The following is a 57,671-nucleotide window of genomic DNA, read 5'->3' as shown; positions in this document are numbered from 1 at the left end:
CCGGCAAAATTGGTGATGGTAAAATATTTGTTACTGATTTAGAACAAGCGATCCGTATCCGTACGGGTGAACTTGATAACGAAGCATTATAGGAGACTGTTATGGAAGAGTTAACTCAATTAGGCCTAACGGTTACTGAATTACGTTTCGCACTAGATACATTTTATTTCCTTATCTCTGGCGCATTTGTGATGTGGATGGCCGCGGGTTTTGCCATGTTAGAAGCTGGCCTAGTCCGTTCAAAAAACACCACTGAAATTTTAACTAAAAACGTATGTTTATATGCAATCGCCTGTGTCATGTTTTTATTGGTTGGCTATAACATTATGTATGTAGACAATGTCGAAGGTGGCTTTATTCCTTCTTTTGGCACATTAATTGGTTCGCAAGCTGAAGGTGCAGACCATGCATTAGAGTCAGACTTTTTCTTCCAAGTGGTGTTTGTTGCTACTGCAATGTCGATTGTGTCTGGTGCCGTTGCTGAACGGATGAAATTGTGGTCTTTCTTAGTCTTCTCTATCGTAATGACAGCTGTAATTTATCCTGTCGAAGGCTACTGGACATGGGGCGGTGGATTCCTCTCTGAAGCGGGTTTTGTCGACTTTGCTGGTAGTGGTATTGTTCACATGGCTGGTGCGGCAGCAGCGATATCTGGTGTACTGCTTCTTGGTGCTCGTAAAGGTAAATACGGTGAAAATGGTCAAGTTCATCCAATTCCAGGATCTAACTTACCAATGGCAACCTTAGGTATGTTCATTTTATGGATGGGTTGGTTTGGCTTTAACGGTGGTTCACAACTGTTAGTTTCAGATGCTGAAAATGCCAGTGCAGTCGCTAAAATATTCGTAAATACTAACTCTGCCGCTGCTTTTGGTGCTATCTCAGCATTGATTGTGTGTAAAGTTGTCTGGGGCAAAGCTGACTTAACCATGATATTAAACGGTGCGTTAGCAGGATTAGTGGCTATTACTGCTGACCCGCTTTCACCTTCACTGTTAATGGCTGGTGTGATTGGCTTAGTGGCGGGCGCTGTTGTTATCTTCTCGGTTATCGCATTTGACCGAATTAAAATTGATGACCCAGTTGGCGCGATTTCGGTTCACGGTGTTGCTGGTTTCCTTGGGGTGATGTTAGTTCCATTATCAAATGCTGATGCTAGTTTTGGTAGCCAGTTATATGGTGCCGCCGTTATCTTTATTTGGGTCTTTAGCGCATCGTTACTTGTATGGTTTATATTAAAAATGACCATGGGTATTCGAGTAACAGAAGAAGAAGAGTACAACGGTATGGATGCTTCTGACTGTGGTGTTGATGCTTATCCTGAGTTTGTGAGTGTCAAAAGCGCTGGTTAAGTTAATTCTTTAATCTAAGTAAGATAAAAAAACAGAACCTTTAGGTTCTGTTTTTTTATGCATCCAATAAAATTCTCAACGCCGTTGTTGGGGAAAGCGAGTCAATGTGCTAGCGTGATATATTGGTATTTGGATGATAAAAACAGTGATGAGGTAACTATGATGCGAGCATGGGTAAACTTATTGATCGCGGCGATACTTTTTAGCTTGTTGTTTGGTGTCATGAGCCATGCTGGCACTGTTGTGGTGCGTCAATCATCTACGCCTTTTGATGCTTTTGCTGTTCGCGACCAATTGTTTCAACAGCACCAATGGCAAGAGCTGTTACGGCAGCAACAGCAGGTTACTATCCTACAATCGTTACCGATTGGATGCTTGGCGATAGCGTCACCGTTTAATTATTTTAGCTGTGGCCAACAATTTTATCGTCCCTATGACTATCAAGACACACAAGTGTTTATCCAAATTGATCCTCCTTTGAGTGACACCCCAGCTCAATAGCGAATGCCTTGGTATCAAACCTTATCTCAGTAGCTTTGGCTGAATAGGCAACTATTGACTATGCTTTTAGATAGCGTATTTCTATCTGAGGGCTGAATTATGTTCACTCGTCACTCAAAAAAGACAGCGGTTGATGCCTGTTACTATCATGACTATTTATCATTCAAATGGATTAAACTTCTACTCGTTACCTTACTTTTCGGTATGAGTGCTTGTCAGTCAACGCCATCTCCAAATCAAGCATTCAAGATTGCGAACTTATTTCATGATGAGCTATTTACGCCAATAGACACTGTGGAGGTTGATGATATTTATCGTTTACCTGAGCCATTTGTGGCTCAATTTAGGCGACAGTTTCAAGCGGATAATATGCTTCGTAGCCAGAGTATTATCGCCAATGAATGGTTAGCTCAGTATATTGGTGCTCAAGATGGTGGTTTTGAATACCGCGATAATGTTACTCATACCGCAAGTGAAACAGCGCTTAATCGCCAAGGTAATTGTATGTCTCTGGTGGTGTTATCGGCAGCTTTAGCTGATGTGTTAAATGTGCCTGTTGAGTTTTATGATATTGATATTGAACCCGTTTGGGATAGGCGTGGTGGTTTTTATTTAGTCAACGGTCACGTCAATTTGAGCCTGTTACCAGCGAAGGATTCTCATACTGTATTATTTAGGGGGACTGATATTTTGGTGGATTTCTTACCTGAACGTTCAGTTCGTGCTTACCATAAAAAAACAGTCAATAAGCGTCAATTAACCGCGATGTTTTATAACAATATAGCCGCGGAGGCATTGGTTGATGCTGATTATGATACCGCTTATTCACTGGTAAAAAAAAGTATTTTATTAGACCCGCAGTATGTAGCGGCAATCAATACAATAGCGGTTATTTATCGTCATAAAGGTTATGAAGCTGAGGCCGAATATGCATATCGGTTAGCGCTACAAGTTGACTCTCAAGATCTAACGACATTGTATAATTTAGCCTTAATTTTAGGGGAGCAAGGACGTCTACAAGAGTGGGCCGAGATACATAAGGTCCTTGAGTTAGCGAGAATTAATAATCCATTTTATTACTATGATATGGCTCAACAAGCGTATTTTGATAAGCAATATCAAGATGCACTGGTGTGGTATAAACGAGCTGTTGAAAAAGCGGATTATCGGCATGAATTTTATTTTGGCTTATCTCGAGCGTATTGGGCAACAGGTGAGGCAGGGCTTGCTGAGAAAAACCTTAAGCGTGCAATGGCCTTGAGCGATACCCTTCATAAACAAGGCTACCAAATGAAGTTGCAAGCAATGATGCAACACTAATTATTGCGAAGGTGTTTTAGTCTGTGGTTGATAATAGTTCTTTTCTGCAAGCTCGAGTATGTCTTGATAACGATTTGATTGTTTGAGTGAAGTAATTGCGCTATCAATTTCCTCAGCCGTTATTTTATCATGACAGGCAATTTTTCGTTGGGCAGGTTCAAACAGTGAGACTTCTGTTACTGCAACACTCGTATCGAGTTTTGATGCGAGTAAATAGCGATAATATTCAAATATCCGCCTTTCTAGAACGATGACTTGTACATAACCATTAAACAGCATCACAACTTGGCTTTTTTGATTGGTAATCTCACTAAAATGAGGATTGCCGTTGGCAATATCTTTAAATTTATTACCTAAATATTGTTTTGAATTTTGAAAGCCTAAAACGGACAAGGTATTGAGATCACTTATTTTTTCTATATTAAGATTGTTTTTTGATAAGTAGAATGCGCTATTTTTATATTCAATCAAGCTTTGGGTATAAAATAAACCTGCAACATTGTCTGGCGTATTAATCATGCAGTCGATTTTATGGGTTCTAACTAAGCGTTGCGCACGTAAATTTGGTGCATGAACAATTTCTTTAATAGCAATGTTTTTACTGTCGAGGGCGGCTTTTAATAGATCATATTGCACACCAATCTCTTCATCAGCAAAGAAATACGGAGCAATACTATCACTGGTTGAAAAACTAATGCTGTCGGTCATTAGCGGCGATTGTTCATTCTTGTTCAGCGCGTTCAATTTATCTGATAGGGGGACATTTTCTATTGGGGATAATAAAGTGGCAGATAAGGGTCTACAAAAAACTAATAATAAGTTAAATAAACAGATAGAAAAAACGATATTGCTTTTCAATGGTTAGTCTCCTCAGGAGATACTGCTTAGTGTTAAATAGATCATCATCCTTGTGTTGATTCATGGTAATAACCAAAGTAAAGCACATTAACATCATGAGTACACTTTGATTATAAGACAAGTTATCTTTAGCGTCATTGAATATAAAAAAATCATCAAATAGCCTTACTTAATACTCCGTTTATACCAAGGTCCTGTCGGATCATCAGTCATTGTTTTAGCGTATTGCTAACGAATCAATTTTTATTGTCTCTTTTATCGGCCCAGATGAGTAATACTTGATTGATTTGTCGATAAATACTGGTTAAATTGAAGATTCTTATTCATTTTCTCGATGGTTTTTTATCATTTCTTAATGGATTGTATCAGCTGATTTAGCCTTATATTAAATCAGATAAATTATATGTTTTGCCGGAGTTGTAACCACTATGCATTATCAAAATGACGATATTCGTATCGATGAAATAAAAGAATTGCTACCTCCAATTGCGATTCTAGAGCGATTTCCGGCAACCGAACATGCATCAACAACCGTTTTCAATGCACGTAACAGTATTCATAATATTTTAGCGCGTAAAGATGATCGCATCTTGGTGGTGATTGGCCCTTGTTCAATCCATGATCCTGTTGCCGCGTTAGAATATGGTCAACGCTTGGTTAAGTTACGTCAGCAGTATAAAGATCAGCTTGAAATTGTTATGCGAGTGTACTTTGAAAAGCCGAGAACAACGGTTGGTTGGAAGGGGTTAATCAATGATCCTTATATGGATAACAGTTTTCAATTAAATGATGGCTTACGCACTGCTCGTAAACTATTAGTTGATTTGAACGATGCTGGTATCCCAACCGCGGGTGAGTTTTTAGATATGATAACACCTCAATATGTTGCCGATATGATGTGTTGGGGCGCTATTGGGGCACGCACGACTGAGTCGCAAGTTCACAGAGAGCTATCATCAGGTCTTTCTTGCCCAGTCGGGTTTAAAAATGGTACCGACGGTACCATTAAGGTGGCCATTGATGCGATTGGGGCTGCTAATGCTCCACATCATTTCTTATCGGTGACTAAGTTTGGCCATTCGGCTATTGTCTCCACTAAAGGTAATCCTGATTGTCATATTATTCTACGCGGTGGACGCACTCCCAATTATAGCGCTGAACATGTAGTTGATATTGCTCAGCAGCTGACTAAATCAGAATTGCTTGATAACATTATGATCGATTTTAGCCACGCCAATAGCAGTAAAGATTATAAAAAGCAGATGATGGTTGCTGAAGATGTGGCAGGGCAAATATCTCAAGGAAATTATGCTATTTTTGGTGTAATGGTCGAAAGCCATTTAGTTGAAGGGCGTCAAGATTTAATTGAAGGCAGTGCTCTGTGTTACGGGCAAAGTATTACTGATGCTTGTATAGGATGGGATGACACTGAGACGCTGCTAGCGACATTAAATCAAAGTGTCCTGAACCGTCGCCAAGCATAAAGTGAGTGTAAACTGACGTAAAAATAAGGCGCTAAATGCGCCTTATTTTTTTATACCTTGTACTAAGTATTCATTGGCCTTAGCTAAACTGCCAAAAGCCGATATTAGATTATCACGGCCTTTTTCTTGCAACTCAGGGTTACCTGATTCAATCATCATCCATACCCATGTTTGTATTCGTTGTAATGGTGGGTACTGAATTTTTGAATTCTCCAACATAAAGTATCCTTTAAACTCGTAAATCGTTGTTTGTTTACTATCAAACAAGCATTTTTATGTAACCAAAGAATAACAAATTCTGCTTACAGAAATAACTCAATTTAGATTAAAAAAGCTTAAAAGGGCTAAAAAAGTTTGAAATATAGTATTTATGACTAATGCGGATCCTATAAATATACTACTAAAGTGCTATCTACGTACTACTTACATGCGATTACCCCCCCCTTTTATGATCCTGGTGAGTTTGCCGTTATTACATCGTAATGTAAGCAATGTCTGATAAGAAAATGGCATATAATAAGACAATCAATATTAGATCGTCGTAAACTGCCTAGCAGCGGTAAATAACTGGAGCATAAATGAGACCTTCTGCGTATTTTGAAGGCCCGGTAGGGAAGTTAAATTGGCATGTTTTACGCCTGTTATGGCCATATTTACTAGAATTTAAAGCGCGCGTGATTTTGGCTATGATTTGTTTAGTGGTTGCTAAGCTCGCCAGTGTTGCATTGCCATTTCTTTTGAAAGAATTAGTCGATACCTTAGATAAACAATCTCCGGCCCAGCTTATTGCAGTCCCGGTTGGCTTGGTATTAGCTTATGGCGCGGTTCGTTTACTCAATGTCATTATTGGTGAGGTTCGTGACACCTTATTTGGCCGAGTCACCGAACGTGCTATCCGTCGTCTTGGGCGGGCGGTATTTGAACATTTGCATCGACTCGATCTTGATTTTCACTTAGATCGTCGCACCGGTGGCTTATCCCGCGACATTGAACGTGGCACCAGTGGTGTCAATTTTTTAATGCGTTTTATGGTATTTAATATCGTACCAACCCTGCTTGAGATTATGCTTGTTATTGGGGTCTTCTTTTATAATTATGGCATCAGTTTTGCGCTGATAACCTTAGTTTCTGTTGTAGCTTATATTGGTTATTCTATCGTAGCGACTGAGTGGCGCACCGGTTATGTTCGTGATGCTGCCCGAGCTGACTCGCTGGCCAATACTCGTTCAGTGGATAGCTTGTTAAATTATGAAACCGTAAAATATTTTAATAACGAAGAATTTGAGTCACAACGATATGACTCTGCACTTGAGCAATGGGAAGTGGCAAAACGAAAAAATCGTTTATCATTGTTTGCCCTAAACGGTGGTCAAGCGTTAATTATCGCTGTGGCTATGACAGCTATGATGGCATTAGCGGCTTATGAAGTAAGCCAGGGCTCAATGACTATTGGTGACTTTGTGTTAATTAATGCATTTATGATGCAGTTGTTTATTCCGTTAAATTTCTTAGGGTTTGTTTATCGTGAGATCCGCGGTGCATTAGCCAATATTGAGCGTATGTTTGATATTTTAGACAAACAACCACAAGTATTAGATTCGGATGATGCTATTGAGATTAGCCCAACGATTGGGACGATAAAGTTTACCGATGTGAGTTTTCAATACGACCAACGCCCTATTTTGAACAGTGTTAGCTTCGAGGTGCCAGCAGGGAAAAAAATTGCTGTAGTCGGTGACAGTGGCGCGGGTAAATCAACTATTATTAAATTGCTATTCCGCTTTTATGATGTTGCTAGTGGTGCAATCACTATTGATGGCATTGATGTGCGTCACTTTAGCCAGCAAGCTTTGCGAAGAGCTATTGCTGTTGTCCCGCAAGATACCGTGTTATTCAATGATTCTATTTACGAAAATATTCGCTATGGTCGTGCCGATGCGACTCATGATGAGATTGTCGCAGCAGTTAAGCTAGCGCATTTGAGCGACTTTATTGAATCATTACCAGATAAAGGCAATACCAAAGTGGGGGAGAGAGGTTTAAAGCTCTCAGGTGGAGAAAAACAACGAGTTGCTATTGCTCGAGCTGTGTTGAAGGGCTCGCCCATCCTAGTGTTTGATGAAGCAACATCGTCTCTCGACTCACGATCTGAGCAAGCGATTCTCAGCGCGCTCAGAGATGCTGCTAAAGGACACACAAGTTTAGTGGTGGCCCATCGTTTATCGACCATTATTGATGCCGACCAAATAGTAGTATTGAGTAAAGGTAAGATTGTTGAGCATGGTACTCATGTCAGTTTGTTAGCTAAACAAGGTCTTTATGCACGACTTTGGCATATTCAACATGAACAAAAAAATCTGCCACATGCCTAGTGGACGTTGCTATGTTGCTAGGTGATATAAAAGAATAAAATACCGAAGTTGCTGTTTTTCATTTATGCTTTATTGACTATGAGTAAGGCTTATACAGCATTTAAGTTTTACATAAATGGCCGCTATTTATAACGCTAAACGCTATAATTGAATACTTAAGCAGCAAAGAATAGCGCGTAAACTGACTTGTTAGATCTATCGTGACTGAAATTTTTGACGGCAGTGATCAACGCAGTTAATCTATAGTCCGACTTATGGTGTATTATCCCCAGATAGCTATACTTTTCAATCAATTGGATTTTATTAAAGGTGCGAATTCGTGTATGGAGGTGACTTGTGCATAATATTGCGTTAATTGCGGCGCTAGAAGGCACCCGACATCAAGTGACAACTGATTGGTTTGCTATTATGGCAATGCTAAAAGGGCGTAACATGTCTGATGATGCGATTAAAATAGTCTACAACGATTTGTGTGCCGGTTTAAGAGTGACGACTCGTGGAGTGACTCTCGCGAAGGCAATGGACAGCGACTTGGATAAGAGCAATATATCAATCTAGCCATCCCACAATACAATTCCCATGTACTTTGGGATTAATCGAGTGTAATAAAATCATATTCTAGTAGCGGCTGTTATCACAGCTGCAGTATTGGCTTTGGCTTAAGTGGATTTCATTTAATGCTCAAAGAGGATTAATCGCTAAATGAGATTTTCTGGATAATGTAAGGACAAGAGGATTGGCTGAAACAATGGTTTAGTAGAGAGTATAACGATGACTGGCTTATTTTTTTTGCCAATTAATACACACCATTTTTATCAATGCTGCTGGAGACGGATCGAGAGTTAAGCATTTAATTTTTCCTTGCTCAAAACACACTAGCTCGCCTTCGATTTCTGTCATTCGATTACAGTTTTTACAGCTTAAACTTAAGCTTTTGACATTTAGATCAACATTAAGATCTACTGCATTCTTTTTGATATTCAACATGAAATCCTTCTGTTTGATTTCGCTTTAAAATCACACTAAGACCGCTTACTGTGACAAACATCAAATTTTATTATACACCCTTTAATCATATTCGGCAAAGTAATCGCGCGTAGCGAACCCCAGTAGTTTACTGGGGTTGATGCGCTTCTCTACTGCATATGACGGTAATGATTATCAAGGGTGACTGCAACTCCAGACGATTGCACTATTCGAGCGTGATGACGGGTTAAATACCTTGGGTCCGTTACGCCACAAGAGTGGGCAATCATGGTTAAATCATAATGTAAGAAATGATTGTAGTTTGCCACTCGCACAGATTTATCTTTAGGATCTAAGCCTTTTTGCAGACGGATATTATGGGTTGTAATACCTGTTGGGCAGGTGTCTCTGTTGCACTGTAGTGACTGAATGCAACCCAAGGCAAACATATTGCCGCGAGCTGAAGCAATAAAGTCTGCGCCAGTGGCCAATGCCCAAGCTACATAAGATGGCATAATCATTTTACCCGTTGCGATGACTTTAATGCGTTGCTTAAAGCCGCGTTGATTCAATAAATCAACCAGAGACGGCAAGCTTTGCCTTAGTGGTAATCCAACGTTGTCCATTAATGCCTGTGGCGCTGCACCAGTGCCGCCATCTGAGCTGTCCAAAGTAAAAAAATCTGGGGCATATTCTATCCCACGTTGCTCAATTTCATCCAAAAACTCTGTTACCCAAGACATATCGCCTAATACAGCCTTAATGCCAGTTGGTTTACCGGTAATGTCTCTTACTTGATTTATCATATCGACAATGTCAGCAACATTGTGTAATTCAATATGGCCATTAGGGCTAATTGAGTCGTGTCCTGCAGGAATACCGCGAATGGCTGCAATTTCTTTGGTCACTTTTACTGCAGGTAAAATCCCTCCTTTCCCTGGCTTAGCGCCCTGGCTCAACTTAATTTCAAACATTTTAACTTCAGGGTGGGCTGCTATATCGCTGAGTTTTTGAGGATCTAAATGGCCTTGTTCGTCTCGGACACCATATTTGGCTGTCCCGATTTGAAACACTAAGTCACAATGACCTTTAAGATGATACGGGCTTAATCCTCCCTCACCAGTATTGAGCCAGCAACCTGCTTTCGCTGCACCATGAGATAGCGCCGTTATCGCTGGTCGAGATAATGCACCAAAGCTCATTGCTGAAATATGGCAAATTTTACTGGTTGTGTAAGGATGGGTGCAATCTGGACCAATGGTTACGTCTATTGTCTTGTGAGAGTCATGATCGCTGACCGGAAAGGCTGAGTTCATGAACATCACTGAACCGGGTTTATCTAGAACTTGTGTTGATCCAAATGCAATTGTACGGTCAACATTTTTTGCTGCGCGATATACCCAATTGCGCTCGGCACGGTTAAATGGCAGTTCTTCACGATCTTGAGAAAAAAAGTATTGTCTAAAAAACTCACCCTGTTTTTCAAATATATATCGAAAGCGACCGATAACAGGGTAATTATGGCGTATGGCTTGTTTTGTTTGCCATTTATCAGCAATAAACATGTAAATGACCGCAATCAGTAATAGCCAAAATAACACTAAGAAAAGACCAGAGAAGATATCCATTCCCCATATAAACCAATGTTGTTGCGGCATATTATTGTCCTTAAATTGAATCTAGTACTGTGTGTTTATTCGCGGTAATTTAGTCGCAGTAATGATAGTAAGTGAGTCTGGTTAATTAACCATATTAGCAATACCAAATATAATCTCACTATATCGTTTATTTTTTCTGCTTGCTATCTAACTGCTTTGTTTTAAAACGAAGAGGCATTTATGGTCATTATTGCAGTGAATTAAATCGTATATTTATTTCATTATGACTTCAGGTATGCATTTTTTGGTCGATAATTAAGCTATCCGTTACTTTAAATAAGACACTATTATGGACATTAAAAGCGCAGCGCCCTCAAATGTGAAGGGACGAGAAAACAACAATACTCCAACCAGTGAAGCGAATGCTTCAACTCAAAATAAAGCTAATAATACGAGTTCAGCGGTAAATTCATCAGCTAAAGTATCAGTGAGTCAACTGAGTCGTCAAATGATGAACAACAGTATTCTTGCCGCACAGGAAGAAGTGAGTATTTCTGCGGGTGACAAGTCTATGGCGTTGCTTTATCGCGCCGCAATTGAAGCCATTAACCAAGAACTTGCCCCTACGCTTGGAGATAACGCAATTCAGAAGGGCGTTGATAGCGGAGTGGATTACTCACCAGAGGCAACAGCTGATCGCATTGTGAGCTTTGCCACAAATTTTTTCTCTATTCACCAACAACAAAATAAATCTATGGGACTAGATGAGCAAGTTAATAGTTTTATGCTCAAAATTGGTGATGCCATAGATCAAGGCTTTAAAGAGGCTAGCGATATATTGTCTGGTTTAAAGGTGTTAGAAGGTGATATAGCCGCTGGTGTGGATAAAACATATGAACTGATACAGCAAGGGTTAGCGCAATTTAAGCAAGATAAGCTTGCTAAAGATGAATCACAAAGCGTGACTCAAGCGACGTAGTCTCTTATGATTAAGATTGGCTCTCAGTGAAAGGATCGTGACTATGTGGACTACGGGTAAAGTAATTGAACGCATTGATTGGAATGACAAATTATTTTCACTGCGGATCAAAGCTGATGTCGAACCTTTTATCGCTGGTCAGTTTATAAAGCTCAGCCAAATACGAGATGAAAAGCGTGTTGCTCGTGCATATTCACTGGTGAATCCCCCTGGTAAGGACTATGTCGAAGTGCTTGCTGTTGCGGTAGAGGACGGGCTGCTGTCTCCAGATCTACAAGCATTAACCCCTGGAGACTCTATTGAAGTGACGTCTAAAGCAACAGGGTTTATGACTCTAGACGAGGTGCCAAATGGTGCTTTGCAAGGTAAACATTTGTGGTTTTTTGCCACAGGCACCGCAGTCGGACCTTTTATCTCAATGCTGGCAACTGATGGGCCTTGGCAACGTTTTGAAAAGGTCGTGCTCGTTTATGGTGTTCGCCTTGGTGAAGATCTTGCTTATTTAGAGACCATCCAGCAGTTTATTGAACTGCATCCACAGCAGTTTGTATTTATTCCTATTGTGACCCGTGAAAATTATCCTAATGCTTTATCATGTCGTATTCCCGATGGTATTAGCAGCGGATTAATTGAACAGAAAGCGGGGTTAGGGATAAATGCTGAGCATTCTCAAGTGATGATCTGCGGTAACCCTGGCATGATAACGGATGCTCAAATTGCTTTAGTGGAAAAAGGATTAGCAAAAAATCTTCGACGCGCTCCTGGGCAAATAACAGTCGAAAAATATTGGTAATAGCATCAATCCTAACCAATAATGCCGTGATGGCAGAGCCTCAACAGTGCTCACTGATTTTTGTGGTCATTGCTTCCCCCGCTTGAAAATTCACTGCCCCGAGTGAAACAGCACTTGCTCCTTTGAAGATGATCACTTACCCTATCGCAATTGATAACCATTATCAATCGCGTCGGCGATGGCGCAATATTGTTTCAATTAGGGAGCGTTGATTAATGAAATTGCTAAAAAGTGTCGCATTATTAGGTTTGGCTTGTGTGGCTTCTTCGGTCAGTGCCGCAGAGGCATTAACGGTTTATTCTTATCGCCAAGCTTTCCTGATTGAGCCCATTGTTGAAAAATTTACCCAACAAAGTGGTATCGACGTTAATGTCGTATTTGCTAAAGATGGCATTGCTGAACGGATAGCGCGTGAAGGTCGTTTATCCCCTGCTGACGTAGTGCTGACATCAGACTTTTCTCGCTTGATGGAGTTGGTGGATAAAGATCTTGTTTCACCGGTCCAAAGCAACATTATCGACCATAATATTCCGTCTCAATATCGCTCACAACAACATAATTGGTTTGCACTCACTATGCGGGTGCGTAATTTATATTCTTCTAAAGATCGTACTGGTAAAATTGATATTGATTACGAGGACTTAGCCTTAGCTGAATTCAAAGGTAAAATTTGTACTCGCAGTGGTAAACACCCTTATAACGTCGCATTAGTAGCCTCAATGATCGCTCATGATGGTGAAGCGAAAACGAAAACCTGGCTACAAGGGGTCAAAGCTAATTTAGCCCGTAAGCCTCAGGGTAATGATCGTGATCAAGTACTAGCCGTTAAAGAAGGCTTGTGTGATATCGCTATCGGTAACAGCTATTACTACGGCAATATGTTAATGGATAAAAACCAGAAAAGCTGGGCACAAGCTGTCGATATTAATTTTCCTAATCAAAAGAACCGTGGTGCTCATGTCAACGTATCAGGAATGGCATTAGCCAAACATGCTCCTCATAAAGACAATGCCATTAAATTAATGGAATTCCTTACCTCAGATGTCGCGCAAAAAATGTATGCTGAAGTGAACATGGAATATCCGGTAAAGGCTGATGTGGCTCCGTCTGAATTAGTGGCCTCATGGGGTGATTTTAAGGCCGACAGCTTACCGATTTATAAGTTGGCAGAATACCACCAAGAGGCAGTTAAATTACTCGACGAAGTGAAATTTGACCTGTAATTATGGCGATCCTCAATAGACGATCAACCTCCAAGCCAAGCGCACGTAACCATTTTTAGCGCACTATTGCTACGATTAATAGTATTGATAAAATGAGTTGGGTGCGCTGAGTTAACTCGGTATTATTTATGATTTTAGGCCTAACCAGAGGCTGGTCGCTTACTGGTTATTTTATCGCGGTAATATTAATATTGCCGCTGATTGCCTTAATAGTGCAATCCACTCTTCCTGACGAAGCTGTATTTAGCCATTTATTTAATACAGTGTTGCCGACATACATAGCCAATAGCTTATTACTGATGTTGTTGGTTGGGCTCGGCTCGCTGCTATTAGCTATTCCTGCTGCGTGGGTAATTGCCCGCTGCGACTTTCCTTTTCGACGATACTTTCAGTGGCTATTACTGCTTCCATTAGCCATGCCAGCTTATATTGTTGCTTATGTTTATACTGATATGCTCGATTATGCCGGCCCAGTGCAACGTACACTAAGGCATTGGTTTGAATGGCAATCACCCCATGATTATTATTTCCCCGCGATACGCAGCCTCGGTGGAGCGGCAATAATACTGTCGTTAGTACTATTCCCTTATATTTACTTATTAGCCCGCACCGCTTTTATGGAGCAATCATCAAGTTTATTGTATGCATCACGGGTAATGGGGTGCAGTCCGTGGCGCAGTTTTTGGCGACTGGCATTACCCATGGCAAGGCCTGCTTTAGCTGTTGGCGTTGCCCTAGTGGCTATGGAAACCGCAGCAGACTTTGCCACTGTAAGCTATTTTGCCGTTCCTACTCTAACCACAGCCGTTTACGACACATGGCTTGGCTATGGCAGTTTAACGGCTGCCGCTAAATTATCGGCAATTATGTTGCTGGTGGTGTTCTCTATGATAGGTGTTGAACGATTTGCCCGTCGCAAACAACAATTATTTCAAAAACAATCATCCTTCAATGAAGCCGATCGATATGTGTTGTCATCAACTAAGGCGTGGATTGCGCTAGGCTACTGCACTTTATTGTTATTTCTTGCCTTCTTGCTGCCTTTTACCGTGTTATGTGTTTATGCCATTGATTATTTTAACGAGAGTTGGGATACACGTTTTTGGCAATATAGCCTTAACAGCTTATACATTGCCGCTATCGTGAGTGCCGTGTGTATGCTGTTATCACTGATATTGATGTTTGTCCGTCGAGTCAGTCCGCGTAAAAGTGATTATCTTCCTTCTAGACTCAGTTCTACTGGTTATGCATTGCCGGGCACAGTCCTAGCAATTGGTGTTTTGGTTCCACTGACATTTATTGATTTTGCGATTAACGATGTTTACGATTGGCTGGGTGAACGTGGACCGGGATTGTTATTGACCGGCAGCGTGTTCGCTCTGATTTTTGCTTTTTGTGTACGTTTTATTGCCATATCTATCGGTAGTTTAGAGAACAGTTATAAGCGCATTTCGCCTTCTTTGGACATGGCATGTATTACCTTGGGGCAAACCCCATTGCAACTGCTTTGGCGGGTTCATTTACCGTTATTGCGTAAAGGGATTTTTGCCGGAGCATTGTTGGTGTTTATTGAAAGTATGAAAGAGTTGCCCGCAGCATTATTATTACGCCCCATCGGATTTGAAAACTTAGCCACTTATGTGTTTCAGTTTGTTTCAGATGAAAAACTTGAACACGGTGCATTAGCCGCGATTGTTATTGTGTTAGTCGGGCTTGTTCCATTGATTTATCTTAATCGCTCCTTGGAGCAACAAGGCTAATTATGTCAACCTTAACCATTGAAAATATCTGTAGTGATTATCAAGGTCAAGTGATTTTGCGTCATTTAGATCTTACCTTGCAGCAAGGCGAAATTGTCGCATTATTAGGCCCCAGTGGTTGCGGAAAAACCACACTGCTGCGCGTGATTGCAGGTTTGCAAACCATTAGCCAAGGCAGTATCAGTATTAGTGGCCAGGTGATGAGCAGTGATGACGTGTTTGTTGCCAGTGAGCAACGTGGTGTCGGGATGATTTTTCAGGACTATGCTTTATTTCCACATTTAACCGTGGCGGATAATATTTTATTTGGCGTTAAAAATCTTAATGCAAAGGAGCGCCTTACTCGGTTGGATGAGATGCTTGAGCTGGTTAAATTAACTGGCTTGTCATCTCGTTATCCTCATGAATTATCTGGCGGACAGCAGCAGCGAGTTTCAATTGCGCGAGCCTTAGCATATCAACCTGAATTATTATTACTTGATGAACCTTTTTCCAATATTGATGCGCAAGTACGTAACGAGATGATGCTGGAAATTCGTGCCATATTAAAAAAGCGAAATGTGAGTGCGGTGTTTGTGACACACAGTAAAGATGAGGCATTTGTCTTTGCAGATAAGCTGGCATTATTTAAAGATGGCGCCATTATTCAACATGGTAAAGCGGAAACCTTATACCGTTCGCCAAAAGAGCGCTACGTGGCTGATTTCCTCGGCGCGGGTAATTATTTACCGGTTACTGTAACCACGAGTTATCAAGTTGATTATGCTCTTGGAAATCTTAATAGTACTGAAAAAATACCTTGGCCGATTGGAAGCCAAGGGCAAGTATTATTACGACCGCAGCAAATTGAAGTTCATCCTAATACCAATGGTCTTGGCTGCATTGTTGAAAGGCATTTTTTGGGTACTGTATGCCATTATCAAGTGAAAGTTGGCGCTGATATCTTGGATGTAAGCAGTCAATCAACGACACTAATACCTGGCCAACGAGTTGATATTCACATTGCGCCACATCCGCTAGTCATTTTTAATTAACGATTGCTATGGTCATCTTAATGTGGAGCATAATTGTTAACATCAGACTTGAATCATAACCTGTTATAAAACCGTTTACTGTCTAGCCCACTGTGCTGCTTTAATTTAAAATACACCATTACTTGCAGCATGCAGTCATAAAAGTGTGGGTCTGTTAATCAAATAAATGACAAGTTTGAGAGTCAATAAGCTCAATATTATGATTTCGGCTAACGAAGAATATCCTATAACTTGAGTTGAGTGAGCCATCTATTAAAACAGCTGTTCAATCTTTTACTTGAGAGAATATGAGTGCAATAGGTGATACAAATCAGCTAAATGTGAGTACACTTCAAGTAATTTATATTTGATTAAGATAAGCTCATTGTTAGTTAATCATTAGCTAAACTAAGACGATATGTGAATCGCTCTCTAATGAGTTCAATGCGTTAAATTATCACCATTTAGGCCGACATTTAGTATTAAGGTGGATCAAGTTAATATGGATAACCAAGCTATGCCTCGTGAACAGTTAGGGATTTGCGCAGAAGGTAATTTACACAGTGTGTACCTGATGTTTAATGCCAATGATGGTGTTGAAGATCAGTTACGTCCATCTATTGCTAATGTGGCGCAATACATCTATGAGCTCACAGATCAATATGCAGACAGTGCTTTTAATGGCTTTGTCGGTATTGGTGCTAATTTTTGGGATACCTTTTATCCTGATGCGCGCCCAGCATTATTAAAACCTTTTCCTGCTATGAATGAAGGTATTCGTGATGCACCTGCAATGGAATATGATCTGTTTATTCATATTCGTTGTGACCGTTACGATATTTTACATCTTGTCGCAAATGAGATTAATCAAATGTTTGAAGATTTGGTTGAGCTAGTTGATGAAGAGCGTGGTTTCCGTTTTATGGACAGCCGTGATTTAACCGGTTTTGTTGATGGTACCGAAAACCCTAAGGGGCGCCATCGTCAAGAGGTTGCATTGGTTGGTAATGAAGATAAAGCGTTTGCCTCTGGTAGTTATGTTCATGTACAAAAATACATGCATAACTTAAGTAAATGGCATCGTTTACCACTGAAAAAACAAGAAGATATTTTTGGTCGAACTAAAGTTGATGATATTGAATATGAGTCAGAAGATAAGCCACTAACCAGCCATACCAAGCGAGTTAATTTAAAAGATGCGCAAGGTAATCCATTAGAAATCCTGCGTCAAAGCATGCCTTATGGTTCGATTCGAGAGCAAGGGCTGATTTTTATTTCTGTGTGCCGCACTCCAGAACATTTTGAACAAATGCTTCGCAGTATGGTGCACGGTGATGGCCATGGAAATCATGATCATTTAATGTTATTTACCAAAGCGTTGACCGGATCATCATTCTTTGTGCCATCATTAGATTTTTTAACTCAATTCGATGATGCGTAACCACCCGCGTTAAGCAAAAAAAAGCAATGCCATGGCATTGCTTTTTTTATAGTGATATTTTATTCACTATAATTGAATAAAGATCTAACGGTCTCTAAGGTATCATCAATAGTTTTTATACTTGCAGGGCAAATGAAAATCGTATCATCGCCAGCAATGGTACCTAATATCCCTTCAGGTTTACCTATTGAATCCAGCAAACGAGCAATTAATTGTGCTGCACCTGGACTGGTTCTTACCACTATCATGGCTTGGTTATGATCAACATCTAGCACTAAATTCTTAACTGGGCTACCCGCAGTTGGAACGCCTAGCTCTGCAGGGAGGCAATAGACCATTTCTTGCTTGGCGTTACGAGTACGAACAGCACCAAATTTGCTGAGCATACGCGATACTTTAGATTGATTAATATTACCGAATCCTTCGGTTTGAAGCGCATTAACAATCTCGCTCTGGCTTCCAAAACGTTCTTCTTTGAGAATCGATTTAAAAGTTCGTACGAGCTCATCCTGATTTCTTGTCGCTGGCATAATGATATTTCATCTTATATTTGTTATTCAAAAATCTAGCACATTTTGAATAGATTGACTTATTAAGTCAAGAAAAAATCAAATTTATTGAATAAAAATTCATTTTGTCGTGGAACTTTAAGCTGACACTTGTGTTAGTTCTGTGACTCATTTAAGCAATAAATGATTAAGATAATGGCGATGATTGTCTTGTCAGTACCAATAGGGTATCACCCTTTTCTGACAATAGATTAAGTTTTCCTTTTGAGAAATCAATTTGTTGTACTAATGAAATAGCTTGCATCAACTCGGCTTCTTGGCTCATAAAGCTGTCAACGCAGGCTTTCATGGTAGTGCCTGCTGGTGCCAGCTGTAAAAAGTTACCTTGCTGGGCATAACTGCCAAAAAACTGATTACAACTGTTGTTACCTGTTAACTCGCCATCTGCGGCAAAAACTAACGTTGCAGGACTATTATTAATGGTTGGAGTGTCGAGGACGGTGTCGACATGCCAAGTACCAATTAATTGTTCATTTGAGACAGTGGCCGATGGACTTTGGCAAGCACTAAGGCCTATAACTATAACTGCGGCGCCGAGAATATGCTTTATCATGCTGAGAGGGTTCCAAATACGAAAAAATTGGCGTTATTCTACTACTTGAGCATTAATAAAAGAGTAAATAATTGTCAGTTTTTGGATTAATGAACATTATTTAACGAACTAAAGAGAGTCAAATGATTAAATTAGTCAAAGTGTTGCATATCATCGGCTTAATTATGTTGCTGGTGGGCGTAGGCTTATATTGGCAAAGCGATATAGGTCAGCAAGTCAGTGGTATGTTGGTGATTGCATTGCTCATTGGCGTAGGAACATTAATTATGTCTCCGCTGCCTGTTGCGCTAGTGATAGAATGGGCCAAGAAGCAATCTCCCCATTCAGATCCAAAGGAATAATCATTGTCATTTATTATCCGTAAGGCGTTATTCACCGATGTTACTGCCATTGTGCAGTTAGAGCGTGCTCATGTAGATGATGAGTTGTCTGGTTCAGATAACCAATTACATGCTCATTCATTCACCAAAAGTGAGGTGGGTCAGCTAATTAATCAACATTGGTTTATGGTGGCAGAAGAGCAAGGGCAAATTATTGGTTATGTGATGGCGGCAAGATGGTCATTTTTTTCCGCGCAACCATTGTATCGCCATATTATTCAAAAGATTAAGTTCGCTGAGTTGGCTGGGCAGGCTTTATCGACGACCAATTCGTGTCAATATGGGCCGGTTTGGATTCAAGAGTCAAAACGTGGCCAAGGCGTGTTTGCGGCGTTAGTGAGTGAGTTAAAAAAACAAGTAAACACTAGCTTTCCATTTATGGTGACCTATGTTGCTGCAGACAATGCTCGCTCTTTAGCGGCACATCAACAAAAAGCTGCGATGACACAGATTGATCAATTTCGTTTTGAACAACGTGATTATTGTTTATTGGCCACCTCTACAGCCAATGTCATCAGCTAACTATGTCTTGGTGCGTGAATAAAGTGGTTATTAATTAGGAATATAATGAGTACTGACTTTGAAACCCTTTTTTCACCTTACCTTGGTTTAAGATTATCAGCATTTGACAACATGAAGCTGATTGCCGCGGTATTGGCTGAGGCAAATGAATCATATGATTGTATTGAAGCAAGTGTGCACTGTAAGGATAATCTACAAGTGCAGCAATCAGGATATTTTGTACGCTGGCATGATAGATGGGTATTTTGTGGGGTAACCAATGACTATCATGCTGCGATAGCCTTATTTACTCAAATTGAGCAGATCAATATGGCATCAATTAGTGTCAAAGATGTGCCAATAATGAGTATGCAGCAAGTGTCATTTATGTGCATTGAAAGTGCGCATTTCGATCATTGTTAACCTGTTTTATTGTATTAGCTTCATTTATGTTTACGCATTAGGATGATTTAGCTAAATCATTGATGTGCATTATTGCTCAGGGTTATTTAACTGCATCAGTACCAGTGGTCGTTCTTCAGAGAGGTAACGATAGTATAATTGGGTGATTTCTGCTGGTAACTGCGATATTTGCCGCGGTTCTATCGCCACAAAGTGCTGCTGTTGATATAAGCCTATTAACCATGGGTGAGCAAATAAGAAGCAATGTTTAGTCTTTAATCTAGGTGCAATAAACTGTAATAAGTGGCTTGCATGGTGTTGGCCACGATAGTCGGGGTGAACTAACAATCCATTTACCAGTTGATAGTGGCCTATCGGTTTGACTCTTATAGCGGCAATAATATTTCGTGGTCTGAATGTCGCTCTATTAACGTCATCACTCCTGTCTTGATTATCAGTAGCGTTTGAGTTTAGGTGATTAATAACTGCTATTGCTTCTTTTTGAGCTAATCGCGCATAAGGCATATGCTGACGATAGAATAATTTAATGGCTGACCATTCTTTTATTGCACAGAGCTTTATCGCTGAGAGTTTGCTTTCAGCAAGTTCAATCGCGTTGCCTTCTACCGCAGTAGGATGACTCGCAATCGACTTACTCGCAATCGACTTATTCGCAATCAAATCAGCTTCAATGGGTTCCGCCCCTACGGATGGCGGTGCAACAGCTTGCTTTGCTATTATATTTTTTTCTAGCCAAGTGGCTTGATACATAATGAGACCCAGTGTCGAGATTAAATCATCACCTTATTACATCGGCTAGTGCAAATTGGATAGCGCCAATAACATAAAACCGCCAAATGGCGGTTTTATGTTTGATATCGTTTTAGCTTAGCCAACAAGCGTTAGGCTATATCGATACCTAGCTTATTATAGTCCGGCATCAGCACGAAGAATCTCAGCTTTATCTGTCGCTTCCCAAGGGAATATATCGCGACCAAAATGGCCATAAGCTGCAGTTTGTTGATAGATAGGACGTGCCAAATCTAGCATTGCGGTTAAACCATAAGGACGCAGCTCAAAGTGCTGACGGATCAATTTGATCAATACTTCTTCAGACACTTTACCAGTACCGAATGTTTCGATACTGATAGATGTTGGCTCTGCAACACCAATAGCATAAGACACTTGTAGCTCACAGCGATCAGCAAGACCTGCAGCAACAATATTTTTAGCTACATAACGTGCAGCATAAGCTGCGCTACGGTCTACTTTCGATGGGTCTTTACCAGAGAATGCACCGCCACCATGGCGTGCCATTCCGCCGTAAGTATCAACGATAATCTTACGTCCCGTTAAACCACAATCACCAACAGGTCCACCAATAACAAAGCGACCAGTAGGGTTGATAAAGTATTTAGTGTCTTTGTTTAACCATTGTGCAGGTAATACAGGCTTGATGATGGTTTCCATTACGGCTTCAATCAAATCTGCTTGTGTTACGTCTTCACGATGTTGAGTTGACAATACAATCGCATCGATACCGATGATTTTGCCATCGTCATATGCAAAGGTTACTTGGCTTTTTGCATCTGGACGCAACCAAGGTAAAGTGCCGTCTTTACGCACTTCTGACTGACGCTTAACTAGCTTATGAGCGTAAGTGATAGGTGCAGGCATTAATACGTCGGTTTCATTGCTGGCATAGCCAAACATTAAACCCTGATCGCCAGCGCCTTGTTCAGCAGGATCTGAGCGGTCAACGCCTTGATTGATGTCTGGTGACTGTTTGCCAATGGCATTAAGTACCGCACATGAATCAGCATCAAAACCCATATCTGAATTGGTGTAACCGATTTCGCGGACGGTTTTACGGGTAATTTCTTCAATGTCTACCCAAGCAGAAGTGGTGACTTCACCGCCCACTAATACCATACCGGTTTTAACATACGTTTCGCACGCAACACGAGCCTTTGGATCTTGCTCAAGTATTGCGTCTAATACCGCATCAGAAATCTGATCGGCGATTTTATCAGGATGACCTTCTGAGACCGACTCAGAGGTAAACAAGTGCTTTGCCATAATAGGAAAATCTCGTTGGTTGCATTTGAATATACGTCTAGACGTCTATTTTAGTCGAAATCTAATTTGATAACACCCCTTAATACGAATTTAAGCAGATAATTGTGCAGTAATGCATGAATATTTTTTACTCTCTATGAGTGTGTTTAGCTAATAGGTTAATTAAATTGCTGATTAAAGTAAGTTTTAATCATTTTTATCGGTCTACTTTAAACACTTTGGTGCCATTAATTGAACAATATTGAGGATGATTATGAGGTGTTAAGTGTTGAGACAAGTTGACGTTTTACTTACACAGCGCTGTTTTCTAAGCTGACTGTCAATAAATAATTACTCAGTATGCAGATGTTCATTACGGGGCTTTTGCATGTTATCTACCCAATAAACATCAGCGGTAAGACGAACTTAATAGGTAAAAGTGAGCTTATTACTGACTAAAAATGTAATGAGAGAAATTTTAATTTGCGTCACATCGCCTTGTAGGGGAAAATATGGCTTCACAATTGCCCGCTAGACCTTACAAACAAGCAGGAGAGAGCATGTCATCTCGTAAAGTACTCGCTAACGCTATTCGCGCCTTAAGTATGGATGCGGTTCAAAAAGCCAATTCTGGTCATCCAGGTGCCCCAATGGGTATGGCTGATATCGCCGAAGTGCTATGGAATGATTTTCTAAAGCACAATCCAACTAATCCTAACTGGGTCGATCGCGATCGTTTTGTTCTGTCAAACGGTCATGGCTCTATGCTTATCTACTCTTTATTGCATTTATCAGGCTATGAGTTGCCGATTGAAGAGTTAAAGCAATTCCGTCAATTACATTCAAAAACACCTGGTCATCCTGAGTATGGTTATACTCCAGGTGTTGAAACCACCACCGGTCCTTTAGGCGCAGGTTTGAGCAATGCTGTTGGTATGGCGATTGCCGAAAAAACCTTAGCGGCTCAGTTTAACCGTCCAGGTCACGATATTGTTGATCATTTTACCTACTGTTTCTTAGGTGATGGCTGTTTAATGGAAGGTATTTCTCACGAAGCCAGTTCATTAGCCGGCACATTAGGCCTAGGTAAGTTAGTGGCATTTTGGGATGACAACGGTATTTCTATCGATGGTCATGTTGAAGGTTGGTTCACTGATGATACGCCTAAGCGCTTTGAAGCTTATGGCTGGCATGTTATTGCTGATGTTGATGGTCATAATCCTGATGCCATCCGTGCAGCAATTGAACAAGCTAAATCTGTCACCGATAAGCCATCGATGATTTGCTGTAAAACCATTATTGGTTTTGGTTCTCCGAACAAATCGGGTAGCCATGATTGTCATGGTGCACCATTAGGTGATGCTGAAATTGCAGCCGCTCGTGAGTTCTTAAACTGGCCACACGCTCCTTTTGAAATCCCATCTGATGTTTATGCTGGTTGGGATGCCAAACACAAAGGTCAGGCGAATGAGTCATTATGGAATGACAAGTTTGCTGCATATCAAGCTGCGTTCCCAGAACTTGCTGCAGAATATGATCGCCGTGTTTTAAAGGGTGATTTACCTGCTGATTTTGAAGCAAAAGCACAAGCCTTTATCCAAGAAAGCCAAGATAAAGCCGAAGGTATTGCGAGCCGTAAAGCGTCTCAAAATGCGATTGGTTTCTTTGGTGCTATGTTGCCAGAATTACTTGGCGGTAGCGCAGACTTAGCCGGTTCTAACTTAACGCTGTGGTCTGGCTCAAAAGGTATTCAAGACGATCCTGCCGGTAACTACATCTATTACGGTGTACGTGAATTCGGTATGAGCGGTATTATGAACGGTGCGTCGTTGCATGGCGGTTTTATTAACTATGGCGCTACCTTCATGATGTTTATGGAATACGCGCGTAACGCAGTACGTATGTCAGCATTAATGGGTATTCAAAACATTTTCGTTTATACCCATGACTCTATTGGTCAAGGCGAAGATGGTCCAACGCATCAGCCGATTGAGCAATTAGCTAACTTACGTTTAACGCCAAATATGGCAGTATGGCGTCCATGTGATGCAGCAGAAACGGCTGTTTCATGGAAGGCGGCAATTGAGCGCCGTAATGCACCAACATCATTAGTTTTCAGTCGTCAGGGTCTTAAGGCTCAAGCACGTACTGCGGAGCAATTAGCTAACGTTGCTAAAGGCGGTTATGTACTGTCTGATTGTCAAGGCACTGCTGATGTGATCTTAATTGCAACCGGTAGCGAAGTGCAATTAGCCATGGATTCAGCCGCTGAGTTAAGCAAACTCGGCCAGAAAGTGCGCGTGGTTTCTATGCCTTCTACGACTGAGTTTGATAAGCAAGATGCTGCTTACAAAGAATCTGTATTACCAAAAGGTGTCACTAAGCGTGTTGCTATTGAAGCTGCGCATACTGATTTCTGGTACAAATACATTGGTTTTGAGGGCGGTGTTGTTGGCATGACGACCTTCGGTGAGTCTGCTCCTGGTGGTGATTTACTTAAGCATTTCGGCTTCACTGTTGATAATGTAGTAAAAACTGTCCAATCTTTAGGATAATCATCTGAGATTAAACACTTATCTATTAAGTGTTTAATCTGTATAATAACGGCTTGCAATATGATTGCAGGCCGTTTTTTTATGTCTTTTATTCACGTAAAATAATATATGCTAAATCACTTATATTTCAGTATTTTATCATGGTTGATTAAATAATAAGTGCCTAGGTTAATTACTCTGGACCCTAAATGATTCGAGTTGCAATTAATGGTTATGGCCGGATTGGCCGCTCAATACTTCGTGCCTTGTATGAGTCAGGAAAACGTCAACAGATCCAAATTGTGGCAATCAATGAGTTGGCAAAGCCAGAAGCCATTTGTCATTTAACTCAGTATGACACCACTCATGGTCGTTTTAAGCATACCGTTAAGCTAAAGGATGATCAGTTACTGATTGGTGACGACAGTATTTTGTTGCTCAATCAAGCAGATGCTAAGTTATTACCTTGGGCTGAACTTGATATTGATATCGTCTATGAGGCCACAGGCAGTTTAATCGACCGTCAAGCTTGCGAAGCACACATTTACGCTGGCGCTAAACAAGTACTTATTAGCCATCCTTCCTCTGCAGATGTTGATGCCACTATTGTGTATGGCGTTAATCATGATTTGTTACGCCCAGAGCATAGTGTTATTTCTAACGCTTCTTGCACCACTAATTGTATTGTTCCAGTCATCGATGTTCTCGATAAGCATTTTGAAGTCAAAAGTGGTGCTATTACTACAATTCACTCGGCGATGAATGATCAGCAGGTTATTGATGCTTACCATGATGATCTGCGCAGAACGCGCGCCGCAGGTCAGTCTATTATTCCGGTTGACACTAAATTAGCTCGCGGTATTGAACGTATTCTGCCGCACATGAAAGATAAGTTTGAAGCCATTTCTGTGCGAGTACCAACCATAAATGTGACCGCGATCGACTTATCTGTCACGCTTGAGAAAAAAGTTAATATTGAACAGATTAACAGTGTGTTACAACGTGCCTCAAACGGCAGTTTTAATGGTATTTTAGGCTATACTGACGAGCCGTTGGTATCATGCGACTTTAACCATGATCCCCGTTCAAGTATTGTTGATGGTACTCAAACTCGTGTCAGCGCAGGCCACTTGGTCAAATTATTATTATGGTGCGACAACGAATGGGGTTTTGCTAACCGCATGTTAGATACCAGTTTAGCGATGATCCAAGCAAAACTGGACCAATAACCTTAATCACATTTTGAGTAATGGGTATTAACCGATTACACAGTAAAAATTTTGTTTTAACTTAAAAAGGAAAGGCTAATTATGGCAATTATAAACATGACAGATTTAGATCTACAAAATAAGCGCGTGCTTATTCGCGAAGATTTAAACGTGCCTGTCAGTGACGGTGTGGTGACCAGTGATGCGCGTTTACGTGCGTCATTACCAACGATTCAACTCGCATTAAAGAAAGGCGCTGCCGTAATGGTAATGTCGCATTTAGGTCGCCCAACAGAAGGCGAGTTTAATTCTGAGTATTCAATGCAACCGGTAGTGGACTATCTAGTTAAAGCACTTGATTGCTCAGTGCGTCTGGTCAGTGACTACCTTGATGGCGTTGACGTTAATGTTGGTGAAGTTGTGGTATTTGAAAACGTTCGCTTCAATGTGGGCGAAGGCAAAAACGATGACACATTAGCGAAGAAAATGGCGGCATTATGCGACGTGTATGTCATGGATGCTTTCGGTACCGCTCACCGTGCCCAGGCTTCTACTCATGGTGTTGGTGTGTATGCTCCTGTTGCTTGTGCCGGTCCGTTATTGGCCCAAGAATTAGATGCATTAGGCAAAGCACTGGATAATCCTGCCCGTCCAATGGTGGCGATAGTGGGTGGCTCTAAAGTATCGACCAAATTAACTGTCCTTGAAAGCTTATCGACCAAAGTTGACCAGTTAGTCGTCGGCGGCGGTATCGCCAATACTTTTATTGCTGCAGCAGGTTATAAAGTGGGTAAGTCACTGTATGAGGCTGATTTAGTTGAAGAGGCTAAACGTCTTGTGGCTAACGCTCGAAGCCGTGGTGGTGATATTCCTGTACCAACCGATGTGGTTGTTGCCAGTGAATTTAGCCCGACAGCGGCCGCGACACTGAAATCTGTCAGTGATGTTACTGACAGCGATATGATTTTCGATATTGGTCCAGACAGTGCTGAAGCCCTGGCTAAGATAATTGAGCAAGCTGGTACCATAGTCTGGAATGGTCCTGTGGGCGTGTTTGAATTCGATCAATTTGGTGAAGGTACTAAGCGTATTGCTGAGGCCATTGCTAATTCAAAAGCATTTTCTATTGCCGGCGGTGGTGACACTCTAGCGGCAGTGGATAAATACAATATTGCCGACAAAGTATCTTATATTTCAACCGGCGGTGGTGCTTTCCTTGAGTTTTTAGAAGGCAAAGAACTTCCCGCAGTAGCAATGCTTGAAAAGCGTGGCGCTTAGTCCACACCAAGTATTGATGCCGTAAAACCAAATAATAACTATAAAAAAACTGCTCTACCACAGTGGTTGTTTAGCTGCGGTAGAGTAAAAAATCCGTCCAAACGATAGTGACCTAGGTGAGTAATCACCCTATTATTGGAGAACAAAAAATGGCTCTTATCTCTCTACGACAACTGCTCGACCACGCTGCAGAGCATGGTTATGGCGTCCCTGCTTTTAACGTGAATAACCTTGAGCAAATGCGTGCAATTATGCAAGCGGCTGAAGCGACCGACAGCCCTGTGATTGTTCAGGCTTCTGCTGGTGCACGTAAATATGCTCGCCCACAATTTTTAAAATATTTAATGGCAGCGGCACTTGAGCAGTATCCTGATATCCCGGTGTGTATTCATCAAGATCACGGTACTGATCCTGACATTTGTCAGCGTTCAATTCAGTTAGGCATGTCATCAGTCATGATGGATGGCTCGCTAATGGCTGATGGAAAAACACCTGCGTCATACGATTACAACGTTGATGTCACTCGCCGTACTGTAGCATTTGCCCATGCTTGTGGTGTGTCTGTTGAAGGTGAAATTGGCTGTTTAGGCAGTTTAGAAACTGGCCAAGCGGGCGAAGAAGACGGTGTTGGGGCTTCGGGCATTCTTAGCATGGACCAAATGTTAACAACGCCAGAAGAAGCTGCGCGTTTTGTTGCCGATACTCATGTTGATGCATTAGCCATTGCCATTGGTACTAGCCATGGTGCGTACAAGTTTAGCCGTAAACCTACTGGCGATGTGTTACGTATCGACCGTATTAAAGAAATTCATGCGCGTATCCCTAACACGCATTTAGTCATGCACGGTTCATCTTCAGTACCGCAAGAATGGTTGAAAATCATTAACCAATACGGTGGTGAAATTCCAGAAACGTACGGCGTACCGCTGGAAGAAATCGTTGAAGGTATTAAGCACGGTGTGCGTAAAGTGAATATTGATACCGATTTACGTTTAGCATCAACGGGTGCTGTGCGTAAATTCTTGGCTGAACATCCAGCAGAATTTGATCCACGTAAATTCTTGAAAGCATCAATGGAAGCGATGGCTGACATTTGTACCACTCGTTATGAAGCATTTGGTTGTGCAGGTATGGGTTCTAAAATTAAGCCTAAGTCACTGCAAGCAATGTATAAAGCTTATCAATCTGGCGAACTTGATCCTAAAATCATGTAAACCTATTAACGCTAGTATAATAAATCAGCTCATTTTTTGAATGAGCTGATTTTTTTGTAACTAAATAACGAAAAATGTTGTTTTTTTAAACGTTATCTAGCATTATCCTCGCCTTAAAAATTGACGCTAAAACGTCATCATTTACCCATACAGTCCAAATCTGTTAGCCCACTTTATAGTTGAATTAATTCTATGCTTGTTAAGCCTAATGCCCCGTTATCGCTATTTTCATTGACTTGGCCATTATTTGTTGATTTTGCTTTACACTTTTTAACTGCCGCAATTAACACCTTTATGATAAGCCATGTGTCTTATCAAGGTGTGGCGGCGTTGTCTGTTGGTAACATGGTATTTGAACTGGCAATTACGTTATTTAGTTTCGTCAGTATCGGTGCCAGTGTGGTCATTACCCAGTATTTAGGTTCGCAAAATAAAGCTGCTGCAAGTGCCGTAGTGTATTCATCCATTGGCTTTAATTTTTTAGTTGGCTTGGTCGCTGCGATAGGTATTTTATCCGGTTCAACCATGATGTTGAATTTAATGAATTTACCAGCAGAGCTTATGGCCGATGGTAAGTTGTATCTCCAGATTGTTGGTTTATGTTTAATTCCTGAGGCGATGGCCATGTGCTTAGCGGCGGGAATGCGGGCACATGGTTTTACTCAGCAAGCCATGTGGGTGACGTTATCGATGAATATCATCACTTTCATTGGCAACTTACTATTACTTTATGGTTGGTTTGGTTTGCCACAAATGGGTGTCGCTGGTGTGGCTATTAGTACCGTGGCTGGGCGACTCGTAGGTGTGAGCATTATGATGCTATTGTTTGTGCGTTACACAAAAATCCCATTGCACTTGCCGAGTATTTTGCGCCCCAATAAAGCCATGCTGAAAAAGGTGTTTCACATTGGTTTACCTGCCGCGGGTGAAAACGTCTCGTGGATGTTGCAATTTATGGTCGTCACCTCATTTGTTGGCTTAATGGGCGATAAAGCCTTAGCAGCGCAATCGTTATATTTTCAAATCTGTATGTTTATTTTATTGTTCGGCTTATCTATCGGGATCGGTAATGAAATTATTATTGGCCATATGGTGGGGGCTAAACAATTAAAAGCCGCAGAGCAGCAAATGTATCGAGCATTAAAGTTAGGTCTGATTGTGACCAGTGTTGTGGCTTTATTCGCCGCAATATGGGGGCCAAATCTTGTTGCTTTATTTACGGATGAGCAAGATATTATTGTGCTGGTGGGGCAGTTATTTGTGATCACACTCATTATGGAACCGGGTAGAACCTTTAACTTAGTGGTGATTAATGCCTTAAGGGCCAGTGGTGACGCCAAGTTTCCTTTTTTCATGGGAGTGTTTTCCATGTGGTGTATTGCTGTGCCTGGTGCTTATTATCTTGGTATTCACCTTGAGTTTGGCTTGCTGGGCATTTGGGCTGCTTTAGCCTTGGATGAATGGGTTAGGGGATTAGCCATGCTATGGCGCTGGCGAAGTGGTCGTTGGCACAATAAGAGCCTAGTGGCCTAATGCTTGAGACAAGACTATTTTTTTCAATTTTGTGATCAAAGTGGTAATATGCGTGGAAATTTTAGACATACACCCTCCATTAGATTTTTGTAAATTGTAAATATAGGACGAAATGACATGAAAAAACTGCTAATTGCTGCAGCTATTACACTAACCATGCCATTTGCAGCACATGCTGGAAGTGAGTTTGTTGAAGGCGATGCGACTTTGGCTGGTGAGGCTGAAGTAGGTGCCACATTAACGACAGGTAACACTGATACTTCTTCGTTTAAAGCGCGCTTAGCGTTAAAGCAAGAATTGGGTAACTGGGAAAATCAGTATGTGTTAGAAGGACTGTACAAAGAAGACACTAAAGAAGTGACTGCAAAACGTTATTTTCTTGGGGTGCAAGGTAACTACCAGATTAATGATGTGAGCTATATGTTTGCTAACACAAACTATGAAGTGGATCCATTTACGGGTTACGATTTAACGTCTACCACGTCTGCCGGTTATGGTCATCGCTTTATCGATACTGACAGAATGTCTTTAAAAGCAGAGGCTGGTCCTGGTTATATTTACCAACAACTTGATGAAGAATCATCACTTGCTGAAGGTTACGATAGCCAAGACAGTATTATTGCTCACGCAGTTATCGATTTCCAAACTAAGATCAGCGACTCATCTAAGTTCCAGCAGAAATTTATTGCCGATTGGGGGTCTAAATTAGATGCTCGTTCTGAAACATCACTGACTGCCAATATTATTGGCGCATTAGCGATGAAGTTTGCCGTTATTGTTCGTTATAACAGTGAACCGCTTGATGATAAAGAAAGCACAGATACTGAAACAAACATGACATTACTTTATGCATTCTAAGTTAATGTTCAAGCGACATTAATACGTGTAGCGTTTAAAAAAAGCTGGCTTTGCCAGCTTTTTTTATGCTCGTTTGAAATGGTGTCATATCATCAGTCTTGATACTTAATGCGACCTTGCATGTCTCAATATGTTAGTACTATTTTATAGGCTACCTGTTATTGGTTCGACTTCTTGATCCCATCTCTCAATCTGAATTTTGCCATAGCTCCAATGCGGTAATTTAGTCCTTTCTACATTCATTATCGTGCAATTAAACCTCGCGCAAAAAAAACGCTATATTCGCGGACTGGTTCACGAATTAGTTATATTATCCGCAGGATAGTCGACTTAGCAGCCATTAGGTTCTCAGTTTGAGAGTATACTTTTTGTATCGGTCGATACACTGGAACAGTGCGATGCAAATAGGATGTTGTTGGTTCGACAGTACGCAACGATTATTGATAAATCAGACCTCCGCTGTGCAGTGGCATTTAAATGATCGCGAGTATTGGGTCGTGAGTCAATTAGTCCAGCATCGTGGTCAAGTCGTGCCGCTATCTATACTTGAAGCTGTGGCGATTTCAGCTGACAGCCCTCAGCCGCTATCTCAAGTTGAGCTGCTAGAAATTATCGACAAAATCACTGATTATTTGTGTAACAACCATAGCAATCTTATTGAGTATGTACCTGATCAAGGCGTTATTTTATATGCTTTTGCAAGCGCCAAACACACCAAGATATTTGAGCAACCTAATAAGCTATTATCAGTAGGCCAGTATCTGTTTATTATTGTCATTTTATTAAGCGTATTGTTATTTGTTTACTCTAAACTTAACCCTCCAGAGCTTACTCAAGCTGATGTAGTACAGCAAATATTGGCCTCAGATGGTCGTATTGTTCAGCTGTTTGTATTTGGTAATAATAATCCGCAAGATGCGCAATTACATGCGGATTGTTTATCTTCGCAATTACGCTTATGTCATCATATCCGCTGGGACTCCATCAATATGACATTATCATCTAATCAGCATTACGTTAGTTTTACCTTGGGTGACTCCACAGCAGAAATACCATTAGTGAATAGCATTAAAGTGAATGTTGATAATATGAGTGTGCCATTTATCACTCAAGAATGGCTATTAAAGGTGGCCATTTGTGGCTAGATCATCGAATCGATTGGCACGCATTAAGATGCGCAGATTGCTGCAGTCAAAACGCGGTAAACTTGTTTTTGTACTAAGTATTGTATTAATGATTTTTCTTATCACCAGTGTGGTTAATCGTATTGCCAATACTCATACGGTTTGGCATTTTGATTGCTATGCCGACAGTTATTTCAGTCATCAAGGAGAATCGTCATTAAAGGTTGATAAAAGTAATTTATGGTTGAGCTTAGACATTGATCACCATCGAGCTAAACTGATTTACAAAATTGAGTCATCGGTCCATGGTACTGAAATAGCCCAGCTAGTCGGTAAGGTTGACCATGTGGATATGGGCTCATTCACATATCATTTAAGATTAACTCTTCAGCCCACACTTTGGCAAACTAGCAGTCGATTAAAGCCCTATTTACACAATGAATTTGGCATTATGGCCTCTCAAAAAATAGAGGGGGTTAGCATTGCTCAGCAAGTACAGGTGATTGACTTAGATAATGCATTAACCAGTGCAACACTTAAATTTCTTCCCAGCAATAACGTTTGGTCTTGCCAGTTAAGATCGCCCGATACCGCTCACTGATTTTCATTGAATAAATTAACTTTTAGCTTAATATTGCCTTTGAGGTATAGTAGCTAAGCGTTAATGAAAAAAGGTGTGTGAAATATATAGTGGCAAAAGTTAAAGTAAAACAAGAAGAAGCGTTATCAATTAAGTTCAGTCATCAAATGGGCCCCGGTGATCAGCGGGTATTTGACCTGTATTTTTATTTGCCTACAGAAATGGGTATTGGTTCGCATACCTTAGATGAAGAGGACTATTATCATAGTAGTATCCTTGGGCGTCGCTCTTATTATTCTAAAGGGCTACATCTACCCTTAGTCCAGTCTCGTTTTGTTAGTCTAAACAAGCGTACTTTAGAAGAGTTTCGCTTGTATCTTAATTTATTTGCTTACCAATTTGCCGTTGCTATTGAAACGGATGTCAAAGAATTACAACAAAAAGTCGATCCTAATGAGTTTTATCCAGCCTTGGATGAGCTTTGCGATGTTGTGACTCAATTACTGAAAAAGTTTCGTCGTAATGCTCCGAGTGATCCTAAGTGGAAATCGTATTTTGAGCATGCCGATAATTATTTATCTTGGTTTTGTGAGCAGCAGTTATTAAAGACACTGGCGCGAAGCCCCAGAAGTGCTGATTTTAGTGATGTTAAAGACAAGGTATTAAATGCCTGTCGAGGTGAGAATCACTATAGAGAGCAAGAGTGCAAATACAATTCTGTGCAAACTCAGCTAGATGCTAATCGAATTTCCAATAAAATGCTCTTGTTAAGACGCTTAATCCAACAAGGTGTGGTGTTAAAAGAAGAGTTAAAACCCTTAGGTGTCGGTCTCAAAAAATTTGTTACTGGAGTCGCTACTGGGATGGTGATGTTGGTGGTGTCGGCATTGATTATTAAAGCCCAAGGTTTTTTTAATGAATTAACCATGACCCTGTTGTTAACATTAGCGGTAATTTATGGTTTCAGGGAAATATTTAAAGAGGATTTTCGTAATGCGATGTGGCGTTACATCCAACGTGGCCGTCCAAGATGGAGTCGTATTTTACGTGATACCACTACTCAAACTGTAGTTGCTAAGCAGTTAGTTTGGCTCGAATTTATGCGTAATCAAGATATTCCCAAAGCGGTTTCGGATATCATGAGGCAACGTCACAGTCAGAATAAAGTCGACTCAGAAGTGCTGCATTATCGCATTGCGACTAAGGTGACAAATAAGCCTTTTGAGGCCGATTATTCGCAAATACAAGAACAAGTGAACTTCAGCTTAGTTCCTTTTGCCCGTCATCTAGAGCGAGGCAAAGCCAAAATATACTCAGAAAGTGAAGGTAATATTAGTAATGAGTCTGTTGAACGTCGTTATCAAGTTAACCTGGTTGCTGTGCTCCGTGATGGCAAGGAACAACCTGAATATGCTCGTTTTAAAGTGACCATGAACCGTTCAAGTATTGTGGAAATTAATGAAAGTAAACTGCCTGATAATGTTCAACCTTTCAGATTAGAGTCTGACGAAGTCCTTCCTGAAGTTGTTAGCCCTGCGCAGTCGCACACTTAAGTTACTCAGGAATAAGGCCATTGATGTCCCATTTCCTGGTACGTTATCAAGGTTGTCAACAAACACATCACCTGACGTTAAGCCATGCTTTGTTAGGTGATGTAAGCCGTCAATTTTAGCCAATGTTATTCGTTTCATTATTACTTGGTCGAGTAAAAGCTTGGCAAATATTTTGATCTACAGACTGTTTCGCGCGTTTTAAGGCTATTTCAGCATTGGTAAGATATTGGTCTAAATTTTGTGCTGGTTGGTAGCTGGCAATACCGATATTAATACCTTCTGCTAAATTTTTCTCTTCCAAGGTTTTCATCATGTTAATTGCGTATTGATGCGCTGAATTGGCATTGGTATCTGTAAGTAAGATAACCAGCTTTCCGAGCTGCCATTGCGCTATTTGATAATGAAGCGGTAACTCAATCAGTAATTGTAGCTCAATGTCTTTTTGGCGTTTCTCAAGCTGACTCACATTACCCATGTTGCTAAAAATACCTTCTGGATTAATGTCCATCACCAGTAGGCTAGAGTATTTTTTTATTGAGTCACCTAGGTTGATAAAGTAATTTTCAAGTTCATTTAAACGCAGCACTATCGCACTACGATGGCCGATAACATTACTGCTGTTTTTAGCTAATACAGTGGGGGTTGTTTGCTCAAACGTACAAATAAGATATTCAATGTCACCGTCAAATGTTAATTGGCCGACTAATGTTGTTTTTAAACAATGATCATATCGACTGTGGTTAAACGGCATAATCTGTGCAGTCCATTCTCCCTGTAAACTGATTTGCGCGGTAATATTTTGCCATTGATTACTGACTTCGTCGCCGAGTAAAGTCGTCAGTGAAATATCAGTGTCTCCGTGTAAAGACATCAGTTGATCAAATTGGTCATTACATTTTATGAGCACTCCGTTGGCATCGGTTAGCGCGGTAGCAACAGCGCTATTACTCATTAGTTGATACAGATAGGCTTGGCGCTGACTATCAAATAAGGCACTAATATCTTCAAAAGTGATCAGCCAATAATGTTCATTACTGTTGGGGCACTTTTCACTGCGAATATGAGTTTGTAACATACTACTATTCTGCGTTTCCAAGCTGATCTCACCATGCCATTGTTTATCTTGGATTAACGCCTCTTTAATCTGATTTAAACGATCATCATCCAGATGCAGTACCCGTTGTAAACTGCGATCTTTTAGGGCATCAATTGACAGCGATAGCGCCGAAGCCGCTTTGGCATTAGCGCTCTGGATCCGGCCGCTATCATTAACAATTAAACAGCTTAATTCACTGTTAAACAAACCGTTACTCAATTGAAGACTATTTTGGTTTGAGCGACGCTCAAGCACAAATCTATGTCTTAATATCACTAGTAAACTGGCTAAAAGTGCGACTAAGCATCCAGCGATAATGAGTACTATGCGCCATTGCTCATATCGAGCAGAAATATCATCATGACGAATGTACGACAATAAAAAGTATTCTCTCTTGGTTTCATATTGGCTGGTTAACTCAACCTTCAGGTATACAAATGTGGCATCTTCACTATGAAACTGGCCAAAATTATTCATTGCCATTACACGCCATAATTCTGGATAAGTTTGTTTTAAACTGGACCCTAGAGTGTCAGGCATGCTGTCTAATGGCTCAGGTTGATTGGCACCTGCATACAGAAAGCCTTGGGTATCAAGTAAAAGTAAGGGGGAATTCTGATTAAAAAAAGCAGGTTTTATTGTTTCAAGTAATTTAACAATAGAATTATAAGTGACCAAATAACCTTTAATACTCTGATCAGGATTTTCTATCCATGATAACTGGTAGAAATACGGCTCTAATATGCCATCAACAGGTGTAAATGCCATGGGTGAGGTGTAAATATCATTACCCCCCATATTCCTCCCCGAGCCCAATAATGCTGCGGGAAGTTGCATATTATTGAAACTCCCTGTGGTCGAAAATTGCAGTTGTCCTTGGGGATTAAATAATGCAAGTCCAAGCAGTTCTGGAATATTTTTCGTTAATGAGTCCCAGCTTTCGATCGTTCTTGATTGCAGTTGTGCAGAGGGTTTTTGCAGGTATTGTCGCAGTAATTCACCTTTGGCAAATGTCTGGGTTCTAAATTGCAAAAATGACACTTTGTCGGAGGCTAACGACGCAACAGTCTGTAATTCACTGTAACGTTGATCGGCCCAATCTTCTTGCAGACGACGCTCGCCTAAATTAACCACCATACTCGTAACGATAAACACCGCAATTAATAAAATAATCAATTGGCTTAGCAGCGAAAGAATATGCTGTTGCGACCAATGGGTCGCTTGTGAAGAAATTAATAACGAGTTTGAAGAACTCACTGCTGTGTGTTTAGACATGGTGCCACTTTTTTAGCATTCTCATGCTGGCAATACTAGCATGAAGCCGGCGTTGGCGAAAATGTCTGTACACTAATCGAATAGATTTGTTTAACCGATTATATCTAACTCGCGTTGTTTAAATATTGCGCCGTTTTTTTCAGCGATATTGCGGCAATGTTCAATGTCTACATTAGCCAGCCCGTTAATCGCACTGACATGTACTTCAGGTATGAATTTCGGCGCAAGATGAATAAATTCAAGTAACGCTTCATAGGACCCTGCTAGTTTAGGCCGGCAATGTTGCTGGTATGCTTCAGGAGTATCGGCATTAAGTGAAATTGACAGACTGTCTACACATTGGCTTAGCTCGGGTAAAATATTACGGCGATGAAAATGGTTACCCAAGCCATCGCTATTTAGCCTTACACGTCCACCTTGGGCTTTTATCGCGTGTGCAACCTGCAGCAAACACTCAAGGTTTAAGGTGGGTTCACCAAAGCCGCAAAAAACATATTCTGCTACTTCCTGCACATTACCCAATAGGGGGAATATATCGTCAGCAGTAATACGTTGAGACAAGGATAAGTCATATTCATGTATTTGCTTAGAACCATTATGCTTAGGACAGAACTGGCATCTTAAGGTACATCTTGCGGTAATGTTCAGATAACGGTGATGACCTATATCGTAAACTAAGGTTGGCATGGCTGAGGAGGTGTTCATAATGGCTTTTTATCATCAAGATTATAGCGAGTATTCTAGCTAAATATTCAGCGTGACTATGTTGCTTAGCTCGCAGTTTTTAAAGCAAAAAAAACAGAGCCACGTAAGCTCTGTTTTTTAAGTTAATAATCGAGTTTCATTGGCTTAATGGTGCTCGTCAGAACCTAAGGGGTCAGCAAGGGTTTTAGGTTGCCACCACCAAGAGAAAAATCGTCGCCATAGGCGTTTTATATCATCAAGAATAATGTATAAAATCGGCACTAGAATTAATGTCACTACGGTAGAGAATAAAATACCGAATGCTAGTGATGTCGCCATTGGAATAACAATTTTAGCCTGTAAGCTTTTTTCCATAATGATGGGCACTAAGCCAACAAAAGTGGTGAGTGAGGTTAAGATAATCGCTCTAAAACGGTAACAACCAGAATCGATAGCCGATTGCAGCAGCGACTTGCCTTCTTCACGCGCTCGGTTAACAAAGTCGACTAAAATAAGCGAGTCGTTTACCACCACTCCAGCGAGTGCCACAATGCCACATAAGCTCAGTACACTCATTGAAAGCCCGAGAATATAGTGGCCAAACAAGGCGCCAATCATACCAAATGGAATAACCGACATAATGATTAACGGTTGTGTGTACGACTTTAATGGGATGGCCATTAAGGCATAAATAGTGAACATGGCAAAGAAGAAGCCTTGGGCTAAACCGAGCATGGCATTTTGCTCATCCAAGCTGCCGCCATCCAAAGCCGAAGCCACTTTGGGGAAACGCGCGGTTAATTCTGGCAAGAAGTCTTGCTGAATTTCGGCGACCACTTTTGATGGTTCAACATTGTTTTTATTCACATTGGCGCTAATGGTGATCGCTCGGCGACCATCAACCCGAGTGATCGATGCGTACGACTCACCCAGTTCGATATCGGCTACGGTTGAAAATGGCACCGAGGCGCCAGATGGAGTGCGGATCAGCATGTTTTCAAGATCACCCATAGTACGACGTTGTTCTAGTGGGTAACGCACCATGACTTTGACTTCTTCTTTATTACGTAAAATTCGTTGGGCTTCATAACCATAAAAGCCATAACGAACTTGGCGTGCTAAATCTGACAGTGTTAATCCTTGTGCTTCAGCTTCCGGACGAATGTTTAAGCGGATTTCGTGTGAACCCGATGAGAAGTTATCGGTAATATCATACACGCCTTCGTAGGTAGCCAGTTTTGCTTTAAGCACTTTAGCGGCTTCAGATAACTGGTCTAAGTCCGTTGCCGTTAAGCGGAACGATAAGTCACCACCGGCATCGTTGGTGCTAGCATTGATATTAAGTTTTTTAACCGATAATAATTCCGGTAACTGTTTACGCCATTCTTCAGCAATTGCGACACCGTCGATTTCACGGTCTTCACCTTTAGTCAGTTCGGTAAATACAAAGGCACTGCTGCGTGATTTCAATTCGATATAGCTATGCTTTACCATAGGGTAACCGTACTGTTCTTCAAGCTTAGTGTTCATTTTATATAATGCATCTTCGACTTGTTGCAGTACTTTTAAGGTATTTTGCTCAGAGCTGCCTTCTTCCATTTCAAGCTGAACTTGAATAAAGTCCGACGGAATATCAGGAAAGAAAACCCAGCGCACTTTGCCGCTTTGTACTAATGCAAGTGACAACATCAGTACCCCAACAAATACCGCCACTACGCTGTAACGACGCGAAATGCAACGCTCTAAAAAGTGACGATAAGTGTGGTGGATAAAGTGCTGTAACCATTCATTGATGGCAAATTTAAGCCGCGAGAAAGGATTAGTTGGTGTGGTGCGTTTTTTGATTTTCATGTGAGCCAAATGCGCCGGTAAAATCAATTTTGATTCAATCAACGAAAATGCTAAACATAAAATCACCACCATGCCGATGGATTTCCAAATGATACCCATGGGGCCAGAGACCATGATCATAGGTACAAAGGCGGCAATGGTAGTGAGTACCCCAAATGTGGCCGGCATTGCCACTTTTTGCACTCCTTTTACCACGTTATCTAAAGAGTGGCCGTTTTCTTCTAGCTCGGTATAGGCGCTTTCTCCGATGACAATGGCGTCATCGACCACGATCCCCAGCACGAGAATAAATGCAAACAGTGTCAACATGTTGATCGACATATTAAATGGTTCAAGCGGCATTAATAACATGGTGCCTAAAAAACACACAGGCAAGCCCATCATCACCCAAAAGGCCAGTTTAAGATCTAAGAATAAGGCTAAAATAATAAACACTAATAGAGCACCGTAAAACATGTTCGACAGCATCATGTTCAAACGGCCTTGCAAGTAGTGGGTTAAATCACCCCAGGTATCCAGTTGAATATTGCTGGGTAAGGTTTTTTTTCGTTCAGCGACATAAGCTTTAACTTGCGACGAAATATCTAACGCGTTTTGATCGTCAATACTGGTGATTTCAATCACTGCAGCGGGCTTGCCGTTAAAGCGGGTGTATTCTAAACGCTCTTCAAAATCATCATTAATGGTGGCCACTTGCGGTAGCATAATCCGGCTGCCATCGGCACGGGTCTCTACTACTATTTGGGCAAAATCATCGGCAGTATAAGCTTGGCCTTTAGTTCGCAGAAGAATGTCACCGTCTTGGGCACGAATTGATCCACCGGGCAAATCAATGGATGAGTTTTGAACCGCTAACGCCACTTGGGTGAAAGTAATGCCATATTCGCGCAGTTTGTCTTCAGACAGCTCAATACCAATTTCGTAGTCGCGAACACCAGTGACTTTTGCGCGAGTGACTGCAGGTAAGTCAGTGATGTCGTCTCTGATTGCTTTAGCCATTTCCTTCATGTCATGTAGGCTCATGTCGCCATAGACAGATACCCAAATAACATTGTTTTCTGGCTTTATTTGGTAAATATTAGGTTTTTCGATGTTATCTGGAAAGGTGGCAATAGCATCAATACGCAACTTAGCTTCATCTAGGACTTGCTGAACATCGTAACCGTCTTCAACTTCAATGGTCACCGAGCCCACACTGTCGCTGGCAACTGACGTGACTTTTTTGATGCCGCTAATATCTTGAATTGCTTCTTCGATTTTAATATTAATCCCTTCTTCAATTTCTTGTGGCGCAGCACCTGGATAGGCCACATTAATATTGATGAGGTTTAATTCGAAGGTTGGAAATATTTCTTTATTAATAAGAACGGCACTAAACAAACCGCCAATAAGCAATGCTGCCATGAGTAAGTTGGCCGCGACACTGTTACGAGCAAACCAGGCGATAATTCCTTTATTCGTTTCCATGCTTATTCACCTGCCGTCGGCGCGACTTGGACATCAGTATCGACTGGAGTGATCTTGCTTTCTTCGCCGAGAACTTTTATTTTCTGACCGGCATTCAAGCTGTTAATACTCGTGGTTGATACGCGCTCATTTGCTTTGAAACTGCCTTGAATATAAATATTGTCAACGTCTGAACGAATAATATTCACTGGGCGTATTTCGATAATATTGTCTGCGCTAACCACTGCTACTTGACCATTGCGCACTACGTGACGTGGCAGCATTACCACATCATTCACCGTTCGCCCAGTAATTACAGCATTAACAAAGCTGCCGTATTTTAACGGTAATTGGCCTTCGGTTTTATGGTTACGTAAATACGGGTCATGTATTTCTGCGACCAGATATACCATGCGAGTTTGTTCGTCGATAACGTTTTCGCTGCGAACAATTTCGCCTTGCCAAGTGACTTGCTTGCCGGCTAACAATGCAGTCAATGTGACTGCAGTTTCAGGATTATCAACAGACTCTAAATACGCGAGATCTTCATTTGCTAAAGGCAATCTAATTTCAGCAATACTGGTGTCGTATAGCTCGCCTAAATTAGTACCTAGTGTAACGTACTGACCTAAGTCAACATTACGCGCCTTAATGATACCGTCAAATGGTGCTCGGATAACGGTGCGGGCTAAGTTTCGTTGTGCACGGGCTAGTGCTGCTTCGGCATATTTAACGTTAGCTTGTTCTTTTTTGAGTTGTGGGATACGTAATCCCAGCTCTGGTGGTAAGCCATTACCAAAATCTTTAAATTCAATTTTAGCGACTTCGCCGCGGGCTTTTTCTTCATTCAATGCCGCCGTCGCTTGAGCAAGCGTTGCTTCAGCCTGCATGAGGTCGGCTTCATAATCTGACGGTTCTATAATGGCAAGTTGCTCACCTTTTTTAGCCACGCCACCAGCAACAAAGTTAGCTGAAATACTGAGTAAGCGTCCTTGAACTTCTGTGACTAACTGGGTTTTATACTTAGGATTCACTACGCCGTATGATGGTAAGTTCAGCGATAAGGTTTGCGGGGTGACGGTTTGCACATTAATAATCGGCACACTGATCACTTCATCTTTTTGTTCAGGGGCTTCTTTGGTGCTGACCAATAATATCGCTGCGGCGGCAAACACGGCGATGATCAATAGCGGTGATAATCTTCTAAGTATGGTTTTTATCATTTCTTTTTGCGTATCCATGCTGAAATAATGCTGAAAGATTGTTAACTACGTTGGCTAACAAGTTTTACTGATTAATATTTTTACTCATTATCTCTAAATTAACAGAGTATGAAGCGTATCTGAATAGCTTAATGTAAATAAAATGTTTCAGGGTTTCATGTTTTTTATCATTTGGTCCCGAAATATCAGTAAATTGATTTTTTTACGGTGTTCGTATCGGGGTATACCATACCATTAAATTTTAAATTGTTATTAATTAGTTGGTTAGGTTGAAATATTTGCCTGGGTGTTTTTTGAGCTGAAATTAACATTTGTTGACACTTTCTTGCTCTATTGCCTCTAGTTAATAATGATATATAACGGTTTAGATATAAAAAAAGCGAATTACAGAGTAATTCGCTTTAATGCTGTCTAGTTAAGGCTGTCTAAGGAAGCCTAGATAAACCTAAATACTACTTTTTCTTGTATTTTTTTGATTTCACTCGAGCATCTTTTGCGTTGGCTTTTTTCTTTCCTGGCACCTTGGCTTCTTTGTGCTTAGGGCGAAGCTCTTCAATAACACGGCGTTTTAGTGGTAGCTCAATGTAGCGTTCAATTTTAGACACTATGCGCATGTCATGGGCTTCAACTAATGAAATGGCAGTGCCCTTTGCACCAGCACGTGCAGTTCGCCCAATGCGATGAACATATGCATCAGCAGAGCGAGGCATGTCAAAGTTAATCACATGAGTAATGTCATCAACATCAATACCGCGAGCTGCAACATCAGTGGCCAATAGCACATTGACCTCGCCTTTAGAAAAACGTCCAAGTGCCTGAAAGCGCTTTTTCTGTTCCATATCGCCGCGCATAAATGCACAAGGGATATTCGCTTTGAGTAATAGGCCTTCAAGGCTGGCAACCATTTCGCGCGTTTTAACAAACACTATGGTGCGTTTAACATTTTCTTGTTGAAGAATATGACACAACAAGGCAAATTTATGAGCTTGATCATCGGCCAAGTGTACCCACTGATGTACTTTGGCTTTTTCACTGCGCGGTGCTTCAACATCGACCATTACGGGATCGTTTAACAATTCACGTGCAAAACGATTAACCCCATTACCTTCAAGCGTGGCAGAGAACAACATATTCTGTTTTCGACCCTGAGCTTCGATGGCAATTGATTGCACGACTGATGAGAACCCCATATCGAGCATGCGGTCAGCTTCATCAATAATTAAAATTTCAACTTCAGTCGCGTCAAATTTATCTTTATCTAAATATTCCATTAATCGACCTGGGGTAGCGATTAATAAATCAACATTGTCTGCAAGAGCTTCTTCTTGTGGGCCATATGGCACACCACCGGTAATAATAACGATGTTGAGATCAAGCCCTGTTGCTAAGTGACTCGCATAACGATGAATTTGACTGGCTAATTCGCGAGTTGGTGTTAGCACTAAAATACGTGCTTGACCCTCAAAACGGCGTGGGAAATCGATAAGATGCTGTAAAGCTGGCAGTAAAAAACTGGCCGTTTTACCGGTGCCTGTTGGCGCACGCGCTAAAATATCCCGCTGATCCATGGCCAATGGAATGGTTTGCTGCTGAATAGTGGTAGGGGTGTTGTGTCCCATGGCCTTGAGTGACTCTAATAAGCTAGGGTCGAGCTGGAAATCTTCAAATTGCATGCGCTGGTCTCGCTGAAAAATAGTTGAGTATTATAGCTGACCTAATGAGTAGGCTAAAGCTTTAAGTAGAATGGGCGGCATAAATCTATCATCGTTTCGCTGTATCGCCCTTGTTTATCGCGGATCGTCATCTGCTGATACTGAGTTTCAACCGGTGGAACAGTCAATATTGGTTGTTCAGTTACCGCTAGGTGATGCTGAATGGCCAATATTGATCGGTTAGCGAGCTTTCCCTCAATGCTAATGATATCAAGTTGCTTTGCAACGAATAGACCATAAGCATTAAGTTGTTGTGTAAAGCTCGCTAAACTTTGTTGCGGTAAAATAACACTTGCAGTGCCCTGGGGAGCAAGTAATTTGCTGATCACGCTTTGTAACTCACCGAAAGACAAGGTGTTCGTGTGTCTTGCGTCTGCTCGAGCGCTATTTTTAGCCTGGGTACCTTGCTCAAAGTAGGGCGGGTTACAAATAATATGATCAAATAATGGCGCCGAATCGTTGAGGTGCTGTAGTTGAAAATCTTGAATTGCACCATGGAAGAGTTGTACCGTTTCAGGCCAAGGGCTTTGTCTAATATTATGTTGGCAAGCATTAGCTGCTGCAGCGTCTATTTCTACAGCAATAATACGGCGGTGTTCAGGACTGCGCTGGGCCGCCATTAGGCTGAGTAAGCCACTTCCTGCACCAATATCAAGAATATGGTTCGACTGTGTTAATTCAGCCCAAGCTCCGAGTAAAACCGCATCTGTACTAACAGCCATACCACATTCTTTATCATCAATATGAAATTGTTTAAACGTAAAAGACATAGATAATTGATTACTCTTTCGGCTGTTTGAATGACTCGGACGAGATCATAACTGCTTTAGTTTTTACTGTCGCGTTTTAATTACCGACCTCTATCGTGGTTGATTTTTTGTTATGTTAATTAACTTAACATTCATAGGTGTGGTGAATATGTGCGCAAGTCTTGCCATAAATAGTAACTAAATCGTTTATTTTGCTTTTATGAGGTGCTGAAGCTTGAGTATTTAAGCGATGTTTGCTATTAGTTTGCGCACTTTTTTAGGCTTAAAGCTGAGTAAAAGGTCTAATTAAGACTGTTTTAACAGGGATGTGATGCTGAGTACTGAGCTAGCGATTTATTTCGTTACTTTCAAAAAAAGTTTTACTATTTTTAAGTGTATTTTTAACTTTACAATTTATTGTTCGTTCAGCTCATCAGTAGCTAATTAAAGCGTAATCAATTAGGTTTGTTAAAAAACATAACAATAAAACGAGGCTAGTAGTGCAAACAACTAAAATGAGTGTAACTGATACGCTAGGGTTAGGCTTTATGACCTTTGCGTTCTTTTTAGGTGCGGGTAACTTAATTTTCCCACCTTTTGCTGGCATGCTTGCTGGCGAGAATATGTCTTTTGCAATGTTTGGATTCTTAATAACTGCAGTAGGAATGCCTTTGATAGGCTTAATCGCCGTGGCGAAAGCCAACGGTAAAGTGATGGCGTTATTACCAGCCTTTGCTGCCACCGCATTAGCAGTGGCGATTTATATTATTATTGGCCCTGCATTTGCCGCCCCGCGTACCGCTTTGGTGGCGTTTGAAATTGGTGCAAGACCGTTTATTAGTCACCCTGATGCATTGATGCTGCTCGGTGGGCAAGAGTTTAATATTGCGCAATTGATTTATACGTTAGTGTTTTTCTCTGTTGTGATGTTTTTATCTTTATTTCCAGGCAAATTACTCGATAGCGTAGGTAAAATACTTACTCCAGTATTAATTATATTATTAGTCGGTTTAGCCAGTTCAGTGATTATTCTCCCCGGTGCAGCGGTAAATTTACCCGTTGGTGAGTATATTAATAATCCATTAACAAAAGGGATAATTGAAGGCTATAACACCATGGATACCCTGGCATCATTGATGTTTGGTATGTTGATTATTGATTTGTTACGCAAAAAAGGTGTTAACGACGCTGCCGATCAAACTAAGTATTTAGTCCGTGCAGCCTTTATTGCTGCTGGTGGACTCGCGTTTGTGTATGTGTCGCTATTTTACCTAGGTGCATCTGCTGGCGATTTTGCTATTGGCGCAGACAATGGTGGTCAAATTTTAACTAATTATGTCACTTATCATTTTGGCTCAATTGGCACATTAATGTTGTCAACAGTAGTTACGCTAGCATGCTTAACGACTGCGGTTGGTTTAGTCACAGCTTGTTCTGAATTTTTTAACGAGTTAATGCCAAGCTTGTCTTATAAATTGTTGGTCGTTTTGCTCAGTGTGATTTGTGCTACCGTTGCTAACGTTGGGTTAACCCAGTTAATTAGCATTAGTATTCCAGTGCTAATGACCATTTACCCAGTCGCCATAGCCTTGGTATTAGTAACGTTTTTAACAGAGCGTTTTGCTAGACCTGAGTTTTCGCATCGTATTGTGTTAAGTGTTGCACTATTTTTTGGTATTTTTGACGGGTTACAAACCGCTGGTATGGACATGAGTTTCCTTGATTTTATGCCATTGCATGCCGAGGGAATGGCTTGGTTGCTACCCACGGCGTTAACGGCGATAGTGTGTTTGTTTTTACCTAAAAATATGCCTCAAAAAGCCGATATTTAAACTTTAAATAAGTCATAATATACCCATCAATATAACGACGTTATGATAAATTATCTAACGTCGTTTTTTATTATTTATTGGATAATGCTTTGGCCAAACCTGCTTATCAACCGGATCCATTAATTAACCAGTTTCTTGATGATCTATGGTCAACCAAGGGGTTAAGTGACAATACTTTGGTGTCCTATCGTACTGATTTACAACATTTGGATCGTTATGTATCGGCTAAAGGGATCCATTTACTCGATGTTGACCAAGCCCAATTACGCGACTATCTAGCTATGCGCTTTGATAAACAATTTGCCAAAAGCAGTACCGCTAGATTGCTTAGCAGTTTACGGCGTTTTTATGCTTACTTATTAGTGAAGCAAAAAATTAGCCAAGATCCGACCGCATTAATTAAGTCGCCAAAGCTCGCGCGTCAGTTACCTGATACCTTGTCGGAGGCACAAATTGACAGCTTATTATCTGAGCCGAATACCGATGAACCTATTGAGCATCGTGATAAAGCCATGTTGGAACTCTTATATGCCACCGGCTTGCGTGTAACCGAGTTGGTCAGTTTAACCATGGAGCAAATTAGTTTGCGCCAAGGCTTGGTCAGGGTGATGGGTAAAGGCGGCAAAGAGCGCTTAGTTCCTTTAGGTGAGTTGGCTATTTCAGCCGTTGAGCAGTACATCAAGTTTGCTCGTGCTGAGTTATTAAGTATGAAGCAGTCTGATGTATTATTTCCATCACGACGAGGGCAAATGATGACACGGCAAACCTTTTGGCATCGGGTTAAGTTGTATGCTGCAAGGGCGGGGATTAGCTGTCATATATCACCGCATACGTTACGCCATGCTTTTGCTACTCATTTATTGAATCACGGTGCAGATCTTCGAGTTGTCCAACTTTTATTGGGACATAGTGATTTATCCACCACGCAAATATATACTCATGTAGCGAAAGTGCGTTTACAGCAGTTGCATAGCCAGCATCATCCACGCGGTTGAGTGCGATAATGATCAAATCGTTACATTTTAAGCATGTCAGTCTAGTTGCGTTAACGAAACTAAGTCTGTAAGTTTTATTCACTAAGTCGGGTCTATTGAACTGAACCCGTGCCATTTAGGAATTATCATGAAGTTAACCAAAACATTAGCCCTTGTTGCCAGCCTTGTTATTGCTCCTATTGTGTCAGCTGCACCTGCGACTGATGTCTCAAATGAATCTGCATTAAAGCAAAAGCTTACAGATACCTTGGGTGTCAATGTGTCGTTAATTCAACAATCTCCAATTGATGGTTTATATCAAGTACTAACCGATCGTGGAGTGTTATACGTGACCAAAGATGGCGCTAAGCTGTTTCATGGCAATCTGTATGATATCGACAAAGGGATGAAAAATTTAACCGAGGCTGCATTGGCCGGTCCTCGTATCGAACTGTTGAAACCATTTGAAGATGAGATGTTGGTTTATAAAGCTAAAAATGAGAAACACGTTGTCACTGTGTTTACTGATGTCGATTGTGGTTATTGCCGTAAGCTACACAGTCAGATGCAAGGCTATAATGATTTAGGTATTACCATTCGCTATTTAGCATATCCTCGTGCGGGTATTCCTTCTGCTAATGCTGATGAGATGCAAGCGGTATGGTGTGCTAAAGATCCTCTCAAAGCGATGTCAGAAGCAAAGTCAGGTGGTAAGGTCACTGCCGCGAGTTGTGATATCGATATCGCTGCTCAGTATAAGCTAGGCACATCTTTTGGTATTAACGGTACTCCTGCGTTGATTTTAGAAAATGGTGTTATGGTGCCGGGTTATCAAGCACCAGCTGACTTATTACGCACCATCGAAGCAAACTTATAAAGCATATTGATAAATCAATGTCGTAAAACGTGTGCTAAAAACGTAAAATTAAGGTGAGCTTAGGCTCACCTTTTTGTTATGCTTATTTCTCATATTACCCGATTAAGGTTGCCTTTTGTCTCATAGAATAGTCCGACGTCCTCAGGTTGATGATAGCCATTTACCCGCCTCTTTATCGCCATTATTGAAACAACTTTATGCTCGCCGTGGTGTGACTGAAGACAACTGTGATTTATTACTCAGTAAGTTATTACGCCCCGAGACGATGAAAGGGCTAGCGGAAGCTGCCATTGTCATTGCCGATGCCATTGCTGCTCAGCGGTCGATACTCATAGTTGGGGATTTTGACGCTGATGGTGCTACCTCAACTAGTGTATGTATGCTGGCACTGAAAATGATGGGGGCTCAGAATATTGATTACCTCATTCCAAACCGTTTTGATTATGGCTATGGTTTAAGTCCTGAAATTGTTGCTGTGGCATACTCTAAAAATGCCGATGTATTAATTACTGTTGATAATGGTATCTCTTCGATTGAAGGCGTGGCTGCAGCCAAGTTATTGGGGATGACCGTTGTCGTGACAGATCATCACTTGCCCGGTAATACCTTGCCTAACGCTGATGTTATTGTAAATCCAAACCAGCCAGGGTGTCAGTTTGCCAGTAAGTCTATTGCTGGTGTTGGGGTGGCATTTTATCTTATGTCAGCACTGCGCGCCGAATTAAGGCAACGTAATTGGTATCAACTACAACACATTGTAGAGCCTAATCTCGGCTCATTGTTGGATATTGTTGCTTTAGGGACGGTTGCTGATGTGGTGTCGCTAGACACTAATAATCGTATTTTAGTCAATGCAGGTTTACAGCGTGTTAGAAGTGGTCGTTGTCGTGTCGGTATTACTACTTTACTTGAAGTGGCAAAACGTAGCCCTGAAAAGATGGTTGCCGCCGATTTTGGCTTTGCGGTGGGCCCCAGATTAAATGCTGCTGGTCGTTTGGATGAAATGGCTTTAGGGGTTGAGATCTTACTGTGTGAAGACATCATGCTTGCAAGAAGAATGGCTGCCGAATTAGATGGCTTGAACCAAGAGCGCCGTGAACTTGAAACGGGTATGCAGCAAGAGGCATTAAAGAGTCTATCGAAAGTATCACTAAATGAGGATGATTTACCTTGGGGGATTGCTATCTTTCAGGATGATTGGCATCAAGGGGTGATTGGTATTTTGGCCTCACGGATTAAGGATCGCTATCATCGGCCGGTTATTGCTTTTGCTGATGCCGGTGATGGGACGATTAAAGGCTCGGCTCGTTCAATTAAAGGCTTGCACATGCGCGATGTGCTCGAGCGTATCAATAGCCTCTATCCAGGGATGATAACTAAATTTGGCGGCCATGCGATGGCTGCAGGACTCTCGTTAAAAGCTGATGTGTTTGAACTCTTTACCCAAGCCTTTGATGATGCCGTGAGGGAGGTATTAGATTATGAGCAACTCACAGGAGAGCTTCTGTCTGATGGTGAGTTACCGAGTGATTTAATGACGCTCGATATGGCCTTTTTATTACGTAATGCTGGGCCTTGGGGGCAGTCATTTGAAGAGCCGCTATTTGATGGCATGTTTAATGTTGTCCAGCAGCGTATCGTCGGCGAGAAACACTTAAAGCTATTATTAGAGACGCAGTGTGGCAGCACTATGTTAGATGCAATTGCCTTTAATGTGGACTTAGCCATATGGCCTGATGCAACGATTAAACATGCTCGCGTGGTTTATAAGCTTGATGTGAATGAGTTTAGAGGTAACCAAACCGTGCAGTTAATGGTGGATTACATTGAACCCTTGTAATCGCAATTTAATTGTTATTTAGCTTAGAGTTTTAGGTTTGTTCTGTGTTCTAAGAGCAACAGCACTGTAGCGTTAACTTGTCGATACAACTAAAACAAAAAGGCCTCGCAATGCGAGGCCTTTTTGTTAAATCTTATAAAGTTATTTGGTACAGGTGAGAGGACTTGAACCTCCACGCCCTTGCGAGCATCAGCACCTGAAGCTGACGTGTCTACCAATTCCACCACACCTGCAAAACATGTATCGCGAAATAACTTTATTTTTATTAGTCGCAGTAGCCACCAATATCAATATGGTGCCCGAACCCGGAATCGAACCAGGGACACGAGGATTTTCAATCCTCTGCTCTACCGACTGAGCTATTCGGGCGACGGACGCAATTTAAAGGATTTTGACCTGTTGAGTCAACTTGTTTTTAATGTTTTTATCAAAATTTGTTTCGTTTGAACGTATTTTGGTCGTATCGAATATTATTCGGCCAAAGCATCGTATTGTAATCAATACTGCATTTCATGATGGTTAGTGGATTAAATGATGTTAAGGTGCCTTTTTTACCCGTGTCATCAGCACGCAAAGTAAAAATACCGTTAACTATGTAGCGATGAGATCTGCTGATATTGTTTAGTTAGGTATAAAAAACGCTCCTAGGAGCGTTTAATACTAAATACCAGTTGCTGTCATTTGACTAGTTAGATACAAGCTCATTATTTGGAAAGTTAGCTTTCATTACTGTTTTGACGTTTTGTTGAAGCTTTTCCTGACCTAGCTCCTCATACGCTTGAGCCATAATTTCTAATGCTCGTTCGGTTGAAGGCGTTCCTGGAAACTTCTCCATCACTGATTGAGCACGAACAGCAGCAGCACTCCATGCATTCATTTTAATATAATATTCAGCAACTTGGATAGAATATTTAGCTAAACGGTTCTTTAAGAACTGCATACGTTGTTGTGCATCAGCAGAATACTTACTGTCTGGATACGATTTAATCAATCTATCGAAATCTTTAAATGCATCTTGGGCATATTTAGGATCACGATCGGTACGATCAATATTCATTAAATCGTGAAATAAGTAATTATCTGCCTGCATATTCGTTAAACCACGCATATAATAGACGTAATCTATATTAGGATGCGTTGGATTGAGGCGTAAAAAGCGATCAATATTGGCAAGTCCTGATGCAGCATCATCCATTTTGTAATACGCATAAATCAAGTCTAATTGAACTTGAGTTTTGTGCGGACCAAATGGAAAACGAGAGTCCAATGCTTCAAGTGAACGGACGGCTTTAGAGTAATTACCTAATTCCATTGACGTTCTTGCTTGAGAATACAGGACCTCAGGTGATGCTTTACTGGCAACATCATCGTCTTCAGGACTGCTACTACAGGCTGTTATAGCCAGTGAAAGTAATACTAGGGCGGCACCTTTGGCAATTTTATTCATACTTGAATTTAATTCTTTTTAAGTTGTTGTTAAGAATTTTTCCATTTCACGGTAAAATAGAAAACATCCGATTGTAACAGATAGCACATTCACTTTGGACCCCTAAACTGGGGTACGGTTCCTATGACACAAGAGATTAATCTAAAAAGCGAGATAACAGCAACACAAACTGGTCTGAGATTAGACCAAGCATTAGCTGGTTTGTTCCCTGACTACTCGCGCACACGCATCAAGGAATGGATCCTATCTGGTGCAATTACTGTTGACGGTATCACAGTCGACAAGCCACGGGAAAAGGTTTTCGAAACTCAACTGATTGAAGTGACCGCCACTCTTGAAGAAGAAGTGCGTGCACAAGCGCAAAAAATCGATCTCGATATTATTTATGAAGATGATCATATTATCGTGGTTAATAAGCAAGCAGGTTTAGTTGTGCATCCAGGTGCGGGTAATGCCGACGGCACATTGATGAATGCACTGTTGCATCATTGTCCTAGTATCGAGCTCGTTCCACGCGCTGGTATCGTGCACCGTTTAGATAAAGACACCACTGGGTTAATGGTTGTAGCCAAAACGGTTGAAGCGCAAACGCATTTAGTTGCAGCATTACAAGCTCGCGATATTGTTCGTGAATACGAAGCGATTGTATTGGGCACTATGACTGCGGGTGGCACGGTTGATGAACCTATCGAGCGTCATGCTACTAGACGTACTCAAATGGCAGTGATCCATGGTGGTCGCCCATCGGTGACTCATTACCGTGTTGCTGAAAAATTCCGTGCTCATACTCGTTTACGTTTACGTTTGGAATCTGGTCGTACACATCAAATTCGTGTTCATATGGCGCATATTGGTCATGAGTTAGTTGGCGATCCTGTTTATGGTGGCCGTCCTCGCCCACCTAAATCAGCTAGCCCTGAGTTTTTTGAATTACTCAAAGGTTTTAAGCGTCAAGCTTTACACGCGGTGCGTTTAGAACTTGCTCATCCGTTTACCTGTGAAATTATGACTTGGCATGCGCCTATTCCTGATGACATGGTTGAGCTGACAAAAGCACTACGAGTTGACACTGAGCTTAACCCGATAGTTTATTTATAATGCTTAAGCACGATTGGCCAATACCTGAAAATGTTGCCATTGCGATAACAAATCGCTTTGGTGGTGTTAGTGTTAGCCCTTTTGATAGTTTAAATTTAGGCTTACATGTAGGCGACAAGCCTCAAGATGTATTGACTAATCGTGCGATATTAAGTCAGCAATTTGCATTACCGGCAGAGCCTACTTGGCTCGAGCAAGTTCATGGTACTAACATTGTCGAACTTCAAACATTGGCGGCTGATAGTGCTTTAACCTTTGCCGATGGCAGTTACAGTAATCAGTTTGGTCATGTATGTGCGGTAATGACGGCGGATTGTTTACCGATATTATTATGTAATCAACAGGGCACTGAAGTTGCTGCTGTTCATGCTGGTTGGCGTGGCTTATGTGAGGGAGTAATCGAGCAAGCATTAGCGATGTTTCAGTCTCCAGCGGCAACATTAATCGCTTACTTTGGACCAGCAATTGGCCCTAGTGCATTTGAAGTGGGTAGTGAAGTGCGCGATGCTTTTATTAGTAAAGATCCACAGGCTTCAAAGTGCTTTGTTCCTCATAACACCAAATATTTCGGAGATTTAGTCGGATTAGCTAAGTTGCGCTTATCTGCAGCTGGTGTACATCAAACCTATAATGCCGATGTTTGTACCTTTGCAGATCCACATTTTTTTTCCTATCGCCGCGATCAGCAAACAGGTCGAATGGTATCATTAATTTGGCTTAAATCTTAGCCTGCTATTATTGACAGTATCCAAGTCTAAAAAATAATCGATTTGTTGATCTAGATTAAGTTTTAACCTTGAATTTACATTAAATGGCCCCATCTTTAAGTTAACAAATTATTCGTTTCTGAATTAATTTCCCATTTTATCAGTATCAGATTCCTAGGAGGTTGTATGAGACTCGATCGTATGACTAATAAGTTTCAAATTGCCATTTCTGATGCCCAATCATTAGCATTGGGGCGCGACCATCAATTTATTGAACCTATTCATTTAATGATGGCACTATTAAATCAAGATTCTGGCTCTATTCATTCTCTACTCACTCAAGCGGGTATTCGCGTAAGCGCGCTTCGCTCTGCAATTAGCCAAGACTTAGAGCGTTTACCGCAAGTTGAAGGCACGGGTGGGGATGTCCAGTTGGCGCAAGGATTAATTCGATTACTTAACCTGTGCGACAAACTGGCCCAAAAACGTAAAGATAAATATATTTCATCAGAACTCTTTGTTTTGGCTGCATTGGAAAATAACGATCCGCTTGCCAAAGCCTTAAAAGATTCTGGTGCGACTAAAGAATTAATGGAAAAAACCATTGAAGATATGCGCGGTGGACAGAAAGTTGATGATCCTAATGCAGAAGATCAACGTCAAGCACTGAAAAAGTTTACCGTTGATTTAACCGAACGCGCAGAACAAGGTAAATTAGACCCTGTTATTGGCCGTGACGAAGAAATCCGCCGCACGATCCAAGTTTTACAACGCCGTTCTAAAAATAACCCCGTACTTATTGGTGAGCCCGGTGTAGGTAAAACGGCTATTGTCGAAGGCTTAGCACAACGCATTGTTAATGGTGAAGTCCCTGAAGGGATTAAAAATAAACGGGTATTATCATTAGACATGGGCTCGTTAATAGCGGGCGCCAAATATCGCGGCGAATTTGAAGAACGCTTAAAAGCGGTATTAAATGAACTCTCTCAAGAAGAAGGCCAAGTCATTCTCTTTATTGATGAGCTGCATACCATGGTCGGCGCAGGTAAAGGTGAGGGGGCAATGGATGCGGGTAATATGCTCAAACCTGCATTAGCACGCGGTGATTTACATTGTGTCGGTGCAACAACTCTGGATGAATATCGTCAATATATTGAAAAAGATGCAGCACTAGAACGTCGCTTTCAAAAAGTGATTGTTGATGAGCCCAGTGTTGAAGACACTATTGCTATTTTACGTGGTTTAAAAGAGCGCTACGAATTACATCACCATGTGGAAATTACCGATCCTGCCATTGTAGCCGCGGCAACTATGTCACATCGTTATATTTCTGATCGAAAACTACCCGATAAAGCCATCGACTTAATTGATGAAGCTGCGTCGAGTATTAGAATGCAAATTGACTCTAAACCTGAAGCTCTCGATCGATTAGAGCGTCGTGCTATTCAGCTTAAATTAGAAGAGCAGGCGTTAAGTAAAGAGTCTGATGAGGCCAGCCGTAAACGTCTCGAGTTTTTGCAACTTGAGTTAAGAGACGTTGCAAGTAAAGCAGCTGAGATGAATGAAATTTGGCATACCGAAAAAGCTGCATTAGCGGGAACCCAACACATTAAAGCCGATTTAGAACAGGCAAGAATGGACTTAGAAGTGGCTAGGCGTGCGGGTGATTTAACGCGGATGTCAGAATTGCAGTATGGACGGATCCCTGAACTTGAAAAACAGTTAGATTTAGCCTCACAGGCTGAAATGCAAGACATGACATTGCTGCGCAATAAAGTGACCGATGTTGAAATTGCCGAAGTGTTATCAAAAGCTACCGGTATACCGGTATCAAAAATGCTTGAAGGTGAACGAGAAAAGCTATTGCACATGGAAGATGCGCTTCATCATCGTGTTATTGGTCAAAATGAAGCTGTTGATGCAGTCGCTAATGCCATTCGTCGAAGTCGTGCAGGACTTGCTGATCCTCAACGTCCAATCGGCTCGTTTTTATTTCTTGGTCCAACCGGTGTTGGTAAAACTGAGTTGTGCAAAGCATTAGCCAAGTTTTTGTTTGATACTGAGTCAGCCTTAGTGCGTATTGATATGTCTGAGTTTATGGAAAAGCACACAGTCTCTCGACTAGTTGGTGCACCTCCAGGTTATGTTGGCTATGAAGAAGGTGGATATTTAACCGAAACCGTTCGACGTAAACCTTACTCAGTCATCTTGTTAGATGAAGTTGAGAAAGCACATCCAGACGTATTTAATGTATTACTGCAAGTCTTAGATGATGGTCGGTTAACCGACGGCCAAGGCAGAACGGTTGACTTTAAAAACACCGTTATCATTATGACCTCAAATCTCGGTTCAGATATTATCCAAGAGGGCTTTGGTCATACAAGTTATGAGGATATGAAAGCGGGAGTCATGAATGTGGTGATGCAGAGTTTTCGTCCTGAGTTTTTAAATCGCATCGATGAGTCTGTGGTATTCCATCCCTTAGATGCAGAAAACATTAAACACATTGCCAGTATTCAATTCGAGTTACTGCGCAAGCGTTTGATTGAAAAAGAGTTCGATATAGAGTTATCTGATGACGCATTATCTTTAATTGCTGAAGCTGGATTTGATCCTGTATATGGTGCAAGGCCATTAAAACGAGCATTGCAACAAGAAGTAGAAAATCCTTTAGCGCAAAAACTACTTCGCGGCCAATTACTGCCAGGTAAAATGATTAAAGTCGTTGTGGAAGATGGCAAGCTAGCCTTCATTCAATAAGACTCGGTAACCTCGACATCTAAAGTGGTTATAACAAAGGGAGCATTTGCTCCCTTTTTCGATTATTGACTCTGACAAAATAAGCTGACTCGCTCGGTATTTTCGGCTATTGCAGCTTGTCTTTGCTCTTCCGTCATAGCAACAGTCTCACCAGTGTCTTTATTTTGTTGATTTAACTTGCTGTGAGTCTGTAACACACTGAGGCTATGTTTAGCATTTTCACAGATATCTTTGGCTTGTTGCTTATCTTTTTCGTTAATAATTTTTGCCGATTTCTCTAGTTCAGTCTCAACCTTGGTAGAAGATTTTTTTTGGGGCACATAAGTGCCAATTTTTGCGGGTTCCATATCTTCAGTATAAATTTTGCGGGCATCTATATTTGAGGGTTGTTGCTGACTGTAATGTACAACTCCAGCATCATCTACCCAAGTATAAATAGTCCCTGCGAATAAGGATGTGCTAAATGCTAAAGCGGCTAAACTGATAACTAAACGCATAATTCCCATTTGAGTATCCTAGAGCTAATTGACGTTATGCTTGAACGTTTCAAAAATATGCTATCTTTGAGTATAAATCCAACATTTGAAACGATAGTGTATAAAGTGTATGCAAAATTCACCCAATCACCCAGTAAAAAATAAAGGTATTTACTTATTACCTAACTTATTTACCACAGCTGGATTGTTTTCCGGTTTCTATGCTGTCATTTCATCTATGAATGGTCACTTCGAGTCTGCTGCTATTGCTATCTTTATTGCCATGATTTGTGACGGACTTGATGGCAGGGTTGCCAGGTTAACAAATACTCAAAGTGATTTTGGTGCTGAATATGATAGCTTGGCCGATATGGTCTCATTTGGTATGGCTCCAGCTATTCTTGTCTACAACTGGGCTTTACAGGATTTAGGTAAAATAGGTTGGTTAGCGGCATTTATCTATTGTGCATGTGCAGCATTAAGATTAGCTCGATTTAATACTCAGGTTGGTGTTGCTGACAAACGATTTTTTCAAGGCCTTGCCAGTCCAGCAGCTGCGGCATTAATTGCTGGCAGTATTTGGAGTGGTTCCGAATATAAGCTCGATCCTACAGACATAAATTATCTCGCTGCATTAATAACGACAATGACTGGACTGCTCATGGTCAGTAATTTTCGCTATCACTCGTTTAAGGAAGTTGATTGGCGAGGAAAAGTGAATTTTGTCGTGATGTTATTGCTGGTGGGAGTATTTGTCATTATCTCTGTTGAACCTGCTATTATCCTTTGCCTTGGTTTCTATATATATGCACTATCTGGTCCTGTGATTACTATTAACACCATAAAGAAGTTAAAAGTAGCGCACATTGTTGGTGATGAGCCGATTGCACCAGACCTACAACAAACCCCAATTCCAGATTCGTCTAATGACATCACTCACGCAGGTGGTAATAGCCATAATGCAAATAAGAAAAGTGAAACTTAAAATATACTCAATTATTAGCATAGTGCTTATCAACAGGGTTCACCGTTATTGCTAATAGGTATAAAGAGTAAAGCCAGCTAGGGTTTTCTCGCAAAACTTAATAAAATGATGTCTTTTTTGACCAATCCTTAAAGTTTGTACTATAGTTTTTATCCCTATTGGTATTAAAAGGGGATCTGGGTGATTGCAAGGTTCCAGTTACCAATAGCTATTTTGCATAAAAATAAACCTCATTGAATGATTTTAGTACTGTGTTGTTTGAATAGTGTTCGGTTGAATGCTGTTTTGCTAAAAACGTTTAAAAAGGCCTTGCACAAAATCTTGTGGTGCCTATAATGCGCATCCACTGACACGGCAGACAGCGAAAGCGGTTACCGAGTTGGGTTGAGTTAGGTGGTTCATATCACTGGATTCAAGGCGAAAAGAAAGTTTGAAAAAACACTTGACGCCGACACGGGAAAGCGTAGAATACGCACCCCAAGCCAACGACCTAGCGTCCTACGGCGATGTCTGAAAAATCGACATCACGCTCTTTAACAATCTAAACAAGGAATCTGTGTGGACATTCACAGGTATTGAGTTATTCGAAATTGTCTTCTGTTCTTCGGAATGTTGGCAATCAAAAAATTTAAAC

The 57,671-nt window shown here is 41.1% G+C and carries 49 protein-coding genes and 2 tRNA genes (1 of these 51 running past the window's edge); 33 read left to right on the top strand and 18 right to left on the bottom strand.

Annotation, left to right across the window (positions count from 1 at the left end):
- From glnK to GW828_RS02450, 4 genes are all read left to right on the top strand, one after another.
- Positions 1-92, top strand: partial view of a P-II family nitrogen regulator gene (glnK, locus tag GW828_RS02465; protein ID WP_011636110.1) — the end only. 247 nt of this gene lie to the left of the window's left edge; only the last 92 of its 339 coding nucleotides appear in the window; the start codon falls outside the window, past its left edge; it ends in the stop codon at positions 90-92.
- Positions 93-101: 9 nt separating this feature from the next.
- Entirely contained in the window at positions 102-1,352 is a 1,251-nt protein-coding gene (locus GW828_RS02460; RefSeq protein WP_124018058.1) for an ammonium transporter, read from the top strand.
- Between the two features lie 57 nt (positions 1,353-1,409).
- The gene (locus GW828_RS19250; protein WP_337956439.1) at positions 1,410-1,853 is read left to right on the top strand and encodes a hypothetical protein; all 444 of its coding nucleotides are present in this window, start codon (positions 1,410-1,412) and stop codon (positions 1,851-1,853) included.
- Between the two features lie 99 nt (positions 1,854-1,952).
- The gene (locus GW828_RS02450; RefSeq protein ID WP_259395231.1) at positions 1,953-3,173 is read left to right on the top strand and encodes a tetratricopeptide repeat protein; all 1,221 of its coding nucleotides are present in this window, start codon (positions 1,953-1,955) and stop codon (positions 3,171-3,173) included.
- Here GW828_RS02450 and GW828_RS02445 read toward each other — a convergent pair whose 3' ends face one another.
- On the bottom strand, positions 3,174-4,031 hold the full coding sequence (locus GW828_RS02445) for a substrate-binding periplasmic protein (RefSeq protein ID WP_273057928.1): 858 nt from the start codon (positions 4,029-4,031) through the stop codon (positions 3,174-3,176).
- A 428-nt stretch (positions 4,032-4,459) separates the two neighbouring features.
- On the opposite strand from GW828_RS02445, the gene aroG reads away from it, so the two are divergent.
- Positions 4,460-5,515 (top strand): 3-deoxy-7-phosphoheptulonate synthase AroG, encoded by a 1,056-nt coding sequence (gene aroG, locus GW828_RS02440; protein WP_124018056.1) that lies wholly within the window; start codon positions 4,460-4,462, stop codon positions 5,513-5,515.
- A 42-nt stretch (positions 5,516-5,557) separates the two neighbouring features.
- Here the strand turns inward: aroG and GW828_RS02435 are convergent, their stop codons facing one another.
- Positions 5,558-5,734, bottom strand: a complete 177-nt coding sequence (locus GW828_RS02435) for a hypothetical protein (RefSeq protein WP_273057929.1) — start codon at positions 5,732-5,734, stop codon at positions 5,558-5,560.
- 359 nt (positions 5,735-6,093) lie between these two features.
- On the opposite strand from GW828_RS02435, the gene GW828_RS02430 reads away from it, so the two are divergent.
- Positions 6,094-7,887, top strand: a complete 1,794-nt coding sequence (locus GW828_RS02430) for an ABCB family ABC transporter ATP-binding protein/permease (RefSeq protein ID WP_124018054.1) — start codon at positions 6,094-6,096, stop codon at positions 7,885-7,887.
- Positions 7,888-8,223: 336 nt separating this feature from the next.
- On the top strand, positions 8,224-8,445 hold the full coding sequence (locus GW828_RS02425) for a hypothetical protein (RefSeq protein ID WP_124018053.1): 222 nt from the start codon (positions 8,224-8,226) through the stop codon (positions 8,443-8,445).
- Between the two features lie 222 nt (positions 8,446-8,667).
- On the opposite strand, the gene GW828_RS02420 is transcribed toward GW828_RS02425, so the two are convergent.
- Entirely contained in the window at positions 8,668-8,874 is a 207-nt protein-coding gene (locus GW828_RS02420; protein WP_235781755.1) for a hypothetical protein, read from the bottom strand.
- Positions 8,875-9,023: 149 nt separating this feature from the next.
- Entirely contained in the window at positions 9,024-10,511 is a 1,488-nt protein-coding gene (locus GW828_RS02415; protein ID WP_273057930.1) for an FMN-binding glutamate synthase family protein, read from the bottom strand.
- Between the two features lie 289 nt (positions 10,512-10,800).
- Here GW828_RS02415 and GW828_RS02410 point away from each other — a divergent pair, with 289 nt between their 5' ends.
- The 6 genes from GW828_RS02410 to GW828_RS02385 all read left to right on the top strand — a co-directional run bounded on the left by GW828_RS02410 (position 10,801) and on the right by GW828_RS02385 (position 17,660).
- Positions 10,801-11,430: a DUF5610 domain-containing protein gene (locus tag GW828_RS02410; RefSeq protein WP_273057931.1), complete on the top strand. Its 630-nt coding sequence runs from the start codon at positions 10,801-10,803 to the stop codon at positions 11,428-11,430.
- A gap of 43 nt (positions 11,431-11,473) precedes the next feature.
- Complete coding sequence (locus GW828_RS02405) at positions 11,474-12,223, top strand: ferredoxin--NADP reductase (protein WP_273057952.1); 750 nt, start codon at positions 11,474-11,476, stop codon at positions 12,221-12,223.
- 215 nt (positions 12,224-12,438) lie between these two features.
- Positions 12,439-13,446, top strand: coding sequence for a Fe(3+) ABC transporter substrate-binding protein (locus GW828_RS02400; protein WP_273057932.1), 1,008 nt, complete (start codon positions 12,439-12,441; stop codon positions 13,444-13,446).
- A gap of 128 nt (positions 13,447-13,574) precedes the next feature.
- Positions 13,575-15,206, top strand: coding sequence for an ABC transporter permease (locus tag GW828_RS02395; protein WP_273057933.1), 1,632 nt, complete (start codon positions 13,575-13,577; stop codon positions 15,204-15,206).
- A 2-nt stretch (positions 15,207-15,208) separates the two neighbouring features.
- Entirely contained in the window at positions 15,209-16,240 is a 1,032-nt protein-coding gene (locus GW828_RS02390; RefSeq protein WP_273057934.1) for an ABC transporter ATP-binding protein, read from the top strand.
- A gap of 481 nt (positions 16,241-16,721) precedes the next feature.
- A complete protein-coding gene (locus GW828_RS02385) occupies positions 16,722-17,660 on the top strand; it encodes a Dyp-type peroxidase (RefSeq protein WP_273057935.1) in 939 nt (312 codons plus the stop codon).
- 59 nt (positions 17,661-17,719) lie between these two features.
- On the opposite strand, the gene argR is transcribed toward GW828_RS02385, so the two are convergent.
- Positions 17,720-18,190, bottom strand: a complete 471-nt coding sequence (argR, locus tag GW828_RS02380) for a transcriptional regulator ArgR (RefSeq protein ID WP_124018045.1) — start codon at positions 18,188-18,190, stop codon at positions 17,720-17,722.
- Between the two features lie 166 nt (positions 18,191-18,356).
- On the bottom strand, positions 18,357-18,782 hold the full coding sequence (locus GW828_RS02375) for an META domain-containing protein (RefSeq protein WP_182722314.1): 426 nt from the start codon (positions 18,780-18,782) through the stop codon (positions 18,357-18,359).
- Between the two features lie 122 nt (positions 18,783-18,904).
- On the opposite strand from GW828_RS02375, the gene GW828_RS02370 reads away from it, so the two are divergent.
- The 3 genes from GW828_RS02370 to GW828_RS02360 are packed head-to-tail and all read left to right on the top strand — an operon-like array spanning position 18,905 to position 20,086.
- Complete coding sequence (locus GW828_RS02370) at positions 18,905-19,123, top strand: hypothetical protein (protein ID WP_273057936.1); 219 nt, start codon at positions 18,905-18,907, stop codon at positions 19,121-19,123.
- Between the two features lie 3 nt (positions 19,124-19,126).
- The gene (locus GW828_RS02365) at positions 19,127-19,684 is read left to right on the top strand and encodes a GNAT family N-acetyltransferase (protein WP_273057937.1); all 558 of its coding nucleotides are present in this window, start codon (positions 19,127-19,129) and stop codon (positions 19,682-19,684) included.
- A 45-nt stretch (positions 19,685-19,729) separates the two neighbouring features.
- On the top strand, positions 19,730-20,086 hold the full coding sequence (locus tag GW828_RS02360) for a hypothetical protein (protein WP_182696659.1): 357 nt from the start codon (positions 19,730-19,732) through the stop codon (positions 20,084-20,086).
- Between the two features lie 69 nt (positions 20,087-20,155).
- On the opposite strand, the gene GW828_RS02355 is transcribed toward GW828_RS02360, so the two are convergent.
- Positions 20,156-20,836 carry a GNAT family N-acetyltransferase gene (locus GW828_RS02355; protein WP_273057938.1) on the bottom strand — a complete coding sequence of 227 codons (681 nt, stop codon included), beginning with the start codon at positions 20,834-20,836 and terminating at the stop codon, positions 20,156-20,158.
- A 156-nt stretch (positions 20,837-20,992) separates the two neighbouring features.
- On the bottom strand, positions 20,993-22,144 hold the full coding sequence (gene metK, locus GW828_RS02350; protein WP_124018039.1) for a methionine adenosyltransferase: 1,152 nt from the start codon (positions 22,142-22,144) through the stop codon (positions 20,993-20,995).
- A gap of 539 nt (positions 22,145-22,683) precedes the next feature.
- On the opposite strand from metK, the gene tkt reads away from it, so the two are divergent.
- The 9 genes from tkt (at position 22,684) to GW828_RS02305 (ending at position 34,005) form a co-directional block, all read left to right on the top strand.
- Positions 22,684-24,678: a transketolase gene (gene tkt, locus GW828_RS02345; protein WP_273057939.1), complete on the top strand. Its 1,995-nt coding sequence runs from the start codon at positions 22,684-22,686 to the stop codon at positions 24,676-24,678.
- Between the two features lie 188 nt (positions 24,679-24,866).
- Positions 24,867-25,886, top strand: a complete 1,020-nt coding sequence (gene epd, locus GW828_RS02340; protein ID WP_124018037.1) for an erythrose-4-phosphate dehydrogenase — start codon at positions 24,867-24,869, stop codon at positions 25,884-25,886.
- A gap of 81 nt (positions 25,887-25,967) precedes the next feature.
- Positions 25,968-27,143: a phosphoglycerate kinase gene (locus tag GW828_RS02335; RefSeq protein WP_182696656.1), complete on the top strand. Its 1,176-nt coding sequence runs from the start codon at positions 25,968-25,970 to the stop codon at positions 27,141-27,143.
- A gap of 149 nt (positions 27,144-27,292) precedes the next feature.
- Positions 27,293-28,357, top strand: coding sequence for a class II fructose-bisphosphate aldolase (fba, locus tag GW828_RS02330; protein WP_124018035.1), 1,065 nt, complete (start codon positions 27,293-27,295; stop codon positions 28,355-28,357).
- A 192-nt stretch (positions 28,358-28,549) separates the two neighbouring features.
- Entirely contained in the window at positions 28,550-29,890 is a 1,341-nt protein-coding gene (locus GW828_RS02325) for an MATE family efflux transporter (RefSeq protein WP_182741820.1), read from the top strand.
- Positions 29,891-30,007: 117 nt separating this feature from the next.
- Complete coding sequence (locus GW828_RS02320) at positions 30,008-30,748, top strand: DUF481 domain-containing protein (RefSeq protein WP_124018033.1); 741 nt, start codon at positions 30,008-30,010, stop codon at positions 30,746-30,748.
- A gap of 497 nt (positions 30,749-31,245) precedes the next feature.
- Positions 31,246-31,893: a hypothetical protein gene (locus tag GW828_RS02315; protein ID WP_124018032.1), complete on the top strand. Its 648-nt coding sequence runs from the start codon at positions 31,246-31,248 to the stop codon at positions 31,891-31,893.
- Positions 31,886-32,473 carry a hypothetical protein gene (locus GW828_RS02310; protein ID WP_273057940.1) on the top strand — a complete coding sequence of 196 codons (588 nt, stop codon included), beginning with the start codon at positions 31,886-31,888 and terminating at the stop codon, positions 32,471-32,473. The genes GW828_RS02315 and GW828_RS02310 overlap by 8 nt, the downstream gene beginning before the upstream one ends.
- An 89-nt stretch (positions 32,474-32,562) precedes the next feature.
- On the top strand, positions 32,563-34,005 hold the full coding sequence (locus GW828_RS02305) for a hypothetical protein (protein WP_124018030.1): 1,443 nt from the start codon (positions 32,563-32,565) through the stop codon (positions 34,003-34,005).
- A gap of 115 nt (positions 34,006-34,120) precedes the next feature.
- Here GW828_RS02305 and GW828_RS02300 read toward each other — a convergent pair whose 3' ends face one another.
- The 6 genes from GW828_RS02300 to GW828_RS02275 form a co-directional block, all read right to left on the bottom strand.
- Entirely contained in the window at positions 34,121-36,376 is a 2,256-nt protein-coding gene (locus tag GW828_RS02300; protein WP_182696653.1) for a PAS domain-containing protein, read from the bottom strand.
- Positions 36,377-36,466: 90 nt separating this feature from the next.
- Positions 36,467-37,081 carry a TatD family nuclease-associated radical SAM protein gene (locus GW828_RS02295; RefSeq protein ID WP_273057941.1) on the bottom strand — a complete coding sequence of 205 codons (615 nt, stop codon included), beginning with the start codon at positions 37,079-37,081 and terminating at the stop codon, positions 36,467-36,469.
- A gap of 144 nt (positions 37,082-37,225) precedes the next feature.
- Entirely contained in the window at positions 37,226-40,378 is a 3,153-nt protein-coding gene (locus GW828_RS02290) for an efflux RND transporter permease subunit (RefSeq protein ID WP_273057942.1), read from the bottom strand.
- Positions 40,379-40,380: 2 nt separating this feature from the next.
- Positions 40,381-41,580, bottom strand: a complete 1,200-nt coding sequence (locus GW828_RS02285) for an efflux RND transporter periplasmic adaptor subunit (RefSeq protein WP_182722303.1) — start codon at positions 41,578-41,580, stop codon at positions 40,381-40,383.
- A 452-nt stretch (positions 41,581-42,032) separates the two neighbouring features.
- Positions 42,033-43,253 carry an ATP-dependent RNA helicase SrmB gene (gene srmB, locus GW828_RS02280; RefSeq protein WP_124018025.1) on the bottom strand — a complete coding sequence of 407 codons (1,221 nt, stop codon included), beginning with the start codon at positions 43,251-43,253 and terminating at the stop codon, positions 42,033-42,035.
- 53 nt (positions 43,254-43,306) lie between these two features.
- Positions 43,307-44,062: a tRNA1(Val) (adenine(37)-N6)-methyltransferase gene (locus GW828_RS02275; protein WP_124018024.1), complete on the bottom strand. Its 756-nt coding sequence runs from the start codon at positions 44,060-44,062 to the stop codon at positions 43,307-43,309.
- A 479-nt stretch (positions 44,063-44,541) separates the two neighbouring features.
- On the opposite strand from GW828_RS02275, the gene brnQ reads away from it, so the two are divergent.
- The 4 genes from brnQ (at position 44,542) to recJ (ending at position 49,564) form a co-directional block, all read left to right on the top strand.
- Complete coding sequence (gene brnQ, locus GW828_RS02270) at positions 44,542-45,873, top strand: branched-chain amino acid transport system II carrier protein (protein WP_235781757.1); 1,332 nt, start codon at positions 44,542-44,544, stop codon at positions 45,871-45,873.
- Between the two features lie 89 nt (positions 45,874-45,962).
- Positions 45,963-46,868, top strand: a complete 906-nt coding sequence (gene xerD, locus GW828_RS02265; RefSeq protein WP_182696649.1) for a site-specific tyrosine recombinase XerD — start codon at positions 45,963-45,965, stop codon at positions 46,866-46,868.
- 127 nt (positions 46,869-46,995) lie between these two features.
- A complete protein-coding gene (gene dsbC, locus GW828_RS02260) occupies positions 46,996-47,724 on the top strand; it encodes a bifunctional protein-disulfide isomerase/oxidoreductase DsbC (RefSeq protein ID WP_124018022.1) in 729 nt (242 codons plus the stop codon).
- A 115-nt stretch (positions 47,725-47,839) separates the two neighbouring features.
- Positions 47,840-49,564 carry a single-stranded-DNA-specific exonuclease RecJ gene (recJ, locus tag GW828_RS02255; protein ID WP_182741825.1) on the top strand — a complete coding sequence of 575 codons (1,725 nt, stop codon included), beginning with the start codon at positions 47,840-47,842 and terminating at the stop codon, positions 49,562-49,564.
- A gap of 146 nt (positions 49,565-49,710) precedes the next feature.
- On the opposite strand, the gene GW828_RS02250 is transcribed toward recJ, so the two are convergent.
- The 3 genes from GW828_RS02250 to GW828_RS02240 all read right to left on the bottom strand — a co-directional run bounded on the left by GW828_RS02250 (position 49,711) and on the right by GW828_RS02240 (position 51,011).
- A tRNA-Leu gene (locus tag GW828_RS02250) sits at positions 49,711-49,797 on the bottom strand.
- Between the two features lie 60 nt (positions 49,798-49,857).
- A tRNA-Phe gene (locus GW828_RS02245) sits at positions 49,858-49,933 on the bottom strand.
- 316 nt (positions 49,934-50,249) lie between these two features.
- Complete coding sequence (locus tag GW828_RS02240; protein ID WP_124018020.1) at positions 50,250-51,011, bottom strand: outer membrane protein assembly factor BamD; 762 nt, start codon at positions 51,009-51,011, stop codon at positions 50,250-50,252.
- Positions 51,012-51,134: 123 nt separating this feature from the next.
- On the opposite strand from GW828_RS02240, the gene rluD reads away from it, so the two are divergent.
- The 3 genes from rluD to clpB all read left to right on the top strand — a co-directional run bounded on the left by rluD (position 51,135) and on the right by clpB (position 55,576).
- Positions 51,135-52,109: a 23S rRNA pseudouridine(1911/1915/1917) synthase RluD gene (rluD, locus tag GW828_RS02235; protein ID WP_124018019.1), complete on the top strand. Its 975-nt coding sequence runs from the start codon at positions 51,135-51,137 to the stop codon at positions 52,107-52,109.
- On the top strand, positions 52,109-52,837 hold the full coding sequence (pgeF, locus tag GW828_RS02230) for a peptidoglycan editing factor PgeF (RefSeq protein WP_273057943.1): 729 nt from the start codon (positions 52,109-52,111) through the stop codon (positions 52,835-52,837). The genes rluD and pgeF overlap by 1 nt, the downstream gene beginning before the upstream one ends.
- 165 nt (positions 52,838-53,002) lie before the next feature.
- Positions 53,003-55,576, top strand: a complete 2,574-nt coding sequence (gene clpB, locus GW828_RS02225) for an ATP-dependent chaperone ClpB (RefSeq protein ID WP_124018017.1) — start codon at positions 53,003-53,005, stop codon at positions 55,574-55,576.
- A 62-nt stretch (positions 55,577-55,638) separates the two neighbouring features.
- On the opposite strand, the gene GW828_RS02220 is transcribed toward clpB, so the two are convergent.
- Positions 55,639-56,082 carry a DUF4124 domain-containing protein gene (locus tag GW828_RS02220; RefSeq protein WP_182741827.1) on the bottom strand — a complete coding sequence of 148 codons (444 nt, stop codon included), beginning with the start codon at positions 56,080-56,082 and terminating at the stop codon, positions 55,639-55,641.
- 100 nt (positions 56,083-56,182) lie between these two features.
- Between GW828_RS02220 and pssA the strand changes: the two genes are divergently transcribed.
- A complete protein-coding gene (pssA, locus tag GW828_RS02215) occupies positions 56,183-57,037 on the top strand; it encodes a CDP-diacylglycerol--serine O-phosphatidyltransferase (RefSeq protein ID WP_259395230.1) in 855 nt (284 codons plus the stop codon).
- The last annotated feature ends 634 nt before the right edge of the window (positions 57,038-57,671 follow it).

This window comes from Shewanella vesiculosa (assembly GCF_009994065.1).
Taxonomy (GTDB): Bacteria; Pseudomonadota; Gammaproteobacteria; order Enterobacterales; family Shewanellaceae; genus Shewanella; species Shewanella vesiculosa.
Note: the sequence above shows the minus strand (reverse complement) of the source record. Positions and strands in the feature narration are given on the sequence as shown.

Bases quoted from the DNA above. Each gene is read 5' to 3' on its own strand.
- GW828_RS02355 (WP_273057938.1), bottom strand. From the start codon at position 20,836: ATGTATCAAGCCACTTGGCTAGAAAAAAATATAATAGCAAAGCAAGCT.
- GW828_RS02375 (WP_182722314.1), bottom strand. From the start codon at position 18,782: ATGATAAAGCATATTCTCGGCGCCGCAGTTATAGTTATAGGCCTTAGT.
- GW828_RS02385 (WP_273057935.1), top strand. From the start codon at position 16,722: ATGGATAACCAAGCTATGCCTCGTGAACAGTTAGGGATTTGCGCAGAA.
- GW828_RS02360 (WP_182696659.1), top strand. From the start codon at position 19,730: ATGAGTACTGACTTTGAAACCCTTTTTTCACCTTACCTTGGTTTAAGA.
- srmB (WP_124018025.1), bottom strand. From the start codon at position 43,253: ATGCAATTTGAAGATTTCCAGCTCGACCCTAGCTTATTAGAGTCACTC.
- GW828_RS02285 (WP_182722303.1), bottom strand. From the start codon at position 41,580: ATGATAAAAACCATACTTAGAAGATTATCACCGCTATTGATCATCGCC.
- epd (WP_124018037.1), top strand. From the start codon at position 24,867: ATGATTCGAGTTGCAATTAATGGTTATGGCCGGATTGGCCGCTCAATA.
- fba (WP_124018035.1), top strand. From the start codon at position 27,293: ATGGCTCTTATCTCTCTACGACAACTGCTCGACCACGCTGCAGAGCAT.
- dsbC (WP_124018022.1), top strand. From the start codon at position 46,996: ATGAAGTTAACCAAAACATTAGCCCTTGTTGCCAGCCTTGTTATTGCT.
- GW828_RS02405 (WP_273057952.1), top strand. From the start codon at position 11,474: ATGTGGACTACGGGTAAAGTAATTGAACGCATTGATTGGAATGACAAA.
- GW828_RS02325 (WP_182741820.1), top strand. From the start codon at position 28,550: ATGCTTGTTAAGCCTAATGCCCCGTTATCGCTATTTTCATTGACTTGG.
- GW828_RS02335 (WP_182696656.1), top strand. From the start codon at position 25,968: ATGGCAATTATAAACATGACAGATTTAGATCTACAAAATAAGCGCGTG.
- GW828_RS02410 (WP_273057931.1), top strand. From the start codon at position 10,801: ATGGACATTAAAAGCGCAGCGCCCTCAAATGTGAAGGGACGAGAAAAC.
- GW828_RS02220 (WP_182741827.1), bottom strand. From the start codon at position 56,082: ATGGGAATTATGCGTTTAGTTATCAGTTTAGCCGCTTTAGCATTTAGC.
- GW828_RS02275 (WP_124018024.1), bottom strand. From the start codon at position 44,062: ATGTCTTTTACGTTTAAACAATTTCATATTGATGATAAAGAATGTGGT.
- GW828_RS02435 (WP_273057929.1), bottom strand. From the start codon at position 5,734: ATGTTGGAGAATTCAAAAATTCAGTACCCACCATTACAACGAATACAA.
- GW828_RS02300 (WP_182696653.1), bottom strand. From the start codon at position 36,376: ATGTCTAAACACACAGCAGTGAGTTCTTCAAACTCGTTATTAATTTCT.
- aroG (WP_124018056.1), top strand. From the start codon at position 4,460: ATGCATTATCAAAATGACGATATTCGTATCGATGAAATAAAAGAATTG.
- argR (WP_124018045.1), bottom strand. From the start codon at position 18,190: ATGCCAGCGACAAGAAATCAGGATGAGCTCGTACGAACTTTTAAATCG.
- metK (WP_124018039.1), bottom strand. From the start codon at position 22,144: ATGGCAAAGCACTTGTTTACCTCTGAGTCGGTCTCAGAAGGTCATCCT.
- GW828_RS02395 (WP_273057933.1), top strand. From the start codon at position 13,575: ATGATTTTAGGCCTAACCAGAGGCTGGTCGCTTACTGGTTATTTTATC.
- GW828_RS02450 (WP_259395231.1), top strand. From the start codon at position 1,953: ATGTTCACTCGTCACTCAAAAAAGACAGCGGTTGATGCCTGTTACTAT.
- GW828_RS02320 (WP_124018033.1), top strand. From the start codon at position 30,008: ATGAAAAAACTGCTAATTGCTGCAGCTATTACACTAACCATGCCATTT.
- GW828_RS02240 (WP_124018020.1), bottom strand. From the start codon at position 51,011: ATGAATAAAATTGCCAAAGGTGCCGCCCTAGTATTACTTTCACTGGCT.
- GW828_RS02295 (WP_273057941.1), bottom strand. From the start codon at position 37,081: ATGAACACCTCCTCAGCCATGCCAACCTTAGTTTACGATATAGGTCAT.
- GW828_RS02430 (WP_124018054.1), top strand. From the start codon at position 6,094: ATGAGACCTTCTGCGTATTTTGAAGGCCCGGTAGGGAAGTTAAATTGG.
- GW828_RS02400 (WP_273057932.1), top strand. From the start codon at position 12,439: ATGAAATTGCTAAAAAGTGTCGCATTATTAGGTTTGGCTTGTGTGGCT.
- GW828_RS02370 (WP_273057936.1), top strand. From the start codon at position 18,905: ATGATTAAATTAGTCAAAGTGTTGCATATCATCGGCTTAATTATGTTG.
- rluD (WP_124018019.1), top strand. From the start codon at position 51,135: ATGACACAAGAGATTAATCTAAAAAGCGAGATAACAGCAACACAAACT.
- GW828_RS02460 (WP_124018058.1), top strand. From the start codon at position 102: ATGGAAGAGTTAACTCAATTAGGCCTAACGGTTACTGAATTACGTTTC.
- pssA (WP_259395230.1), top strand. From the start codon at position 56,183: ATGCAAAATTCACCCAATCACCCAGTAAAAAATAAAGGTATTTACTTA.
- tkt (WP_273057939.1), top strand. From the start codon at position 22,684: ATGTCATCTCGTAAAGTACTCGCTAACGCTATTCGCGCCTTAAGTATG.
- clpB (WP_124018017.1), top strand. From the start codon at position 53,003: ATGAGACTCGATCGTATGACTAATAAGTTTCAAATTGCCATTTCTGAT.
- GW828_RS02420 (WP_235781755.1), bottom strand. From the start codon at position 8,874: ATGTTGAATATCAAAAAGAATGCAGTAGATCTTAATGTTGATCTAAAT.
- GW828_RS19250 (WP_337956439.1), top strand. From the start codon at position 1,410: ATGCATCCAATAAAATTCTCAACGCCGTTGTTGGGGAAAGCGAGTCAA.
- GW828_RS02415 (WP_273057930.1), bottom strand. From the start codon at position 10,511: ATGCCGCAACAACATTGGTTTATATGGGGAATGGATATCTTCTCTGGT.
- pgeF (WP_273057943.1), top strand. From the start codon at position 52,109: ATGCTTAAGCACGATTGGCCAATACCTGAAAATGTTGCCATTGCGATA.
- GW828_RS02390 (WP_273057934.1), top strand. From the start codon at position 15,209: ATGTCAACCTTAACCATTGAAAATATCTGTAGTGATTATCAAGGTCAA.
- GW828_RS02290 (WP_273057942.1), bottom strand. From the start codon at position 40,378: ATGGAAACGAATAAAGGAATTATCGCCTGGTTTGCTCGTAACAGTGTC.